Origin of the sequence: Stutzerimonas chloritidismutans (assembly GCF_020783375.1) — a bacterium.
GTDB classification, from domain to species: domain Bacteria; phylum Pseudomonadota; class Gammaproteobacteria; order Pseudomonadales; family Pseudomonadaceae; genus Stutzerimonas; species Stutzerimonas kunmingensis.
Genome location: NZ_CP086067.1, coordinates 680003 through 735179, shown reverse-complemented (window position 1 = coordinate 735179; position 55177 = coordinate 680003). Strand labels below are relative to the sequence as shown.

54 protein-coding genes and 3 tRNA genes (2 of these 57 cut by a window edge) are annotated in these 55177 nt (G+C 64.6%); 32 read left to right on the top strand and 25 right to left on the bottom strand.

What is annotated here, in order from left to right; translation table 11 throughout:
* Window positions 1-548: the 3' portion of an MFS transporter gene (locus LLJ08_RS03360; RefSeq protein ID WP_228208210.1), read on the top strand. It extends 634 nt beyond the left edge of the window; the window shows 548 of its 1182 coding nt (coding positions 635-1182); its start codon lies beyond the left edge, outside the window; its stop codon occupies window positions 546-548.
* Window positions 549-582: 34 nt separating this feature from the next.
* On the opposite strand, the gene LLJ08_RS03355 is transcribed toward LLJ08_RS03360, so the two are convergent.
* The 5 genes from LLJ08_RS03355 to rutR all read right to left on the bottom strand — a co-directional run bounded on the left by LLJ08_RS03355 (window position 583) and on the right by rutR (window position 2794).
* Complete coding sequence (locus LLJ08_RS03355; protein WP_228208209.1) at window positions 583-1032, bottom strand: GIY-YIG nuclease family protein; 450 nt, start codon at window positions 1030-1032, stop codon at window positions 583-585.
* A gap of 15 nt (window positions 1033-1047) precedes the next feature.
* Window positions 1048-1422: a VOC family protein gene (locus tag LLJ08_RS03350; protein WP_023445066.1), complete on the bottom strand. Its 375-nt coding sequence runs from the start codon at window positions 1420-1422 to the stop codon at window positions 1048-1050.
* A 195-nt stretch (window positions 1423-1617) separates the two neighbouring features.
* Window positions 1618-1818, bottom strand: coding sequence for a hypothetical protein (locus LLJ08_RS03345; RefSeq protein ID WP_228208208.1), 201 nt, complete (start codon window positions 1816-1818; stop codon window positions 1618-1620).
* The gene (locus tag LLJ08_RS03340; protein ID WP_228208207.1) at window positions 1815-2081 is read right to left on the bottom strand and encodes a hypothetical protein; all 267 of its coding nucleotides are present in this window, start codon (window positions 2079-2081) and stop codon (window positions 1815-1817) included. Before LLJ08_RS03340 ends, LLJ08_RS03345 begins: the two co-directional genes overlap by 4 nt.
* 2 nt (window positions 2082-2083) lie before the next feature.
* On the bottom strand, window positions 2084-2794 hold the full coding sequence (rutR, locus tag LLJ08_RS03335) for an HTH-type transcriptional regulator RutR (RefSeq protein WP_041015992.1): 711 nt from the start codon (window positions 2792-2794) through the stop codon (window positions 2084-2086).
* Window positions 2795-3077: 283 nt separating this feature from the next.
* Here rutR and rutA point away from each other — a divergent pair, with 283 nt between their 5' ends.
* The 9 genes from rutA to LLJ08_RS03290 all read left to right on the top strand — a co-directional run bounded on the left by rutA (window position 3078) and on the right by LLJ08_RS03290 (window position 9811).
* Window positions 3078-4160: a pyrimidine utilization protein A gene (gene rutA / locus LLJ08_RS03330; protein WP_228208206.1), complete on the top strand. Its 1083-nt coding sequence runs from the start codon at window positions 3078-3080 to the stop codon at window positions 4158-4160.
* A complete protein-coding gene (gene rutB / locus LLJ08_RS03325) occupies window positions 4160-4906 on the top strand; it encodes a pyrimidine utilization protein B (RefSeq protein ID WP_228208205.1) in 747 nt (248 codons plus the stop codon). The genes rutA and rutB overlap by 1 nt, the downstream gene beginning before the upstream one ends.
* 79 nt (window positions 4907-4985) lie before the next feature.
* Complete coding sequence (rutC, locus tag LLJ08_RS03320; protein ID WP_046619263.1) at window positions 4986-5372, top strand: pyrimidine utilization protein C; 387 nt, start codon at window positions 4986-4988, stop codon at window positions 5370-5372.
* Between the two features lie 65 nt (window positions 5373-5437).
* Window positions 5438-6235 (top strand): pyrimidine utilization protein D, encoded by a 798-nt coding sequence (gene rutD, locus LLJ08_RS03315; protein ID WP_228208204.1) that lies wholly within the window; start codon window positions 5438-5440, stop codon window positions 6233-6235.
* A gap of 10 nt (window positions 6236-6245) precedes the next feature.
* A complete protein-coding gene (locus tag LLJ08_RS03310) occupies window positions 6246-6836 on the top strand; it encodes a malonic semialdehyde reductase (RefSeq protein WP_228208203.1) in 591 nt (196 codons plus the stop codon).
* A gap of 13 nt (window positions 6837-6849) precedes the next feature.
* Window positions 6850-7377 (top strand): NADH-dependent FMN reductase RutF, encoded by a 528-nt coding sequence (rutF, locus tag LLJ08_RS03305; RefSeq protein WP_228208202.1) that lies wholly within the window; start codon window positions 6850-6852, stop codon window positions 7375-7377.
* A gap of 173 nt (window positions 7378-7550) precedes the next feature.
* Window positions 7551-7955 (top strand): RNA polymerase-binding protein DksA, encoded by a 405-nt coding sequence (gene dksA, locus LLJ08_RS03300; RefSeq protein WP_090522436.1) that lies wholly within the window; start codon window positions 7551-7553, stop codon window positions 7953-7955.
* A gap of 9 nt (window positions 7956-7964) precedes the next feature.
* Entirely contained in the window at window positions 7965-9167 is a 1203-nt protein-coding gene (zigA, locus tag LLJ08_RS03295; protein WP_023447145.1) for a zinc metallochaperone GTPase ZigA, read from the top strand.
* On the top strand, window positions 9167-9811 hold the full coding sequence (locus tag LLJ08_RS03290) for a DUF1826 domain-containing protein (protein WP_228208201.1): 645 nt from the start codon (window positions 9167-9169) through the stop codon (window positions 9809-9811). The genes zigA and LLJ08_RS03290 overlap by 1 nt, the downstream gene beginning before the upstream one ends.
* A gap of 42 nt (window positions 9812-9853) precedes the next feature.
* On the opposite strand, the gene LLJ08_RS03285 is transcribed toward LLJ08_RS03290, so the two are convergent.
* Complete coding sequence (locus LLJ08_RS03285; RefSeq protein ID WP_023447147.1) at window positions 9854-10183, bottom strand: four-helix bundle copper-binding protein; 330 nt, start codon at window positions 10181-10183, stop codon at window positions 9854-9856.
* Between the two features lie 211 nt (window positions 10184-10394).
* On the opposite strand from LLJ08_RS03285, the gene LLJ08_RS03280 reads away from it, so the two are divergent.
* The 3 genes from LLJ08_RS03280 to LLJ08_RS03270 all read left to right on the top strand — a co-directional run bounded on the left by LLJ08_RS03280 (window position 10395) and on the right by LLJ08_RS03270 (window position 12660).
* Entirely contained in the window at window positions 10395-10982 is a 588-nt protein-coding gene (locus LLJ08_RS03280) for an IMPACT family protein (protein WP_041016077.1), read from the top strand.
* A 460-nt stretch (window positions 10983-11442) separates the two neighbouring features.
* On the top strand, window positions 11443-12393 hold the full coding sequence (locus LLJ08_RS03275) for an adenosine deaminase (RefSeq protein ID WP_042927172.1): 951 nt from the start codon (window positions 11443-11445) through the stop codon (window positions 12391-12393).
* Between the two features lie 102 nt (window positions 12394-12495).
* Window positions 12496-12660, top strand: a complete 165-nt coding sequence (locus LLJ08_RS03270) for a hypothetical protein (protein WP_228208200.1) — start codon at window positions 12496-12498, stop codon at window positions 12658-12660.
* Between the two features lie 2 nt (window positions 12661-12662).
* Here the strand turns inward: LLJ08_RS03270 and LLJ08_RS03265 are convergent, their stop codons facing one another.
* A complete protein-coding gene (locus LLJ08_RS03265) occupies window positions 12663-13835 on the bottom strand; it encodes a Bcr/CflA family multidrug efflux MFS transporter (RefSeq protein ID WP_125896865.1) in 1173 nt (390 codons plus the stop codon).
* A 204-nt stretch (window positions 13836-14039) separates the two neighbouring features.
* Between LLJ08_RS03265 and LLJ08_RS03260 the strand changes: the two genes are divergently transcribed.
* Window positions 14040-14687: a TetR family transcriptional regulator gene (locus LLJ08_RS03260; protein WP_046619248.1), complete on the top strand. Its 648-nt coding sequence runs from the start codon at window positions 14040-14042 to the stop codon at window positions 14685-14687.
* Between the two features lie 4 nt (window positions 14688-14691).
* On the opposite strand, the gene LLJ08_RS03255 is transcribed toward LLJ08_RS03260, so the two are convergent.
* Window positions 14692-14883, bottom strand: a complete 192-nt coding sequence (locus tag LLJ08_RS03255) for a heavy-metal-associated domain-containing protein (protein ID WP_228208199.1) — start codon at window positions 14881-14883, stop codon at window positions 14692-14694.
* 148 nt (window positions 14884-15031) lie between these two features.
* On the opposite strand from LLJ08_RS03255, the gene LLJ08_RS03250 reads away from it, so the two are divergent.
* The 3 genes from LLJ08_RS03250 to LLJ08_RS03240 all read left to right on the top strand — a co-directional run bounded on the left by LLJ08_RS03250 (window position 15032) and on the right by LLJ08_RS03240 (window position 19960).
* Window positions 15032-17410, top strand: coding sequence for a heavy metal translocating P-type ATPase (locus LLJ08_RS03250; RefSeq protein WP_228208198.1), 2379 nt, complete (start codon window positions 15032-15034; stop codon window positions 17408-17410).
* Between the two features lie 13 nt (window positions 17411-17423).
* Window positions 17424-17867 (top strand): Cu(I)-responsive transcriptional regulator, encoded by a 444-nt coding sequence (cueR, locus tag LLJ08_RS03245; RefSeq protein WP_046619245.1) that lies wholly within the window; start codon window positions 17424-17426, stop codon window positions 17865-17867.
* A gap of 170 nt (window positions 17868-18037) precedes the next feature.
* Window positions 18038-19960: a methyl-accepting chemotaxis protein gene (locus LLJ08_RS03240; RefSeq protein ID WP_228208197.1), complete on the top strand. Its 1923-nt coding sequence runs from the start codon at window positions 18038-18040 to the stop codon at window positions 19958-19960.
* A 42-nt stretch (window positions 19961-20002) separates the two neighbouring features.
* Here LLJ08_RS03240 and bfr read toward each other — a convergent pair whose 3' ends face one another.
* Complete coding sequence (gene bfr, locus LLJ08_RS03235; protein WP_014819086.1) at window positions 20003-20470, bottom strand: bacterioferritin; 468 nt, start codon at window positions 20468-20470, stop codon at window positions 20003-20005.
* A 246-nt stretch (window positions 20471-20716) separates the two neighbouring features.
* Here bfr and LLJ08_RS03230 point away from each other — a divergent pair, with 246 nt between their 5' ends.
* The 3 genes from LLJ08_RS03230 to LLJ08_RS03220 are packed head-to-tail and all read left to right on the top strand — an operon-like array spanning window position 20717 to window position 26323.
* On the top strand, window positions 20717-21796 hold the full coding sequence (locus LLJ08_RS03230; RefSeq protein WP_228208196.1) for an efflux RND transporter periplasmic adaptor subunit: 1080 nt from the start codon (window positions 20717-20719) through the stop codon (window positions 21794-21796).
* Window positions 21797-21800: 4 nt separating this feature from the next.
* Window positions 21801-24845 (top strand): efflux RND transporter permease subunit, encoded by a 3045-nt coding sequence (locus LLJ08_RS03225; protein ID WP_228208195.1) that lies wholly within the window; start codon window positions 21801-21803, stop codon window positions 24843-24845.
* Window positions 24842-26323, top strand: a complete 1482-nt coding sequence (locus LLJ08_RS03220) for an efflux transporter outer membrane subunit (RefSeq protein WP_228208194.1) — start codon at window positions 24842-24844, stop codon at window positions 26321-26323. Before LLJ08_RS03225 ends, LLJ08_RS03220 begins: the two co-directional genes overlap by 4 nt.
* Before the next feature lie 90 nt (window positions 26324-26413).
* Here LLJ08_RS03220 and LLJ08_RS03215 read toward each other — a convergent pair whose 3' ends face one another.
* Window positions 26414-27304, bottom strand: coding sequence for a PA4780 family RIO1-like protein kinase (locus tag LLJ08_RS03215; RefSeq protein WP_014819082.1), 891 nt, complete (start codon window positions 27302-27304; stop codon window positions 26414-26416).
* Between the two features lie 157 nt (window positions 27305-27461).
* On the opposite strand from LLJ08_RS03215, the gene ada reads away from it, so the two are divergent.
* The 3 genes from ada to LLJ08_RS03200 are packed head-to-tail and all read left to right on the top strand — an operon-like array spanning window position 27462 to window position 29634.
* A complete protein-coding gene (gene ada, locus LLJ08_RS03210) occupies window positions 27462-28502 on the top strand; it encodes a bifunctional DNA-binding transcriptional regulator/O6-methylguanine-DNA methyltransferase Ada (protein WP_041016076.1) in 1041 nt (346 codons plus the stop codon).
* 52 nt (window positions 28503-28554) lie between these two features.
* A complete protein-coding gene (locus LLJ08_RS03205) occupies window positions 28555-28797 on the top strand; it encodes a hypothetical protein (RefSeq protein WP_041015978.1) in 243 nt (80 codons plus the stop codon).
* 51 nt (window positions 28798-28848) lie between these two features.
* The gene (locus LLJ08_RS03200) at window positions 28849-29634 is read left to right on the top strand and encodes a TatD family hydrolase (RefSeq protein ID WP_101275137.1); all 786 of its coding nucleotides are present in this window, start codon (window positions 28849-28851) and stop codon (window positions 29632-29634) included.
* Window positions 29635-29646: 12 nt separating this feature from the next.
* Here the strand turns inward: LLJ08_RS03200 and LLJ08_RS03195 are convergent, their stop codons facing one another.
* The 4 genes from LLJ08_RS03195 to nfi form a co-directional block, all read right to left on the bottom strand.
* Window positions 29647-31677 (bottom strand): methyl-accepting chemotaxis protein, encoded by a 2031-nt coding sequence (locus tag LLJ08_RS03195; protein ID WP_228208193.1) that lies wholly within the window; start codon window positions 31675-31677, stop codon window positions 29647-29649.
* 265 nt (window positions 31678-31942) lie between these two features.
* Window positions 31943-32779, bottom strand: a complete 837-nt coding sequence (gene ampE, locus LLJ08_RS03190; protein WP_228208192.1) for a regulatory signaling modulator protein AmpE — start codon at window positions 32777-32779, stop codon at window positions 31943-31945.
* 15 nt (window positions 32780-32794) lie between these two features.
* Entirely contained in the window at window positions 32795-33346 is a 552-nt protein-coding gene (gene ampD, locus LLJ08_RS03185; protein ID WP_014819076.1) for a 1,6-anhydro-N-acetylmuramyl-L-alanine amidase AmpD, read from the bottom strand.
* Between the two features lie 102 nt (window positions 33347-33448).
* Window positions 33449-34177, bottom strand: a complete 729-nt coding sequence (gene nfi, locus LLJ08_RS03180; RefSeq protein ID WP_228208191.1) for a deoxyribonuclease V — start codon at window positions 34175-34177, stop codon at window positions 33449-33451.
* A 157-nt stretch (window positions 34178-34334) separates the two neighbouring features.
* Here nfi and LLJ08_RS03175 point away from each other — a divergent pair, with 157 nt between their 5' ends.
* A complete protein-coding gene (locus LLJ08_RS03175; protein WP_228208190.1) occupies window positions 34335-35324 on the top strand; it encodes a GlxA family transcriptional regulator in 990 nt (329 codons plus the stop codon).
* A 161-nt stretch (window positions 35325-35485) separates the two neighbouring features.
* Here the strand turns inward: LLJ08_RS03175 and zapE are convergent, their stop codons facing one another.
* The 3 genes from zapE to LLJ08_RS03160 all read right to left on the bottom strand — a co-directional run bounded on the left by zapE (window position 35486) and on the right by LLJ08_RS03160 (window position 38784).
* Window positions 35486-36580 carry a cell division protein ZapE gene (gene zapE / locus LLJ08_RS03170; protein WP_014819073.1) on the bottom strand — a complete coding sequence of 365 codons (1095 nt, stop codon included), beginning with the start codon at window positions 36578-36580 and terminating at the stop codon, window positions 35486-35488.
* Between the two features lie 169 nt (window positions 36581-36749).
* Window positions 36750-38108 (bottom strand): tryptophan--tRNA ligase, encoded by a 1359-nt coding sequence (locus LLJ08_RS03165; protein ID WP_101275141.1) that lies wholly within the window; start codon window positions 38106-38108, stop codon window positions 36750-36752.
* A gap of 49 nt (window positions 38109-38157) precedes the next feature.
* Window positions 38158-38784 carry an alpha/beta hydrolase gene (locus tag LLJ08_RS03160; protein ID WP_042926665.1) on the bottom strand — a complete coding sequence of 209 codons (627 nt, stop codon included), beginning with the start codon at window positions 38782-38784 and terminating at the stop codon, window positions 38158-38160.
* A gap of 138 nt (window positions 38785-38922) precedes the next feature.
* Here LLJ08_RS03160 and LLJ08_RS03155 point away from each other — a divergent pair, with 138 nt between their 5' ends.
* Window positions 38923-39354, top strand: a complete 432-nt coding sequence (locus tag LLJ08_RS03155; protein WP_003298586.1) for a Z-ring associated ZapG family protein — start codon at window positions 38923-38925, stop codon at window positions 39352-39354.
* Window positions 39355-39406: 52 nt separating this feature from the next.
* On the opposite strand, the gene nadC is transcribed toward LLJ08_RS03155, so the two are convergent.
* Window positions 39407-40255, bottom strand: a complete 849-nt coding sequence (gene nadC, locus LLJ08_RS03150) for a carboxylating nicotinate-nucleotide diphosphorylase (RefSeq protein ID WP_228208189.1) — start codon at window positions 40253-40255, stop codon at window positions 39407-39409.
* A 425-nt stretch (window positions 40256-40680) separates the two neighbouring features.
* Between nadC and LLJ08_RS03145 the strand changes: the two genes are divergently transcribed.
* The 3 genes from LLJ08_RS03145 (at window position 40681) to LLJ08_RS03135 (ending at window position 44580) form a co-directional block, all read left to right on the top strand.
* Window positions 40681-42936: a DUF1631 domain-containing protein gene (locus tag LLJ08_RS03145; protein ID WP_023447168.1), complete on the top strand. Its 2256-nt coding sequence runs from the start codon at window positions 40681-40683 to the stop codon at window positions 42934-42936.
* Between the two features lie 121 nt (window positions 42937-43057).
* A complete protein-coding gene (locus tag LLJ08_RS03140) occupies window positions 43058-43231 on the top strand; it encodes a DUF3094 family protein (RefSeq protein ID WP_003298581.1) in 174 nt (57 codons plus the stop codon).
* Window positions 43232-43284: 53 nt separating this feature from the next.
* Window positions 43285-44580 carry an NAD(P)/FAD-dependent oxidoreductase gene (locus tag LLJ08_RS03135; RefSeq protein ID WP_228208188.1) on the top strand — a complete coding sequence of 432 codons (1296 nt, stop codon included), beginning with the start codon at window positions 43285-43287 and terminating at the stop codon, window positions 44578-44580.
* Window positions 44581-44698: 118 nt separating this feature from the next.
* Here LLJ08_RS03135 and LLJ08_RS03130 read toward each other — a convergent pair.
* The 6 genes from LLJ08_RS03130 to rluD all read right to left on the bottom strand — a co-directional run bounded on the left by LLJ08_RS03130 (window position 44699) and on the right by rluD (window position 49579).
* Window positions 44699-44774, bottom strand: a tRNA-Lys gene (locus tag LLJ08_RS03130).
* 5 nt (window positions 44775-44779) lie between these two features.
* Window positions 44780-44856, bottom strand: a tRNA-Pro gene (locus tag LLJ08_RS03125).
* Between the two features lie 9 nt (window positions 44857-44865).
* Window positions 44866-44941: transfer RNA gene (locus LLJ08_RS03120), tRNA-Asn, on the bottom strand.
* A gap of 195 nt (window positions 44942-45136) precedes the next feature.
* On the bottom strand, window positions 45137-47701 hold the full coding sequence (gene clpB / locus LLJ08_RS03115) for an ATP-dependent chaperone ClpB (RefSeq protein ID WP_014819067.1): 2565 nt from the start codon (window positions 47699-47701) through the stop codon (window positions 45137-45139).
* Window positions 47702-47873: 172 nt separating this feature from the next.
* Window positions 47874-48608, bottom strand: a complete 735-nt coding sequence (gene pgeF, locus LLJ08_RS03110; RefSeq protein ID WP_101275144.1) for a peptidoglycan editing factor PgeF — start codon at window positions 48606-48608, stop codon at window positions 47874-47876.
* On the bottom strand, window positions 48605-49579 hold the full coding sequence (gene rluD / locus LLJ08_RS03105) for a 23S rRNA pseudouridine(1911/1915/1917) synthase RluD (protein ID WP_014819065.1): 975 nt from the start codon (window positions 49577-49579) through the stop codon (window positions 48605-48607). The genes pgeF and rluD overlap by 4 nt, the downstream gene beginning before the upstream one ends.
* Before the next feature lie 205 nt (window positions 49580-49784).
* On the opposite strand from rluD, the gene LLJ08_RS03100 reads away from it, so the two are divergent.
* From LLJ08_RS03100 to LLJ08_RS03085, 4 genes are all read left to right on the top strand, one after another.
* Window positions 49785-50774 carry an outer membrane protein assembly factor BamD gene (locus LLJ08_RS03100; RefSeq protein ID WP_014819064.1) on the top strand — a complete coding sequence of 330 codons (990 nt, stop codon included), beginning with the start codon at window positions 49785-49787 and terminating at the stop codon, window positions 50772-50774.
* 116 nt (window positions 50775-50890) lie between these two features.
* On the top strand, window positions 50891-51124 hold the full coding sequence (locus tag LLJ08_RS03095; RefSeq protein ID WP_014819063.1) for a PP0621 family protein: 234 nt from the start codon (window positions 50891-50893) through the stop codon (window positions 51122-51124).
* A complete protein-coding gene (locus LLJ08_RS03090; RefSeq protein WP_041015969.1) occupies window positions 51114-52706 on the top strand; it encodes a sensor histidine kinase in 1593 nt (530 codons plus the stop codon). The genes LLJ08_RS03095 and LLJ08_RS03090 overlap by 11 nt, the downstream gene beginning before the upstream one ends.
* 124 nt (window positions 52707-52830) lie before the next feature.
* Window positions 52831-54168: a sigma-54-dependent transcriptional regulator gene (locus LLJ08_RS03085; RefSeq protein WP_228208187.1), complete on the top strand. Its 1338-nt coding sequence runs from the start codon at window positions 52831-52833 to the stop codon at window positions 54166-54168.
* Window positions 54169-54245: 77 nt separating this feature from the next.
* Here LLJ08_RS03085 and LLJ08_RS03080 read toward each other — a convergent pair whose 3' ends face one another.
* Window positions 54246-55177 carry the 3' portion of a DUF2333 family protein gene (locus LLJ08_RS03080; protein ID WP_228208186.1) on the bottom strand. The gene runs 127 nt beyond the window's last position, so 932 of the gene's 1059 nt are visible here — the last part of the coding sequence; its start codon lies beyond the right edge, outside the window; its stop codon occupies window positions 54246-54248.

Sequence of the window (55177 nt, the reverse complement as noted above, 5' to 3'; positions counted from 1 at the left end):
CCATTCGCGCCGCGGTGCTGACCACCTCCGCCGGCCACGGCCTGATGATCCTGGTGATGAACGCCACGCCCCTGGCGATGCATGGCGAAGGCCTGGATCTGCAGGCCAGCGGTCAGGTCATCCAGTGGCACATGCTCGGCATGTTCCTCCCGGCATTCGTCGCCGGGCCGCTGGTGGACCGCTTCGGCTGCCGGCTGGTCGCCTGTGTGGGTGGAGGATTGCTGATTGCCAGCGCGGTGGTCGCGCTGCTCGGCGTCAGCCACTGGCATTTCCTGCTCAGCAGCTGCCTACTAGGCATCGGCTGGAACCTGATGCTGGTCGCCGGCACCACCCAGCTGGGCCAGGGCCATGCCGCAAGCGAGCGCGCCCGGGCACAGGGCCTGATGGAGCTGAGCAACGGCAGCGTCGCCGCGGTGATGTCCTTCGCCTCTGGCGCGTTGATCGCTCAGGCTGGCTGGGCGGCGGTGAACATCGGGCTGCTGCCCATCGTGACGCTGGTGGTGCTGGCGCAGGTTGCGCAGGGCTACCGGCAAAGGCAGGCGGTTTGAAGGCGCGGCGACTGCTGGCACCACCCGGCGGAGCTCAACGCTCAGAATTAACCCGTCCCTGAAAAGGAAAGGCTCCGCCGGCCTCCAGCACTCGTTCCAGCGAACGCGCCTCCTCACGGCTCGAAGTAATCCGGAAGCGGATGCAGCAACGCTCTTCGAGAAACGCCTGCCGACCCGCTTCCGCTCGGAGGTCGTATCCGTCGATGCTGCCGGCAAAGTACAGATGTTTAGCCAGTATCGACTGGGCGCTCCTGACATCGGCAGGGTTGTTCCAGTAACCGCCAGCCCTGAGGATCAGTCTGCTCTGGCGAGACTTCCGGTGCTGAATCAGCCGCTTGCGCAGGTTGACGCCGATTCCAACCTTCAACGCCGCGCCGTCGTCCTTGTATATCTCATAGAGTCCCGGCAGAGCAGGCACGTACCGTTCGATTTCCGAAAAGCGGATGCACGTCATAGTCCCGGAATCACAGGCAGCGTTCGTCATCATGCCGCCTGTATGTCAGGACGCAGTGCCTTCGGAAACCAGATGGATGATATTGGCCGGGCTCGATATCCAGAACGCCCTGAAGCCTTCCGGCAGCGGTTCGATTTCGTCCCGGCGGGTGCAGGCGTGGTCCTCAAAGTGGGCGGCAGCACCTTTCAGGTCATCCGTGACGACCTCCAGCCATATCTCCGCCTGGCTGATGCCCGGCACGCAGTCCAGCCAGAGCACCTTGCCGCCGAAATCGAAGCGCGGCGTGTGCTCACCTTCAGCGCCCGCCGGGGTGAGTTCTTCCAGTGCGAGCGTCTCGCGGTAGAACGCGAGCGTCCGCTGGTATTCGTGGGCAGGCACCTTCATCGCGATATTTCGGCCAGGCTGGAATGTCGGTTTCATCGTTTCACTCCATGAGGGCGCTGATACCGGAGGTGCCCAAGGCGCTCCGGCCCGCGCACGGTTAGACCAGCCAGTACAGACAGCAGCGGCTATTCGTGCAAGGTGATTGCAGCGGGTGAGCCGGTGAACGCAGCGTACGGCAGCCGCTAGGCAGCGGTTCTTCGCCGCTAGAACGTTAGCGTTGACCGGGGCAAGTCAGGGACGCCCCCATTCGATCTCGCGAATCTTTGCGGCGCCGTTCTCCTCGGCTACGACTACCGGCACGGCCTCGATGAAGCCTGCACCGGTAATCGAAACGTAGGCCCAACCGATGTCCTGCGACTGCCGGGCGGGCCAGTCGTCCATGAATTCGACGTGGCCATCCACTGCGCCCGGACCATCGCCGTAGGAGGTCATGTCGGCATAAGCCTGCTGCAGTTGCGCTGCGGAATATCGCTGCTGCGCCTGCGTTGAGAGAAGAGTATGAGCCTCGGTGAAGTCGCTGGAACGAGCGCGCGGGCGAAGTTGGTGGCGGTCGACACGGTGACGTCCTTAGCCCGCGGGTTTGCTTGCGGCGCCTCCTCGAAGCAGGCGGAAAGGCTCAGCGCGATCAGAGTAATCGACAGCAGTTTCAGGCCGAGCCAGCTCAGCGTGGAGCGTGGCGGCTTGATGGAAAGCATGCTCATCGCGGCCTCACCCCATCGAGGATCAGCGACTGCAGGCTCTTGAGCGTTTCCTCGAAGAACGCCGGATCATCCAGGGTCTTGCCGGCCACGGCCTCGACCTGCACGCGGAAGTCGGCGTAGTGCTGTGTGGTCGCCCAGAGCGAGAAGATCAGGTGATGCGGCGCGATGGGCGCGAGCTTGCCGGCGTCGATCCAGGCCTGGATCACCGCGACCTTGTTCTCGACCAGGTCGTGCAGCGGTTGCTGCAGCTCGCCCAGCAGCAATGGCGCACCCTGCATGATCTCCATGCAGAACAGCCGCGATTCGGCGGGATGGTCGCGGGAGAGTTCGAGCTTGACCCGCAGGTAGTCGCGGATCGCCTCGACCGCGTCCTGCTCGACGCTGAATGCCTGCAGCGGCTGCAACCAGACCTCCAGCAGCTGACGCAGGACGTTGGTGTATAGCTCTTCCTTGTTGCCGAAGTAGTACAGCAGGTTGGTCTTGGAAACGTCTGCCTGGGTCGCCACCTGATCGAGGCTGGTGCCGTGCAAGCCGAAGCGGGAGAACAGCTCCAGCGCGGCCTGAAGAATGCTGGCGCGCTTGCTTTCGATCATGCGCAGGCGGCGGTCCTGGGCGCTGGCGCTCGGTACGCGGACTGCGCCCTTTGGCCGTGGTGTTTTGCTGGCGGTAAGGCGCTTGCGGGGCGGAACGGGGGGCTGGTCTGTCACGGGATTACCGGATGGGTTCGAACGAGGCGCTACTGTAGCGCGGCGAGCGTGCGACGCACGAGCGACGAAGGCAGCAAACGACTGCTGCACGATCTTCGTGCGCCGCGCACAAACCAGGTGCTCCGATTCAGACCAAATGGTCCATATCGCACCACACAAGCAACTTATCTCTTTGATAAAAAAGGCAATTCACTTTCTGGCCTGCATCCTGCTAATGCACCCTCGACCCTGCCCGTCACGTTCGGGCAGCGCTTTCTAGCCATTGCGTACAGAGGTGCTACCCATGGATGTTGGTGTTTTCATTCCGATCGGCAACAACGGCTGGCTCATCTCCGAGAATGCGCCGCAGTACATGCCGAGCTTCGAGCTGAACAAGGCCATCGTGCAGAAGGCCGAGGGTTACGGCTTCGACTTCGCGCTGTCGATGATCAAGCTGCGCGGCTTCGGTGGTAAGACCGAGTTCTGGGAGCACAACCTGGAATCCTTCACGCTGATGGCCGGCCTGGCGGCGGTCACCAGCAAGATCCAGCTGTTCGCGACTGCCGCCACGCTGACACTGCCACCGGCTATCGTCGCGCGCATGGCTTCGACCATCGATTCGATCTCCGGCGGGCGCTTCGGGGTGAATCTCGTCACCGGCTGGCAGAAGCCGGAATACACGCAGATGGGCATGTGGCCGGGCGACGAATTCTTCGGCACCCGTTATCAGTATCTCGGCGAATACGCTCAGGTGCTGCGCGACCTCTGGGCCACCGGCCGCAGCGACTTCAAGGGCGAGCACTTCCAGATGGAAGACTGCCGCGTCAGCCCGACACCGCAGGCGGACATGAAGATCATCTGCGCTGGCTCATCCGATGCCGGCATGGCCTTCTCGGCGCAGTACGCCGACTACAACTTCTGCTTCGGCAAGGGCGTGAACACCCCCACCGCCTTCGCCCCGGCCACCGAGCGACTGCTCAAGGCCACCGAGAAGACCGGCCGCCACGTCACCTCCTGTGTGCTGTTCATGGTGATCGCCGACGAAACCGACGAAGCCGCCCGGGCCAAGTGGGAGCACTACAAGGCCGGCGCGGATGAGGAAGCCATCGCCTGGCTTGGCGAGCAGGGTGCCGCCGACAAGGGCGCTGACAGCAACATCCGGCAGATGGCCGACCCAGCTTCGGCGGTGAACATCAACATGGGCACGCTGGTGGGTTCCTACGCCAACGTCGCGCGGATGCTCGATGAGATCGCCACGGTGCCCGGCATGCAGGGCGTGATGCTGACCTTCGATGACTTCCTGGAAGGCGTCGAAGCCTTCGGCCAGAAGATTCAGCCGCTGATGCAGAGCCGTCGGCACGTCACCGCGCTGAAGGAGTCGGCCTGATGAGCGCCGCCGAACAAATCTCCGGCTACGGCCTGAGCGCCACGGACGAGCCCGTGCAGCTACCGGCACGCCCCGAGCCGCTCGCGATGAAGGCGAGCGAAACCGCGCTGATCGTGGTGGACATGCAGAACGCCTACGCCAGCCGCGGCGGCTATCTCGACCTGGCAGGTTTCGATGTCTCAGCGACGAAACCCGTGATCGCGAAGATCCGCCAGGCGCTGAACGCGGCCCGCGCCGCCGGCATGCAGGTGATCTTTCTGCAGAACGGCTGGGACAACGGGTACGTCGAGGCGGGCGGGCCGGGCTCGCCGAACTGGCACAAGTCCAACGCGCTGAAGACCATGCGCAAGCGCCCGGAACTGGCCGGCACACTGTTGGCCAAGGGCGGTTGGGATTACGCGCTGGTGGACGAACTGGCACCGCAGCCCGGCGACATTCTGGTGCCCAAACCTCGCTACAGCGGTTTCTTCAATTCGCAGCTGGACAGCACCCTGCGTGCCCGTGGCATCCGCAATCTGGTGTTCACCGGCATCGCTACCAACGTGTGCGTGGAATCGACCCTGCGCGACGGTTTCCACCTGGAGTATTTCGGCGTGGTGCTGGCCGATGCCACCCACCAGGCCGGGCCGGAATTCGCCCAGCAGGCTGCGCTGTACAACATCGAGACGTTCTTCGGCTGGGTCTCCAGCGTCGACGCCTTCTGTCAGAGCTTCGCGACCGCACCCAGCGTGGCTGTTGCCAGCTGATTACACCCCAGTGCCCGACCGCGACGCCCGCAGAGGCGTCCGCCGGGTTCGCCTGAATGCCTTGCAAGGAATCAACGACATGCCCAAGCAATCCATCATCCCCGCCGGCTCCGGCAAACCGCTCGCCCCGTACGTGCCCGGCTCCATGGCCGATGGCGTGGTCTACGTCTCCGGCACCCTGCCGTTCGACAAGGACAACAACGTGGTCCACGTCGGCGACGCCGCCGCACAGACCCGCCATGTGCTGGAAACCATCAAGGGCGTCGTCGAGGCCGCCGGCGGCAGCATGGACGACGTCACCTTCAACATGATCATGCTCACCGACTGGGCCAACTACACCAAGGTCAATGAGGTGTACGCCGAGTACTTCCCCGGCGAGAAGCCCGCGCGCTACTGCATCCAGTGCGGGCTGGTGAAGCCCGATGCGCTGATCGAGATCGCCAGCATCGCCCACGTCGGCCAATAGCGCCTGCCAGAGCGGGTCAGCCGGCACGCCCGCGACCCGCTGATCGACCTCGCGGAGGGAGTGACATGCACTACGAACTTCATGGCCGCATGGAGCCAGATGCGCCGACTCTGGTGCTCAGCTCCGGCCTCGGCGGCGCCGCCGCCTTCTGGACACCGCAGCTGCCGGCGCTGACCCAGGACTACCGGGTGCTGGTCTACGATCAGCTGGGGACCAACAGGAGTCCGGCGAACCTGCCGGCGGGCTATTCCATCGAGTCCATGGCAGTGGAATTACTGGAGCTGCTGGACACCCTGGGCATCCGCCGCTGCCACTTCATCGGCCATGCCCTCGGTGGGCTGGTCGGCTTGCAGATCGCCCTGCTGCGGCCGCAGTTGCTGCAGAGTCTGGTACCGATCAATGCCTGGAGCAGCCCCAACCCGCACAGTGCGCGCTGTTTCGCGGTGCGCCTGAACCTGTTGCGCGACAGTGGCCCGGCAGCCTATGTGCAGGCGCAGTCGCTGTTTCTCTACCCGGCCGACTGGATCGCGGCCAACAGCGAGCGACTGGCACGCGACGATGCCCATGCACTGGCGCATTTCCCAGCGACGATGAATCTGGTGCGGCGTATCGAGGCACTGCTGGCCTTCGATATCGAGGCCGAGCTGTCGCGCATCACCACTCCGACCCTGCTGATCGCCAACCGCGACGACATGCTGGTGCCCTGGCAGCGCTCGCAGCACCTGGCCGACGTCATGCCCAACGCACAGCTGGCGCTGCTGAACTACGGTGGCCACGCGTCCAGCGTCAGCGACAGCGAACCCTTCAACCAGATCCTGCTGGACCATCTTGCCGAGCAATGCGGCCAGGTTGCAGCAGCCTGAGGACCCGAACATGCACACCCCCATCGACTCGAATGCCCTCGCCACCCTGTTCAGCGAGGCCCGCACCCACAGCGCCTGGCTCGACAAAGCAGTGCCGGATGCCCTGCTCGAACAGCTCTACGAGCACGTCCGCCTCGGCCCGACCGCCGTCAACAGCTGCCCCGGCCGCTTTGTCTTCGTACGCACGCCGGAGGGAAAGGCAAAGCTCGCGCCCTGCCTGTCCAAGGGCAATCTCGAAAAGACCATGGCCGCGCCGGTCACGGTGATCGTCGCCTATGACGAGGACTTTCCGGAAACCCTGGCAGAGCTGTTCCCCTTTGCCGACGCCCGCAGCTGGTACGCCGGGCAACCGGCACTGATCACCGAGAACGCGCTGCGCAACAGCTCGCTGCAGGCCGGCTACCTGATCCTCGCCGCCCGCGCTTTGGGGCTCGATTGCGGACCGATGTCCGGCTTCGACGGCAAGGCGCTGGATGCCGCTTTCTTCGCTGGCACGAGCTGGAAATCAAACCTGCTGATCAACCTCGGCTACGGCGACGCCAGCAAGCTGCGCGACCGCCTGCCACGCCTGCCCTTCGACCGCGCCTGCGTCCTCGCCTGATGGAGAACCGACCATGCAACTGGCTCAATGCGAAACCACCAGTCAATTCAGCGCTCCAGTGATTCGTGAGGATTATCGTGATGCCATGGCGCGGCTGGCTGCGGCAGTCAACATCATCACCACCGACGGCCCCAGCGGCCGCGCCGGCTTCACCGCCACCGCGGTGTGCAGCGTCACCGACGAACCACCGACGCTGCTGGTGTGCCTGAACCGCAGCGCATCGGCACATCCCATCGTCACCGCCAACGGGCAGCTCTGCGTGAACACCCTGGCCGGTGCGCAGCGGGACCTGTCCAACCTGTTCGGCGGCAAGACGCCCATGGCCGAGCGCTTCGCCGCAGCGCAATGGAGCACCGGCGTGACCGGTTCGCCGCTGCTCGACGGCGCCACGGTGTCGTTTGACTGCCGCATCAGCCACAGCGCCAGCGTCGGCACCCACGACATCCTCTACTGCGAGGTGCTCGCCGTGTACCGCCGCGACAGCAGCGATGCACTGGTGTACTTCGGCCGCAACTACCATTGGCTGCCCGGCGCCGGCTGAACGCTCGGCTCCCATCACCACCCGAGCCCGCCGCGCGATCCGCGCCGCGGGCTTTTTCTTTGCCTCGGAACAACGCGCTTACCGGTGCGCCGCTCGACACGCAAACAGCGCTTGCATCACGAACACGATTGTTATGTTATAACTCATGCATTACTCCCGACACGTGCCTCCCGATGACCGAAGCCGAACTACTCGCCCAGCCCGCCGAGGCGTACATGAACGCCGACCAGCAGGCCTTCTTCCGCGACCTGCTTTTGCGCCAGCGTGCCGAGCTGCAGGCGCGCATCGAGGAGGAATTCCAGGCGCTGCGCGAACAGGAGCCGAGCAGCGATCCCGCTGACATCGGCAGCGCCGAGGAACAGCGTCACTGGCAGCTGCGCGTGCTCGAGCGGGAGAAAAAGCTGCTCGACAAGATCGACGCCGCGCTGGATGCCATCGCCCGCGGCGAATACGGCTGGTGCGCCGAAACCGGCGAACCGATCGGCCTGCAGCGCCTGTTGCTGCGCCCCACCACGACGCTGTCGATCGAGGCGAAACAACGCCAGGAACAGCGCGAAAAACACCAACGATCCGCCTGAGAGACCGCCATGAACCGCCTCCCCGTTACCGTCCTGTCCGGCTTCCTCGGTGCCGGCAAGAGCACCTTGCTCAACCACATCCTGAAGAATCGCGAAGGCCGCCGCGTCGCGGTGATCGTCAACGACATGAGCGAGATCAACATCGACGGCAACGAGGTGCAGCGCGGCGTCAGCCTCAATCGCGCCGAGGAAAAGCTGGTGGAGATGAGCAACGGCTGCATCTGCTGCACCCTGCGCGAAGACCTGCTCGAGGAAGTCGGCAAGCTCGCCCGTGAGGGCCGCTTCGACTACCTGTTGATCGAGTCCACCGGGATTTCCGAACCGCTGCCAGTGGCCGAAACCTTCACCTTCCGCGACGAGCAGGGCCAGAGCCTGGCCGATCTGGCTCGGCTGGACACCATGGTCACGGTGGTCGACGGGGTTAACTTCCTCCGAGACTTCCAGGAGGCCGAGAGCCTCGCCAACCGCGGCGAAACCCTTGGTGAGGACGACGAGCGCTCGGTCACCGAGTTGCTGATCGAGCAGGTGGAGTTCGCCGACGTCATCCTGATCAGCAAGATCGACCTGATTTCCGCCACCGAGCGCGAAGAGCTGACCGCCATTCTCGGTCGCCTCAACACCCACGCCGAGATCCTGCCGATGAGCATGGGCCAGGTGCCGCTCGACCGAATCCTCGACACCGGCCGTTTCGACTTCGAACGCGCCGCCCAGGCGCCGGGCTGGCTCAAGGAAATGCGCGGCGAGCATGTGCCGGAAACCGAAGAATATGGCATCGCCTCGACCGCCTACCTGGCGCGCCGGCCGTTCCACCCGCAACGCTTCTACAACTTCCTCAACCGCGAGTGGAGCAACGGCCGCCTGCTGCGCTCCAAAGGCTTTTTCTGGCTGGCCACCCGGCCAGAGGAAGCAGGCAGCTGGTCGCAGGCCGGTGGGCTGATGCGCTACGACTACGCCGGGCGCTGGTGGCACTTCACGCCGGAGTCGGCCTGGCCGAGCGACAGCGAAAGCCGCACGGCAATCCTCGGCAAGTCCCGCGGTGAGTTCGGCGACTGCCGCCAGGAGCTGGTCTTCATCGGGCAGAACATCAACTTCGACCAGCTGCGCCGCGAACTCGACGCCTGCCTGCTGAACGACAGCGAGTGGGCCGTGGGCGTCACCGGCTGGCTGCGCCTGCCGGACCCGTTCGGCCCCTGGCACGAGCAGGTCGCCTGATGCTGGCGCAGCAGATCATCCGCTCACAGCCCCGCCAGTTGCTGGGCGACTCCCCGGCAGTACTCGGCGAAGCGCTGAACGATGGCGTCAACCTCAGCGTATGGCAGCGCCAGCTGCCGCTGCACATTGCCGAGTTCGCCGACACGCTCCTGGCCCTGGCCGAGCCATTGGCGGAATCGCTGACCCTCGAACCGACCGGCGACGGTGAGCTGCAGCTGCCAACCCTGGCGGCGGCCTATCGGGACATTGCCGGCCATGCCGGTTTCGTCGCCGACGTGGCCTGGCTGGTGCGGGCGTTCAGCTGCCTGGTCGACGCGCGGCGTATCGGCCTGCGCCTGCGCGTGCTGGACAAACCCATGTGCCCGCGCTTTCACGTCGATCACGTACCGCTGCGGCTGATCACCACCTACGCCGGCGCAGGTAGCGAATGGCTTCAGGAGGGCGGCATGCCGCGTCGGCGCCTGGGCGATCCGACAGCCGAACCGACTGATCCGGCTGCCATCCAGCAGCTCGGGGTCGGCGACGTGGCGTTGTTCAAGGGGGAGAAATGGCTGGGTAACGAAGGCGCCGGGATCATTCATCGCTCGCCGCAGGCGACAACGGCTGAGCGCCGTCTGATCCTGACGCTGGACTGGCTGAGCTGAAGCAAAAGGGCCGCAGCTGCGGCCCTCCGAATCGGCGACCGATCAGGCTGCCATCTTTTCGCACTCTTCAGCGCACTTGCGACAGGCCTCGGCGCAGGCCTGGCAATGGTCGTGCTTGTGCTTGCCGCACTCCTCGGCGCAATCGCGACAGACCTGCGCGCAGAGCTTGCAGAAGGCTTTGGCATAGGCACTGTCGCGGGTCATCAGCACTGCTGCGATCGCACACATGTCGGCGCAGTCACGATCGAGTTCGATGCAGCGCGCCATCATCTTCACGTCGTCCTCGCGCAAGCAGGATGCCGCGCAGGTCTCGCAGACCAGTGCGCAATTGGAACAGGCCTGGATACATGACTGGTAACTGGAATTGAGCATGGAATGTCCTCCATCCGATGTGCCAGCGAAATGCGGTACGGCGGGGCCTCTCCAGGCCATGCGCGCAACCGCGCCCTACTAGATAGGGGTTGGACGGTCTGGCGAAGTTCAATCCGTTCGCCGGATGGCCTCTTGCAGGACGACGCAGCGCAGCCGCGGCGGCGCCGCTACAATGGCCGCCCCGCAAACCATCACCGACGCCGTAACTGCCATGCCCTTCACCCTGTCCGCGCCCTGCGAATTGCTGGAAGTCATCAGCAAAAGCCGCTTCCTGGCCAAGGCCGCACCGGTGCAAAGCCCGGAGGAAGCGCAGGCGTTCGTCCAGGCGGTCAGCGATCCCACGGCGACCCACAGCTGCTGGGCGTGGAAGATCGGCAACCAGTACCGTTTCAGCGACGACGGCGAGCCCGGCGGCACGGCGGGTCGGCCGATGCTCACCGCCATCGAAGGGCAGGACTTCGACCGGGTCGCGGTGGTGGTGATCCGCTGGTTCGGCGGCATCAAGCTCGGCACTGGCGGCCTGGCCCGTGCCTATGGCGGCACCACGGCGAAGTGCCTGCAGGCCGGCGAACGCAGCGAGCTGGTGTCGCGCTCGCGCTGTCGCTGTCATTGCCGCTTCGCCGAGCTGGCGCTGTTCAAGGCACGCCTGGCGGAATTCGAGGCGCTGCTGGAAGCCGAACATTTCGATGCCGAAGGCGCGACCCTGGAGATTGCCCTTCCCGCCGCTCAGCTGCAGCCGCTGGAGAGATTGCTCGCTGATATCACCCGAGGGCGCAGTCAGCTGGAAGCCATGGACTAGACGCGTCGTTGCCCACAAATACTGTGGACGCAATTGTGGATAACAATTGTATGGCCGCCTGGAAAGCGCTCCCGGCGGGCGCCCGGGAAAACTGCACAATTTTTGATCAATCAGCCGTGCGCGCCCCAACGGGGTGCGTTAAGCGCTTGAATTACTGTGTTTTTTGACTGATCAGTCGGCTACTGACGTTTTGCTATCAATCGCGTTCTGCCAGCTTAAGGTTATGCCCGAATTGAGTGGAGAACTTTGTGGATAACATTGGGAACAACCTCGCCAGCGCCCGTCAGAACTGGGCTGCAGACCGCTGGTCAATTAATCGCCAAATCGCGCTAACCGCAATGAATCAGTCATTCGGCTGTCATCCAGAATTGCTAGGCGGGACAAACTGGGTCAGCTGGCATATCAGTTGCTCCAACCCACCGATAGAATGCCCGCACACCCGAAAGACGAGAATTTCGCGATGCACGACTGGCTCAATAATCTGCCCAAGGCCGAACTCCACCTGCACCTGGAGGGCTCGCTGGAACCCGAACTGATGTTCCGCCTGGCCGAGCGCAACAAGATCGCCTTGCCCTGGAACGACGTGGAGGCACTGCGCAGCGCCTACAACTTCGGTAACCTGCAGGAATTCCTCGACCTCTACTATGCCGGCGCCGACGTGCTGCGCACCGAGCAGGATTTCTACGACCTGACTTGGGCCTACCTGCAGAAGTGCGAAGAGCAGAACGTGGTGCATACCGAGCCCTTCTTCGACCCGCAGACCCACACCGACCGCGGCGTGCCGTTCGAGGCCGCGCTCAACGGCATCAGCGCGGCGCTGGCCGATGGCCGTGAGCTGCTGGGCATCAGCAGCGGGCTGATCCTCAGCTTCCTGCGCCATCTGCCGGAAGAGGAAGCCTTCAAGGCCCTGGAACAGGCGCTGCCCTATCGCAACGCATTCTTCGCCGTGGGCCTCGACAGCTCCGAAGTCGGCCACCCGCCAAGCAAGTTCCAGCGCGTGTTCGACAAGGCGCGTGCCGAAGGCTTCCTCACCGTTGCCCATGCCGGCGAGGAAGGCCCGCCCGAGTACATCTGGCAGGCACTGGATCTGCTCAAGGTCAGCCGTATCGACCACGGCGTGCGTGCGGCCGAAGATCCGAAGCTGATCGCCCGGCTGATCGAGGAACAGATTCCGCTGACCGTCTGCCCGCTGTCCAACACCAAGCTCAAGGTGTTCGACGACATGCGCCAGCACAACATCCTCGACCTGCTGGAGCAGGGCGTGAAGGTCACGGTGAATTCCGATGATCCGGCCTACTTCGGCGGCTATGTGACGGAGAACTTCGTCGCGCTGCACGAAAGCCTGGGCATGACCGAGGAACAGGCCCGCCGCCTGGCGCAGAACAGTCTGGACGCACGGCTGGCCTACTGAGTCCCGTCCGTCGCGGCGCTATCCACATGCGACACCATGGCTCGCCCCGCGGGTCATGGCAGCGCCTAGACTGTGCCGCGTCTACTTCACGAGGAGATCGCCATGCACATTCTCGTCCGTCCCCTGACGCCCTACCCCGACAGCGCCTGGCAGTTGAGCCTCGACCGGCAGAAAGTCACCTTTCGCAGCGAAGCCGAGGCACGCGCCTTCGTCGAAACCCTGCACCGTCGCCTGCAGGCGCCGCATCCCCTGCCACTCAGCGCCTGACGTCATTCCGTACTGGCGCGCGCCGTGGTGTAGGCGACGATCGTTGCCAGCAGGCCGCACAGGCTGATGATCGCCGCCAAGGGCACTGCGGTGCCGTTGTGCAAAGCCCCCACCGCGGAAGCGGCGATGGCGGCAATGGTGAACTGCATGCTGCCGAGCAAGGCCGAGGCGCTGCCGGCATTGGCGCGCTGGTCGGCCATGGCGCAGGCCGTGGCGTTCGGCAGCAGGCAACCGAGGCAGGACACGCAGCAGAACAGCGGGATCAGCAACGGCCAGAGCGATTCGGGCTGTGCGGCCGCCACTGCCAACAACGCCAGCGCACTGCCGAAGAAGAACCACACCCAGCGCCGCACCCAGAACTCCGGCCCGCGCCAGCGCACCAGCCGCACGTTGACCTGCGCCATCAGGATGAAACCCGCCGCATTGACGCCGAACAGCCAGCCGAAATGCTCGGGTTTGACGCCATACAGTTCGATGAAGACGAACGGCGAGCCGGTGATGTAGGCGAACATGCCGGCCATGCACAGCGCACCGGTCAGCACGTGGCCGATGAAGAAGCGATCACGGAACAGCCGCAGATATTGCCCGAGCGCACCGGACATCGGTTGACGCGGCAGCCCGGCCGGATAGGTTTCCGGCAGCCAGAGCGTGACCGCCACCAGGCACATCGCGCTGAACAGCGTCAGCAGGATGAAGATCGACGGCCAGCCGAACGACGCCAGCAACGCGCCGCCCGCCACCGGCGCGAGGATAGGCGCCAGGCCCATCACCAGCATCAGCTGCGAGAACACCTTGGCGCTGGTCATCGGGTCGCACAGGTCACGCACCACGGCACGCGCTACCACCATGCCGGCACAGCCACCGAGAGCCTGGACGAAACGCACGCCGATCAGCCAGTCCATGGACGGCGCAAAGGCGCTGGCCAGCGATGCCAGGGTGAACAGCGTCACGCCGACCAGCAGCGGCCCGCGCCGCCCATAGCGATCGGCCAACGGCCCGTAGACCAGCTGACCGATGGCCAGGCCGACGAAATAGGCCGCCAGCGAAAGCTGCACGTGATCGACACTGGTGCCGAACGACTCCGCCAGCAAGGGGAACGCCGGCAGGTACATGTCGATCGCCAGGGGACCGAACGCGCTGAGCGCGCCCAGTATGAGAAGAATCCGCAGGGACATCAGAGGCTCGCAAGCTGGAAAGAAGACGTGGCCGGGTGAGTTGTTGGGACCTCGACCGTGCCCGGGAATTTGCACCGGCGTGCAAGATGCTGTTACATACACCGCCGATTGTAAACATGCATCACGACGAGATGCGCCGTTACACTGGCCGCCCTCCATCGCTGCTGGACGCCCGAAGCAGCCGTCATCTGCCTGAATCTGCCCATGCGCCGAACCAAAGAAGAAGCCGAAAAAACTCGTATCGCCATCCTCGCGTCTGCCGAGCGGCTGTTTCTGGACAAGGGGGTGGCCCACACCAGCCTCGACCAGATCGCCCGTGACGCCGGTGTGACGCGCGGCGCGGTGTACTGGCATTTTCAGAACAAGGCGCACCTGTTCCACGAAATGCTCAACCAGATTCGCCTGCCACCGGAGCAGATGACCGAGCGCCTGTGCAGCTGCGATCAGCAGCAGCCGCTGCAGGCACTGATCGCCCTGCGCAACCTGACGGTCGAGGCCATCAGCACCCTGGCCAGCAACGAGCAGAAGCGCCGGATCTTCACCATCCTGCTGCACAAGTGCGAATTCACCGATGAACTACGTGAAGCCGAGGAACGTCACCACGCCTTCATCAACCAGTTCATCGATCTGTGCGAAAACCTGCTGCGCAACGCCTCGACCTGCCTGCGCCCCGGCGTCACGCCGCGGCTCGCCGCGCTGTCGCTGCATGCCCTGGTGGTCGGACTGTTCACCGACTGGACGCGCGACACCGAACTGTTCGCCCCAGAGGTCGATACCAGGGCGCTGATCGACCCGCTGTTCCGCGGCCTGGTCCGCGACTGGCCGGACGATCCCGACCAGCCTGCCGTGTGAGCGATCAGCTCACCTGATAACCCTCTTCGCTGATCGCCTGGCGAATCGCCTGCTCGCTGGCGCTGCCCTGGACCTGCACCGTTCCGGCCGCCAGGTCCACCTGCACCTGCGCCTGCGGGTCCAGCGCCTGGATGGCCTGGGTTACCGCACGCTCGCAATGGCTGCAGGTCATTCCGCTCACGTTGAATACTTGCATTGTCGCTCTCCTCGTCTGCTGAAGGCGCCGATTCTCGACCTTGCCACCCGGGCAAGGTCAAGGCACCTGCTGTCGCAGATCATGGTGTTGACCTTGCCATAGGGTTAAGGTCGATCCTGCAGCCATCGCAATCCGAGGAGTCACTGCCATGTCCAGCGCCACCCATACGCTGCCGGTCAGCGGTATGACCTGCGCCAGCTGCGCCGGCCGCGTCGAACGCGCCCTGCTCAAGGTGCCGGGCGTCGCCGCGGCCAACGTCAATCTGGCCAATGAACAGGTGCGCGTCGAAGGCGATGACCTGGGTGTGGCGACGCTGATCGAGGCCGTGGAAAAGGCCGGCTACGGCGTACCGCTGCAGAGCATCGAGCTGAACATCGAGGGCATGACCTGCGCCAGCTGCGTCGGCCGGGTCGAACGCGCCCTGCTCAAGGTGCCCGGCGTGCGCAGCGCCGCGGTGAACCTGGCCAGCGAGCGCGCGCATGTCGAGGTGATCGGCACGCCAGACCCCGCCGTGCTGATCCAGGCGATCGAGGCCGCCGGCTACAAGGCGAGCGCCGGCGACCAGCAGCGCCCCGAACAGGATGCCGCGCGACGCCTGCAGCGTGAACGCTGGGCGGTGATCGCCGCCCTGTTGCTGGCCGCACCGCTGGTGCTGCCGATGTTCGGCGAACTGTTCGGGCAGCACTGGATGCTGCCAGCGTGGATCCAGTTCCTGCTCGCCACCCCAGTGCAGTTCATCCTCGGCGCACGCTTCTACGTGGCCGGCTGGAAGGCGGTGCGTGCTGGCGCCGGCAACATGGACCTGCTGGTCGCCATCGGCACCAGCGCCGGTTATGGCCTGAGCCTCTATCAATGGTGGGCGACGCCGGCCGCGCAGATGCCGCACCTGTATTTCGAGGCCTCAGCGGTGGTGATCGCCCTGGTGCTGCTGGGCAAATACCTGGAAAGCCGCGCCAAGCGCCAGACCAGCGCCGCCATTCGTGCGCTCGAAGCCTTGCGCCCAGACCGCGCGACACGGGTAGTCGACGGCCGCGAGGAAGACGTCGCAATCGCCGCGCTGCGCCTGGACGACCTGGTGATGGTCAAGCCCGGCGAGCGTTTCCCGGTGGACGGTGAAGTGGTCGAGGGCGAAAGCCAGGCCGACGAAGCGCTGATCAGTGGCGAGAGCCTGCCAGTGAACAAGGCGCCAGGCGACCGCATCACCGGCGGCGCGATCAATGGCGAGGGCAGGCTGCTGGTGCGCACTACTGCGCTCGGTGGCGAGACCGTGCTGGCGCGGATCATCCGCCTGGTGGAAGACGCCCAGGCAGCCAAGGCGCCGATCCAGAAGCTGGTGGACAAGGTCAGCCAGGTGTTCGTCCCGGCGGTACTGGTGATCGCCGTATTCACCCTGATCGGCTGGCTGCTGACTGGCGCGCCGGTCGAGGTCGCGCTGATCAACGCCGTGGCCGTGCTGGTCATCGCCTGCCCCTGCGCCCTGGGTTTGGCCACGCCGGCGGCGATCATGGCCGGCACCGGCGTGGCGGCGCGCCACGGCATCCTGATCAAGGACGCCGAGGCGCTGGAAGTCGCCCATGCGGTCACGGCCGTGGCCTTCGACAAGACAGGCACGCTCACCTCGGGCAAGCCGCAGATCATCCACCTGCATGCCGTGGACGGTGACGAAGCGCGGATACTGCGCCTGGCCGGCGCCCTGCAGCGTGGCAGCGAACACCCGCTGGCGCGCGCCGTGCTGGAGCGCTGCGAAGCCGACGGCATCGCCGTGCCGGATGTACAGAAGAGCCAGGCCCTGAGCGGCCGTGGCATTGCCGGCACGCTGGACGGCCAGCAGCTGGCGCTGGGCAACCGGCGCATGCTCGGCGAGTACGGCCTGCAGCCGGGCGAGCTGCTGGAAACCGCCCAGCGCTGGGAAGCTGAGGGCCGCACCCTTTCCTGGCTGGTGGAACATGCGCCCGAGCCGCGTATCCTCGGCCTGTTCGCTTTTGGTGACAGCCTCAAGGACGGCGCCGCAGCAGCGATTGCCGGGCTCGCGGCGCGGCATATCCGCAGCCACCTGATCACCGGCGACAACCGTGGCAGCGCGCGGGTGGTGGCCGAAGCGCTGCACATCGATGATGTGCATGCCGAGGTGCTGCCTGCGGACAAGGCCGCCACCGTGGCGGAGCTGAAGAAAGGCGGCGCCGTGGTGGCCATGGTTGGCGACGGCATCAACGATGCCCCGGCCCTGGCCGCAGCGGATGTCGGCATCGCCATGGGTGGCGGTACCGATGTGGCCATGCACGCCGCCGGCATCACCCTGATGCGCGGCGATCCGCGCCTGGTGCCGGCCGCGCTGGAGATCAGCCGGCGCACCTACCGCAAGATCCAGCAGAACCTGTTCTGGGCCTTCATCTACAACCTGGTGGGCATTCCGCTCGCCGCCTTCGGCTTTCTCAGCCCGGTGGTGGCTGGCGCGGCGATGGCCCTGTCGAGCGTGAGCGTGGTGAGCAACGCCCTGCTGCTGCGTTCCTGGAAGCCGGAAGAATGATCGGGAGCACGCCATGAACATTGGTCAGGCAGCCAAGCACAGTGGCCTCACGGCGAAGATGATCCGCTACTACGAATCCATCGGCCTGCTCACGCCGGCCGGGCGTGGCGCCAATGGCTATCGCCACTACAACGAGCGCGACCTGCATCAGCTAGCCTTCATCCGCCGCGCCCGTGACCTAGGTTTCTCGCTGGAGGAGGTCGGCAAGCTGCTGGCGCTGTGGCAGGACCGTCAGCGCGCCAGCGCCGATGTGAAAGCCCTGGCCGGCGCGCACATCGACGAGCTGAACCGCAAGATCACTGAGCTGGTCGACCTGCGCGACACCCTGCAGGAGCTGGTCGACCACTGCCAGGGCGATGATCGCCCGGACTGCCCGATCCTGCAGGGCATCGAAAGCGGCTGCTGCAGCGCCCCGTCATCCCGTCCGTCCCCAATCACTGCACCTGGCAAAGGCTGATGCCAACGCGGGCCGCCCCGGCCCGCGCCCCCTGCTCCAGCATTCGCTGCGACCATTCCTCGATTTACATTCAAGTTCGTATGCTCGCGGCCGAAAGAGGGCCCGAAGACACCCGCGGGCCGCCGGCAAGGCACCCGCTCGTTTCGAACTATTCATCTGATTGGAATGACATGAACAACTGGTTTGCAAACATCGGCGTCAGCAGGAAGCTCGCACTGGGCTTCGGTGCCGTGCTGATCTTGACCCTCATCCTCGCCTGGAACGGCTGGGGCAGCCTCGGCAGTGTCATCCAGCGCAGCGGCTGGATGACCGAAATCTCATTGCTGAACAAGACGCTAACCGACCTGCGTATCGCCCGCCTGCAATTCATGCTGGCCAATGGTGACAACGAATCCACCGAGCGTCTGGACAAGAACCTGGGCATCTACCTCGCCCAGCAGACCAAGCTGCTGGAAACCTTCAAGAACCCGGTCAACGTCGCCCAGCTCAAGGAGCAGGCCGGCTACAACGCGCAGTATCAGCATTCGCTGAACGATATGCGCAAGGCCTATGCCCAGGCCAACGCCTCGCGGCAGATCATCGACCAGGCCGCCGGCCGTCTGAGCGAGCTGATGGCTGGCGTGAACCGTCAGGTGCTGCAGCTCTCGGAGTATGACGAAGGCCGTTTCGCCCAATTCCAGGCGATCACCCAGATCGAAGACGACGTGCAGCGTGCGCAATACCTGCTGCGCGTCTACATGAGCAGCCCGGGTGCCGAGGCGGCGAAGGCGATCTACGCCCAGCTCGACGCCGCGCAGGCCACCCTCGGCCGTCATGCCGGCGCACTGGACGCCGACAGCGGCGCGGCGCTGCAGCAGATGCGCACGGTGCTCGGCGAGTACCGCAGCGCCATCGAGGCGCTGGAGAAGGCCACCCAGGCAATCGCCAAGGCGCGCCAGGAGATGACCGACCAGCAGAAGGAAATCGTCCGTATCAGCGACTCGCTCTACCAGTTCCAGCTCGACCAGCTCGACGTGGAAAGCGCCGCAGCACGCACGCGCCTGATCGTCAGCGCGCTGCTGGCCCTGGTGCTGGGAATGCTGGCCGCCTGGCTGATCACCCGGCAGATCATCCTGCCGCTGCGTGCCACCCTGGCTGACGTCGAGCGCATCGCCTCCGGCGACCTCAGCGCCACCGCACAGGTTCAGCGCCGCGACGAGCTGGGCGTGCTGCAGCGCGGCATCCAGCAGATGGGCTCGACCCTGCGCGAGCTGATCGGCGGCATCCGCGATGGTGTCAGTCAGATCAGCGCCGCCGCCGAGGAGCTCTCGGCCGTCACCCAGCAGACCAGCGCCGGCGTGAACAGCCAGAAGGAAGAAACCGATCAGGTCGCCACCGCCATGCACGAGATGTCGGCGACCGTTCAGGAAGTCGCGCGCAATGCCGAACAGGCCGCGCTGGCCGCCACCGAGGCGGACGGCGAAGCCCGGGAAGGCGATCGCGTGGTCACCGAGGTGGTCACCCAGATCGAACGCATGGCCAGCGCCGTGGTGCGCTCCACCGAGGCGATGAAGGCACTGCAGGAAGAGAGCGACAAGATCGGCAGCGTGATGAACGTGATTCGGGCGGTGGCCGAGCAGACCAACCTGCTGGCGCTCAACGCCGCCATCGAAGCCGCCCGTGCCGGCGAGGCCGGACGCGGATTCGCCGTGGTCGCCGACGAGGTCCGCGGCCTGGCGCAGCGTACGCAGAAGTCCACCGAGGAAATCGAAGGGCTGGTCGCCGCGCTACAGAACGGCACCCAGCAGGTTGCCTCGATCATGCACACCAGCCGCGACCTGACCGACAGCGGCGTCGAGCTGGCGCGCCGGGCCGGTGCTTCACTGGGCAGCATCACCCGCACCGTGTCGAACATCCAGGCGATGAACCAGCAGATCGCCGCGGCCGCCGAGGAGCAGAGCGCGGTGGCCGAGGAGATCAGCCGCAGCGTGGTGAACGTGCGCGATGTGTCGGAACAGACCGCCGCCGCCAGCGAGGAAACCGCGGCGTCGAGCACCGAGCTGGCCCGTCTGGGCGGTCAATTGCAGTCGATGGTGAGCCGCTTCCGGCTCTGACGGAACCTCGCGAGGCAGGCCCTGCCTCGCGGGGTGGAAGGCTCAGCTGGCCTGGGATTGCAGGTAATTCTGCAGACCGATGCGGTCGATCAGGCCGAGCTGCTGCTCCAGCCAGTAGGCGTGGTCTTCCTCGGTGTCGTGCAGCTGCAGCGCCAGCATGTCGCGGGTCGGGTAGTCGCCGTGCTGTTCGGCCAGCGCGATGCCCTGGGCCAGCGCGGCGCGCACCTTGTACTCCAGCGCCAGGTCGTTGCGCAGCATGTCCGGCACGGTGTGCCCCGGATTGATCGGCTCCGGCGTCATGTCCGGGGTGCCTTCGAGAAAGAGGATGCGCTGCAACAGCGCATCGGCGTGCTGCGTCTCCTCCTCCATCTCGTGATTGATGCGCTCGTAGAGCTTGCTGAAGCCCCAGTCGGCGTACATTCGCGAATGCAGGAAATACTGATCGCGCGCCGCCAGTTCGCCGCGCAGCAGCTCCTTCAGATAGTCGATTACCGGTGCCTGGCCTTGCATTGCGTATTCCCCATGAGTGATGCGCCTTCAACAGCGGGCAAGCATCCCCGCTGAGTTCACGACGGTCAAGCGCTGCAGAGCCGCAGCCGCGCACCCTTGAGTGTGGCAGAGCCTCGGCAGAAGTCGACCGCCCGGTCACCTCACTTCTACGAACATCGCCAGCGAACTCCTGCGCAGACGCGGGGCTCTACTGTCAGTCCCAACGGGTGCCCGCACGCCCGCAACGCCGATCAGATAGGAGCCACGATGACGTCAACGCGAGCATTCCCAGCGCCCCGTGCCTGGTTGACGATCATCGTCTGTGCGCTGCCGCTGCTCGGTGGTTGCTCCTCGGAAGCCGAGCCGGCACCCGAGCCGCCACGGGTGGCCCTGGTCGAGCCGTTGCAGGCGGCCGAGCCGAAAGCCGAGGCGCTGCGCTTCTCCGGCGTGGTGCAGAGCGTGACCTCCACGCAACTGTCGTTCGAGGTGGCCGGGCGTATCGAGCGCATCCTGGTCGACGAAGGTACGCGGGTGCGCCGCGGGCAACCGCTGGCACAGCTGGATCGCACCGACTATCGCCTGCAGCTGCGCGAAGCCGAGGCACGCCTGCGTCAACTGGAGGCGGATCTGGCACGCAAGCGCACCCTCCTCGCCGAGGGCATTCTCGCCCCCGCCGCCATCGAAGCGCTGCAAGCCAACACCGTGGCGGCACGGGTGGCGCGCGACAGCGCCCAGCGCGACCTCGATCACAGCACGCTGAACGCGCCGTTCGATGGCGTGGTGGCGCGCCGCCTGGCCGAGCCGGACATGGTGGTCGCAGTCGGCACGCCGATCTTCGAAATGCAGGACAACCGCCATATCGAAGTCAGCGTTGATCTACCGGAAACCGCCGCGCTGAGCATTCCGCTCGGCGCCGGTCTGCAGGCCGAAGGCGAGCTGGTGATTGCCGATGTGCGTCTGCCGCTGCGCTACAAGGAGCACAGCACTCAGCCACGCGAAGGCGCGCGGACCTACCGCCTGGTGCTGCAGGGCGAGCCGCCGGAGGAGTACAACCTGCTGCCGGGCATGGCCATGCGCGTGCGCATCGAACGTCCGCCGCAGCCGCAGAGGACCCGCGACGCCTTCCGCCTACCGCTGTCGGCGCTGCAGACCGGCAGCGACGGCCAGCACTTCATCTGGCAGGCGGACTATGGCCGCGCGCGGCGGCAGCCGGTGCAGCTCGAGCGGGTCGATGGCGATCAGGCACTGATTCGCGGTGACGGCCTGCAGGCGCAGATGCCGATCGTCGTCGCTGGCGGCAGCAAGCTGCACGAGGACCAGCCGATCGAAGCGCAGGAGCGGAACTGAGCCGATGGATTTCGCCCGCTACGCCATCACCCGGCCGGTCAACATCTGGATTCTGGTACTGATCTGCCTGCTCGGCGGCACCCTCGCCTTCTTCGAGATCGGCCGTCTGGAAGACCCGGAATTCACCATCAAGCAGGCCATCGTCAACGTGCAGTACCCCGGCGCCACAGCGCTGGAGGTCGAGCAACAGGTGACCGAACCGCTGGAGAGCGCGATCCAGCAGATGTCGCAGATCAAGGAGATCCGCTCGCGCTCGATGCCGGGCATCGCCGAGCTCCGCGTGGAGATGCAGGACCGCTACGACGGCGATGCCCTGCCGCAGATATGGGACGAGCTGCGCAACAAGATCGACGATGCCCAGGGCGACCTGCCCCCGGGGATCGAACCGCCGCAGGTCAACGATGATTTCGGCGACGTCTACGGCATCTTCTATGCGCTGACCGGCGACGGACTGACGCTCAAGGAGCTGCACGAAACGGCCAAGGACCTGCGCCGCGCCCTGCTCACTGCCGACGGCGTCGGCAAGGTGGAAATCGCGGGCGTGCAAGAAGAGCGCATCCTCGTCGAAGTCGACCAGGCGCAGCTGGCGGCGCTGGGTGTCGCCCCCGACGAGATCGCCGCGGCGCTGGCCGATACCGATGCCGCCGTCGATGCCGGCGGCGTCAACGCCGGCGACTTCTTTGTGCGCCTGCGCCCGAGCGGCGCCTTCGATTCCCTGGACGAGTTGCGTGCACTGCCGGTCGGCCAAGGACCACAGCGGGTCGAACTGGGTGCGATTGCCAAGCTGTCGCGGGAATACGCCGAGCGGCCTCAACAGATCATCCGCCACAACGGCCAGCAGGCTTTAACGCTCGGCATCAGCGGGGTATCCGGGGCGAATATCGTCGAGGTCGGGCATAGCGTCGAAGCGGTCCTGCAGGCCAACGAGCACCGCATGCCGCTGGGCGTCGATCTGCATCCGCTGTATGAGCAGCATCAGATCGTCGACGAATCGGTAAACAGTTTCGCGCTCAACGTGTTTCTCTCGGTTGCCATCGTCGTCGGCGTGCTGTGCATCGCCATGGGCGTGCGCGCCGGTTTCATCATTGGTGCGGTGCTGTTCCTCACGGTGCTCGGCACGCTGCTGGTGATGTGGCTGGTGGGCATCGAGTTGGAGCGGATTTCCCTAGGCGCGCTGATCATCGCCATGGGCATGCTGGTGGACAACGCGGTGGTGGTCTGCGACGGCATGCTGGTGCGCCAGCGCCAGGGCAAGAGCATTCTTGAAGCGTCGCAACAGACGCTACAGCAGACGCAATGGCCGCTGCTCGGCGCCACCATCATCGGCATCCTCGCCTTCGCGGGGATCGGCCTGTCCCAGGACACCACCGGCGAATTCCTTTTCTCGCTGTTCTTCGTCATCGCCGTGTCGCTGCTGCTCAGCTGGCTGTTGGCACTGCTGCTGGTGCCGCTGTTCGGCCACTATCTGCTGCGCAATGTCGACGCCGACGAGGACCCCGACGCCGCTTACAACGGCCCCTGGTACAACCGTTATCGGCGCCTGGCCGGTGGCGTGTTGCATCGGCCCTGGCTGACCATCGGCGTGCTGGTGGTGCTGACGGTGGTCAGCGCGGTGATCTTCACCCGTCTCCCCCAGAGCTTCTTTCCTCCGTCGAGCACGCCGCTGTTTTACGTCAACCTGTTCCTGCCCCAGGGCACGCACATCCGCGATACCGCACGCACCGCGAGTGACGTCGAGGAGTATCTGGCAGAGATGGAGGGCGTCAGCGGCGTGTCCAGCTTCATCGGCGCCGGTGCCTCGCGCTTCATGCTGACCTACATGCCGGAACAGCCGAATTCGTCGCTGATGCACTTCCTCGTGCGCACCGAGGATGCCGAGCTGATCGACGGCCTGGTGCGGCAGATCAACCAGGAACTGCCGCAACGCTACCCCTCGGCCGACGTCTCGGCTGCGCAGTTCATGTTCGGCCCCAATGCCGAGGCCAAGCTGGAAGCGCGCATCAGCGGCCCGGATATCGAGGTGCTGCGCGCGATCTCCGCCGAGGGTCGCAAGCGGCTGCAGGATGAGGGCAAGGTGTTCAACGTGCGCGACGACTGGCGTCAGCCGGTGCTGGTGTTGCGCCCGCAACTGGCGCTGGATCGCCTTGCCGACGCCGGGCTGACGCGCCAGGCGGTGGCGCGCGCCCTGGCCGCCGGTAGCGAGGGCCAGCGGGTCAGCCTGCTGCGCGAGCGCGACGAACTGATCCCGGTATTGCTGCGTGCCGCGCCCGAGGACCGTGTCGGCAGCGACGACCTGCTGCAACGGCTGATCTGGAGCCCCGCCGGCACCGGCTACGTGCCGCTAGCGCAGGTCGCCGATGGCATCGAGCCGATCAGCGAGGACAGCATCATCGTGCGCTACGACCGCGAGCGCACCATCTCCATTCGCGCCGAGCCGCGCGATGGCGAGAACACCAACGAGGCACACCAGCGCATTCGTCCGCTGATCGAGGGCATCGAGCTGCCAGTCAACTACAGCCTCAAGTGGGGCGGCGATTACGAACAGTCTTCCGACGCCCAGCAGGCGCTGGCCAGCACGCTGGCGGTGCCCTACCTGGCGATGGTGCTGGTCACCGTGCTGCTGTTCGCCAGGGTGCGCCAGCCGCTGATGATCTGGCTGGTGGTGCCCATGGCCATCTGCGGCGTGAGTTTCGGCCTGCTGCTCACCGGACAGGCATTCGGCTTCATGGCGCTGCTCGGCCTGCTCAGCCTCACCGGCATGCTGATCAAGAACGCCGTGGTGCTGGTGGACGAGATCGACCGCCAGATCGCCGACGAAGTACCGCGCCTGACCGCCATCATCGAAGCCTCAGCGTCGCGCCTGCGACCGGTGATGATGGCCGCCGGCACCACGGTGCTGGGCATGGTGCCGCTGCTGTTCGATCCGTTCTTCGCCAACATGGCGGTGACCATCATGGGCGGACTGGGCTTCGCCACGCTGCTGACCTTGCTCGCGGTGCCGTGCCTGTACCTGCTGTTCATGAAAGTGCGCCCGGAGGAAACCGCATGACTGCCAAGGTCCTGGCCGCCCCGCTGCTGCTCGCCCTGGCCCTGAGTGCCTGCTCCAGCGTACCGCAGCATACCGATCCGCAACTGCCGGAAGGTTGGTTCAGTGCCGCCGGTTCGCACCCGGCCGATGCCGAGTCGCTGGCCGTCTGGTGGCGCCAGTTCGATGACCCGCAGCTCACCGCGCTGGTTAGCCGCGCCATGCAGCAGAACCACGATGTACGCCTGGCCATGGCGCGCGTCACCGCGGCGCGAGCCCAGCTGCGCCAGTCGCGCGCCGGCCTGCTGCCGAGCTTCGATCTGCCTGGTTCGGCCAGCCGCCAGTGGAACGAGAACGATCAGGAAGCCGAACCCGAAAGCCCGCTGGCCGACTTCATCCCCGACGACGACGTGATCAGCTTCGATACCTGGGAGCTGGCGCTGCAGGCGACCTGGGAGCTGGACCTGTTCGGCGCCACCCGCGCGCGGCGTGACAGCGCCGCTCGGCAGCTGCGTTCGGCCGAGGCGCAGACGATCGCCGCGCGCTTGGCCGTAGCCTCGAATACCGCCCAGGGCTATCTGCAGCTGCGCGCATTGCAGGGCCAGCGCGCCTTGCTGGTCGAAGGCATCGAAGTGGCGCGCGAACTGGAGCGTATCGCCGGGCTGCTGTTCCACGCCGGCGAAGTGACCCGGCTGGACGTCGAAGCCACATCCGCCGAGCGTGCGTCGCTGGAAGCCGATCTGGACGAGCTGGACATTCACCTGGCCGAAGCGCAGCTGGCGCTGGACACCCTGCTCGCCGAGCCGCCGGGCAGCACCGCTGCACGTCTCGCCGCCAGCGCGCCGGTGCCACTGGCCGAGCAGCGCATCGCCCCGGGCCAGCCCATCGACCTGCTGCGCCGCCGCCCGGATCTTATCGCCGAAGCCGCACGGCTGGACGCCGCCGAGCTGCAATCGCTGGCCGCCCGCCGCGATCTGTTCCCCAAGCTGGCGGTGCAGGCCGCGGTGGGCCGCTCCGGCTTCGCTCTGGGAGACGCGATATCCGGCGCCTCGAACTTCGCCCGGGTCGGCGCGACGTTCGGCCTGCCATTGCTCGACTATCCTCGCCGCGGCGCCGCCATCGACCTCGCCGATGCCGAGGGCGAGACCGCCTATGTCGCCTTCGAACAGGCGCTGGCCCAAGCCCTGGAGGAAGTCGAACGGGGCCTGACGAGAATGGCCGGTCAGCAGCGCAGGCACGCATCCCTCAACCGCACCCGCGAGCACCGTGAACGGGCGCATCGGCTGGCGCAGCGCAGCTACGAGCTGGGTGAGGCAAACCTGAGCGAGGTACTGGACGCCCAGCGCGGTGCGCTACAGGCCCGCCAGCGGGCGCTGGAAGGCCGGAGCGCGCTGGCGACGGCGCAGGTGGCGTTGTATGTGGCGTTGGGGGGTGGATGGAAGGCGGCGTCCGCGGATACCGCGGACGCCGGGGAAAACTCTACAGAGCAATCGACGCACTGAAGACCTTAACTGGCCGGAGTCCTTGAAGACTCCCGCTAACCGGCAAAAACACAGAAGCAGCAGTCTCCGGGGTTCGCCAGAGACTGCCGATCAGCCTTTCATCCACGGCGGCTCCGGCGGCTCATCCTTCGGCGCATCGTCCGCACCGCGCAAGGCCTCACGGCGCTCCTGCTCGGCCAGCGTGGCCTTGATCTCCCGCATTACCGCATCGATATCCGCGGCATCTTCCGGCTCGGCAAATTCCCCGGTCAGCTCGGTCTCGGTGGTCAGCTTGCCCTGCTCGTACAGTGCCCACATCTCCTTGGCGTAGCGGGTGAACTTGAGTTCCGGCGCGAACTGTCCGAAATAGGCCGACATGTTGCCAACATCGCGCTCGAGCATTTCGAACGCATGGTTGTTGCCGGCCGCATCCACCGCCTGCGGCAGGTCGATGATCACCGGGCCGTGCTCGTCGAGCAGCACGTTGAATTCCGACAGATCACCGTGCACCAGCCCCGCGCAGAGCATCTTGACCACTTCGTGGATCATGAACGCATGGAACTCGCGGGCGTCGTCCGGATGCAGGTCGACGTCGTTCAGTCGCGGTGCGGCATCGCCATCTTCGCCGGCGATCATCTCCATCAGCAGCACGCCGTCGAGAAAGTCGTAGGGTTTGGGAACGCGCACGCCGGCATCGGCCAGGCGGAACAGCGCCGCGACCTCAGCGTTCTGCCAGTTGTCCTCCTTCTCCTTGCGCCCGTGCTTGGAGCCCTTGGCCATCGCGCGCGCATCGCGGCTGCTGCGCACCTTACGGCCTTCCTGGTATTTCACGGCCTGGCGGAAGCTGCGCTTGTTGGCTTCCTTGTAGACCTTGGCGCAGCGCAGCTCATCGCCACAGCGCACCACGTATACCGCTGCTTCCTTGCCGCTCATAAGCGGCCGCAGCACCTCGTCGATCAGGCCATCCTCGATCAGCGGTTCGAGTCGTTTAGGCGTTTTCATCAGCGGCTTGCAGGTCCTTCTCGGTCAGGGCGATGCTGCAGGTTACGGCAATCACGGGGCGGCTTCCATGCTCCCCATCGACTTTGAAAGCACGCTTTGGATTGGCGCACGTCCGGCCAGGACCGACAATCGCAGCATCAACCAGGGGAGTCGCGCCATGCTCGATCAGGACCGCTGCTGGCAAGCGCTATGCGAACGCGATGCCGCCTTCGATGGCCGCTTCGTGTTCGCTGTGCGCTCGACCGGTATTTTCTGCCGACCCAGCTGCCCCGCACGCCGGCCAGCTCGCGAGCGGACGGCGTTCTACACCGATCCAGCGGCAGCCCAGGCCGCCGGTTACCGGCCATGTCGCCGCTGCTCCCCCTGCGGCCCGAGCCCGAGCGAGCAGCTCGATGCGCTGGTGATCGCCGCCTGCCGCCTGCTCGACGAAACCGAGACGCCGCTGCCGCTGCAGCAGCTGGCCGCGCGCATCGGGCTGTCGCCGGCCTACCTGTCACGGGCATTCAAGGCGCGCACCGGCATGACCCCGCGGGCGTGGTCGGCGGCGCGCCGCCGCGAACGTCTGGAAACCCACCTGACCGAGGCCGACTCGGTACTCGATGCCGCCCTCGCTGCCGGCTACTCCGGCACGCGGGCCCCTTATGCGGACGCCCAGGCTCTGACGCCGGCCCAGCGCCGCCGCAAAGGTGCGGGCGAAACCCTGCGCTACGCCCTGGCGCCCTGCCCCCTCGGCCAGCTGCTGGTCGCCAGCAGCGACAAAGGCATCTGCGCCCTGCTGTTCGGCGACGACCAGACAGCGCTGGAAGACGAGCTGCGCTCACGCTTTGCCGCGGCACAGTTGCAGCGCGACCAGGAAGGCCTGGGTGAGTGGCTGCAGGCAATCGTCAGCCAACTGGAAGAACCGCAGCGTGCCGCCCAGCTGCCGCTCGATCTGCGCGGCACGGCCTTTCAGCAGCGCGTCTGGCAGGCGTTGCAGCAGATTCCCGCCGGCGAGACGCGTCGCTACGGTGAGCTGGCGGCAACCCTCGGCAGCCACGCCCGTGCGGTGGCCCGCGCCTGCGCCAGCAACCCCGTCGGCCTGCTGGTGCCCTGCCATCGCGTGGTCGGCAGTCATCAGGCGCTGACCGGCTATCGCTGGGGGCTGGAACGCAAGGCGGCGTTGCTCGAGCGCGAAGCACAAGGAGACTCGGGAGCCTGAGCGGATTTCGGCGGTCGGATACTTCAGTGCCGCCAACCGCAGGAAGCCCGCCATGACCGATCTGAAGCGTTACCGCATCCACTACTGCATCAACGGCGAGCCCGCCTCGCTGCTGATCAGCTCGTTCGAAGTGCCCGGTCTGGAGCAGGCCGAACTGGAAATACTGCTGCATTACGTCCGCGAGCCGCGTGCGGCGGTCGACGCCCCCTGGGAAAACCCGATACGCCCCAGCGAAGCCAGCCGGCTTGAAGAGCTGGGCGTCAGCGACATTCAGATCGAAGAGGAAAGCCACTGAAGGCCATGTAGCATTACGCGCCCGCCCACCGCCGACCGTACGGAGCCTGTCGTGCAGCTTATCGACACCCATACCCACCTCGATTTCGAGATGTTCGATGATGACAGGACCCAGGTCATCGCCCGCAGCGCGGCCGCTGGCGTCGAGCGCATCGTGGTACTCGGCGTGCACGAAGCGAATCTGGAGCGGGTCTGGCAACTAGCCTGCGAGCAGCCAGCGGTTCATGCCGCGCTGGGCCTTCACCCGGTGTTCATCGCCGAGCACCGGGACGAGCACCTGGGCAAGCTGCGCGACTGGCTGGAGCAGCTACGCGGTGAGCCTAAACTCTGCGCCATCGGCGAGATCGGCCTGGACTATTACGTCGAGGACCCGGACATCGAGCGCCAGCACGAACTGCTCGAAGCGCAGCTGGCGCTGGCTGCGGAGTTCGAGCTGCCGGTGCTGCTGCACGTACGCCGCGCCCACGCACCGATGATCGCCATGCTCAAACGCTACAAGCTGCAGCGCGCCGGCATCGTGCACGCCTTCAGTGGCAGCTGGGAGGAAGCTCAGGAATACCTGCGCCTCGGCTTCAGGCTCGGCCTCGGGGGTGCCGGTACCTGGCCACAGGCGCTGCGCATGCAGCGGGTGCTCAAGCAACTGCCGCTGGAGGCCATCGTGCTGGAAACCGACTCGCCGGATATCCCACCAGCCGGCCACGCCGGCGAGCGCAACAGCCCGGAACTGCTGCCGGATATCTGCCGGATGCTGGCCGATCTGAAGGGTGTCAGCGCCGAAGAGCTGGCCGCAGCCAGCTATCGCAACAGCTGTGAACTGTTCGGCTGGCCGCAGCCCTGATCATCGCCGCGGTCAGACCCGGAACGCGCCGATCAGCTGCTGCAGGCGTCCCACCAGCTGGGACAGTTCGCGACTCGCCTGCTCGGTGTGCCCGGCGCCCTCGGCGGTGCGCTGGCCGGCCTCGTTGATCGCGACGATATTGCGATCGATATCGTGCGCCACGGCTGTCTGCTGCTCAGCCGCAGCGGCGATCTGCTGGTTCTGATCGACGATCAGCCCCACCGCGCCGAGGATGTTTTCCAGCGCCTGCTCGACCCGCCCCGACTGGCCAACGGTGTCTTCGGCCAGCGTATGGCTGGCATGCATGGTTTTCACCGCTGCGCCGACACCATTGTGCAGGCGAGCGATCATCTGCTCGATTTCCGCGGTGGACTTCTGCGTCCGCTGCGCCAGCCCGCGCACCTCGTCTGCGACTACCGCGAAGCCACGGCCCTGCTCGCCCGCACGCGCGGCCTCGATGGCCGCATTGAGGGCCAGCAGGTTGGTCTGCTCGGCGATGGTCTTGATCACGTCCAGCACCTGGCTGATCGCCTTGCTGTCGTCGGCCAACTGGTTGATCACCTGCACCGACTGCTCGATCTCGCCGGCCAGCCGCTGGATACCGCCGACCTGCGCTACCACCAGCTCGCGCCCGCTGACGGTTTCCTCGTTGACGCTCTGTGCGCTGCCAACTGCTGCCTCGGCACTGCTGGCGACCTCCTGGGCGGTGGCGGACATCTCGTTCATCGCCGTGGCGACCTGTTCGATCTGCCCACGCTGCTCGGATACCGTCTGATTGCTCTCGCCGGAGACGCTTTCGACCCGCTGTGCCTGGCGCTCGACTTCGGCGACGGTCTGCCCGACTCGCTCGATCAGCTCGCGGATCTGCGCCACGGTGGTATTGAACACCTGTCCCAGCTCGCCAAGCTCATCGCGGCTCTGTACCTGATAGCGCGCGGTCATGTCACCGGCGGCGACCTTGTCCATGATCCTGCCGAGACTGTGCAGCGAGGCGCGTGTCGAGGCATAGAAGCCCGCGTACAGATACGCCACCAGGCACAGCACCACCGCCAGTGCCGAAAGCAGCAGGGTCATGAGCAGGCGCTTCTGCTCCAGCCGCTCGGCAAGCTCCACCTCGAGGAAACCGAGAATGGCGTCGTTCAGCTCGTAGGTCTTGGCCATCTGCGCGCTGATGCGCTCGTAGAACTGCTCCCAAGGCAGGTCCAGCGCCTCGGCCATGATCACCTCGTCCTGCAGGATTTCGCTGCTCGCCTGCAGGGACTCACGGCTGGCGGTGGCGAAGGCGTCGAGCCGGGTACGCGCGGCCTGGCTTGCGCCCAGGGCATCCTGCAACTGTGCGGCGTACTGCGCCTGCTGCTTTTCCAGTTCCAGCACGAGGCTGTCCAGCGTATTGCTGGCATCGGAGTTCAGGTAGCCCTGGCCGAACGTGTAGGAGCCCACCGCGCGCCCCTCGCCGAGCGATGCGCTGATGGCCGGGGTTACCGTGGTCAGCAGCTCGGCCAACAGACGGACCTCACGCTCGAGATCCTGGCTGAGGCCGGACTGGCCGGCGACGAGCTTGATCATCACCTGCGACTGGCCCAGCAGGGACTCGGCCATGGCTGCCTTGGACTGCAACGATTGCTCGGCCTGGGCGGCGTTCAGCCCGGTCACCAGTTCGTCGCGACGGCTATTGAATTCAGCCACCTGCTCAGGCGCATCGCCAACGGGGGCAAGAGCCTGCAGCTGCGCTGTCAGCGCGCTTTCGACGCGGTTCAAGCGAGTCTGCAGCGCCTCGACATTGCCGGTCTGGCCGATGATCGATTCGATATGCACGAGGTCTTTCCAGTCCTCCATGCTGCGCCGCACCTGCAAGGTCGAGCCAAGCAGCTCGAGACTCTGCAGCTCGTTGCGGGTACCGACATATGCCCGGTACGAGTCGCGAACCAGGTAGTAGTTGCTCAGCAGCATGGGAACGAAAAACAGGACGCTGACCAGGCTGAACTTCATACCGAAGCTCAGGCGGTTCATGAACGCAATCGCGGGATACAACAGACTATTCACACGACGTCTCCCAATTTTATTGGTATTGGCTTGCACGCAATTGCAGCGCGCAGCAGGGCTCGTCAGAGAGTGGCATCTGCCCGGGTTATACGGGATATCGGTAGGCGTTTTTGTAACTTAAGGTAATGGCCAAATGATGGCTCTTCGACTGGCATCAACCAGACGCTCGGCGAGGCGTCTGGCCTGCGGGTTACAGCGATTCGGCGGTGGAACCCCATACAGAGGCGTTATGGACGTCCATTAGCGGCGCCGCTGGCCAAGAGCCTCAGGCGAGGATCGTCCAGACTGCGATCACCGCATACCAGAACACCCGTGTACGTACGAGCAATGCCGCGATCCCGTCGAGCCTCGCGATGCCCGCCTCGCCGTCGACCGCGGGCGGCAGATCGGCGGCCAACGGACCGGCATCGGCCAACAGCCGCCGGGCTGGCACATCCCAGCTCAGCAACTCGTGCAGCAGCGCCCGGTTGACCGCGACGAAGTTGCCGACCAGCGCAAAACTGCCGAGCGACACCCGCACCGGCAACCAGTCGAAGGCATGCCGCAGCTGCTCGGCCCGCTCGCGCAACCCTTCGAGCTCGGTGTGCTCGGCGCACAGCGCCAGCAGCCGGTACGCCAGCGCCGCCATCGGCCCGAGCAGCAGGTACCAGAAGATCACCGCAAAAAAACCCTCGTAGCTGCGCCACAGCAGCCAGGACTGCACCGCTGCCAACAGGCTCGGCGGGTCCTGCGCCTGCAGGCCGGCGTCACGTTCGGCGGCCAGCGCGGCGGCTTCATCATCTCCACGGCGCCAGGCGTCGCGGAACGCACCGAGTTCAGCCTTGGCATGGCCGCGGCCGAGGCTGTAGAGCAGCACCAGCAGATGCACCGGCAGGCTCAGCCACCCATAGGCCAGCGGCTCCAGTGCCAGCAGCACCAGGCCGAGCAGCAGCACCGGGAGCAACACCAGCAACAGCAGCGCCAGCCAGGGCGTCTGTCGCAGACGCGGGCTGGCCTCCGCCTGGCGCAGGCGCGTCAGCCAGGGGCTGTCGTATTGCAGCCGCGGCCGCCAATCAGAGAACTTCTCCACCAGCAGCACGAGCAGGATCACCAGAAAACTCATCGCCCTTTCCTTTCGTCAGCAGGTAATGGAAGCCGCACGCAGCCGCTGCCAGTCGAATGCCGGGCCGGGATCGGTCTTGCGCCCCGGCGCGATATCGCTGTGTCCGCAAACCCGCTCGGGGGTAATCGCTGGAAACGCGCCCTGCAGTACCCGGCACAATCCGATCAGCGCCTGGTATTGCGCCTCACTGAAGGGTTGGTCGTCGGTCCCCTCCAGCTCGATGCCGATGGAGAAATCGTTGCAGCCCTCGCGACCGTCGAAGCAGGACACGCCGGCGTGCCAGGCACGATCCAGACAGGAGACGAACTGAGTGATCGCGCCATCACGCTCGATGAGAAAATGCGCCGACACCTGCAGCTCGGCGATCTCCTCGAAAAACGGGTGCTCATGGCACTGCAGACAATTCTGGAAGAACTGCTGAACCTTGCCGGTGCCGAACTGCCCCGGCGGCAGGCTGATGTTGTGGATCACCAGCAGGGAAATCTCGCCGGCCGGCCGCTGGTTGAAGTTCGGTGACGGGCAGTGGCGAACGCCCTGACACCAACCGGTAGCGCAATCCAGAATCATCGTAGGGTCCGAGCTGACAACAGGCCCGCAGGCTAGCGCCTGCGAGACGCCAGCTGCAAGCGTCGCCACGGGCGCGGGCAATCCCGGTTACAACTGTTTTAACTACTCGGCCGCTCCAGACAAGCGCCGCGCGGCGGCCTTTTCTTCCCGCCGCGATGCCAGCCGGTCGGCCAGCCGGGTCGGCTCCGGCAGGCGATAGCGCGTGACATAACGCATCACCAGCTGCGGTGCGGTGACGATGCTGACCCGGTTACCCGGGGAAATGATCAGTGGCCGCACCTTGTCCTTGCTGCGCAGCACGCAGCCGATCACTTCGCCGGTCTTCTTGTCGCGCAACTCGACCTGTGCACCACGCGCCAGATCCAGCTCGTCGTGCGCCCCGGTGAGCAGCTTCTTTGCCACGCCGATGGTGGGCAGGCCGGTCACCACGCCCAGGTGAGCAGCAATGCCCAGACGGCGCGGGTGGGCGATGCCGTGGCCGTCGGAAAAGATCAGGTCGGGAACGGCCGGCAGTTCGCCGAGCGCCTGCAGCACCGCGGGTAGCTCACGGAACGAAAGCAGGCCCGGAATGTAGGGCATGTTCGTCGGAATTCGCGCCAGGCTGCTGCCGACCAACTCCAGGGTATCGGCATCCAGCAGCACTGCCGCGGCGCGGGTGATAGTGCCGCCATCCTCGAAACCGACATCCACCCCGGCGATCAATCGCAACGGTGGGAAGTCATCCTGCAAGCTCACCTGCCCCGCCAGGCTCTGCTGCATCGCACGCGCCGCGGCCGGGCTGCCGTCCCAATCGCCAAAAGGGGCTGTCGGATACTGACTGCTTTCACTCATCTCTTCGCTCCTGTGCATCAGCGGTTCGACGCCGGGTCGCCGTGACGGTTCAGCCGCATCGTTTCAGGAAAGGCTGGACAGACGCACGCAAAAATAGGACGCTCCAGCCGCCACACGGCAGATTTACCCTGTTACTCACCACAATAATTAGAATCGCATGCCCAATCTCGCCTCGATCCAGCGCGTCAGCATACTTGCCACCGAAGGGGTGTTCGCCTCGACACTCACCCAGGCCAAGGATTTCTTCCACATGGCCAGCCTGCGCTATGGCAAACAGCTCGGCCTTGACCTCACCCCTGCTTTCGAAACCCGTCTGGTCAGCCCGGACGGCAAGGCGGTAAATACCTTCAGCGGTATCGCCATCGCCGTGGATAGTCCGCTGGATGACGCCGATATGGTGATCCTGCCGGCCTTCTGGGGAGATTTCGCTGCGCTCTGCGCGCAGCATCCGGGTGTGATGCCCTGGTTGCGCGAGCGTCACGCAGCAGGCAGCGTCATCTGTGGCGAAGCCACCGGCGTGTTCTGGATGGCCCAGGCGGGCCTGCTGGAAGGCCGCGAGGCGACCACCCACTGGCGCTTTGCCAATGACTTCGTCGAGCGCTTCCCCGGTGTGTCTTTCAGCGCCGACAAGCACCTCACCGACAGCGACAACCTCTACTGCGCAGGCGGCACTACCTCGGCCTGCGACCTGTACATGTATCTGGTCGAGCGCTTCTGCGGCGCACACGTGGCCCAGGGCATGGCGCGTGACGTGCTTTACGAGCTACAACGCAGTTACAGCCCGGGGCGCTTGGGTTTCGGCGGGCAGAAGCTGCATCTGGATACGCGGATTCTGCAGATACAGGAATGGCTGGAAGCCAACTTCGCCGAAAAGTTTCGCTTCGAGGACGTGGCGCGGCAGCATGGCATGAGCATTCGCAACTTCATGCGCCGCTTCCAGGCAGCCACCGGCGACAAGCCGCTGCACTATCTGCAACGCCTGCGGATCGAGACGGCGAAGAGCCTGCTCGCCACCACCGGCAAGAGCATCAAGACGATCAGCTACGAAGTGGGCTACGACGATGCGAGCTTCTTCGCCCGCCTTTTCCGCCAGCACACCGAGCTGTCACCCAATCACTACCGGCAGAAATACCGGCCTGAGTCGTAAGGGCGACCACGGAACAGCCAAGGCTGGCTTGCTGAAGCAGGATAACCGACAGCTGGCATACGCCTTCTTGACGAACACCGCGCCTACTAAGGCGCAGTGCCAGACGTTGCGAGAAAGCGGCCTTTGGCCGCGAAGAGTCGGTCTTCGCGGCCACGCCATGGTCAGGGCTTGTGCGGCCTCGACAGGTACTCGTGCGATTGCATTTCCAGCAGACGGCTCAGGGTGCGCTGGAATTCGAACTCCAGGCGACCGCCGGTATAGAGGTCCTTGAGCTCAACCTCGGCGGAGATGATGAGCTTGACGTTGCGGTCGTAGAACTCGTCGACGAGGTTGATGAAGCGGCGCGCCATGTCGTCCTTGGTGACACTCATCTGCTCGACATTGGCCAGCAGGATGGCGCCGAATATCTTGCCCAGTTCGATGTAGTCGTTCTGGCTACGCGGCCCGTCGCAGAGCTCGCGGAACTCGAACCAGGCCACATCATTGCCGGTCTTTACCGCACGGATTTCGCGGTTCTCGATCATCAGTGCGTCCTTGTCGACGACCCGGCAGTTCTCCGGCAGCAAGCTCTTGAAGCTGCGTTCCAGGCTCTGCTCGGCCTCGGCATCGAGCGGGAAGTGGAACAGCTCGGCCTGCTCCAGCGCACGCAGGCGATAGTCGATGCCGCTGTCGACGTTGACGATCTCGGTGTGCTTCTTCAGCAGCTCGATGGCCGGCAGGAAGCGCGCGCGCTGCAGACCGTCCTTGTACAGACCGTCCGGCACGATGTTGGAGGTCGCCACCAGGCTCACGCCGTTCTTGAACAGCTCTTCGAGCAGCGTGGCAAGAATCATCGCGTCGGTGATATCGGAGACGAAGAATTCGTCGAAACAGATCACCCGCGACTCGTCGGCGAAGCGCTTGCCAATGATGGTCAGCGGGTTCTTTTCGCCCTTGAGCGTCTTCATTTCCTCGTGCACGCGCTTCATGAAGCGGTGAAAGTGCGTGCGCGTCTTCTGCTTGAACGGCAATGCGTCGAAGAAGGTATCAACGAGATAGGTCTTGCCGCGGCCAACGCCGCCCCAGAAGTAGATGCCCTTGATCGGCTCCTGCTGTTTCTTGCCGAACAGCTTGCCGAGCAGGCCGCTCTTGCTGCGATCGTCGGCCACCAGATCGTCGTACAGACGTTGCAGGTGACGCACCGCATTTTCCTGGGCGGCATCGTGGAAGAAGTCAGGACGTTTCAGGTCGGCCTGATAGCGCTCAAGAGGGGTCATGGCGGAGTCTGGGTAGTGAAACGGGGCCGACACTTTAGCCGCGCCCTCGGTGGTTGGCAATTTACTCAGGTCGTTCAAGCGTCAGCCCTCCTGGGACACCCATTCTTGGAGATTGCCGCGAAGCCGCGGAACGCAGTCGCGGGGTACGTTCCGCCCTGGCGGCAGCACGTCAGTCGACGAGCGTGGCCAGCGCCTCGCGTACCCGCAGCATGGCGGCATCGAGCGCTTCGGCGCTCTCATAATGTGGGCTGTCGGCGACGCATTCGTCGTCCAGCCACAGGGTGAATTGATCGCCTTCGTCCTCGCGAAGTTCCAGCGCGTCCGGCCCGCCGGCAATCAACCGCTGGGTCAGGCTGCCGATCGCCTTCGGGTTGCTCAACGGACGGGACAGCAGCAGCTCCTCGCCGTCGGGCGCAAAGAAACGAAAGCGGAACGCGCCGTCGGCCTCGCGGAAGCTGGCGAAGCGCGCCACCTTGCTGGACTTCTTCTTGGCTGGCGCTGCACTTTTAACTTCGCTACGGAAGTTGCGCAGGCCCACCGCCTCACGCAGCTCACCAAGGAACGGCGTGGCGATCCGGCGCGCCTTGGCCGCGCCCGCCTGGAGAATGTCCTCCAGCTCGGCGGGCTTGGTGATCAGCTGGTGATACAGCTCGCGCGCCTCGCCCAGCTCGTTGTCGAGCAGCTCGAACAGGCGCTGCTTGGCATCGCCCCAAGCCAGCCCGTCGAGCAGCTCCTGGCGGAACGCATCCTGCTGCTGCGCGGTGGCGAACGCCTGGTAGAGGGTGAACAGGTGCGAGCTGTCGGGGTCCTTGGGCTCGCCCGGCAGGCGTGAGTCGGTGACGATGCGTGCGATCGCGCCCTTGAGCTCCTTGGCGCTGCCGAACAGCGGAATGGTGTTGTCGTAGCTCTTCGACATCTTGCGTCCGTCAAGGCCGGGCAGCGTGGCGACGCCTTCCTCGATCACCGCTTCCGGCAGGGTGAAGAACTCACGACCGTGACCGAACAGATGATTGAAGCGCTGAGCGATATCGCGGGCCATTTCCACATGCTGGATCTGGTCGCGGCCAACCGGCACCTTGTGCGCGTTGAACATCAGGATGTCCGCCGCCATCAGCACCGGGTAGCTGTAGAGCCCCATGGTAACGCCGGCATCCGGGTCCTCGCCGCTCTCGACGTTCTTGTCCACCGAGGCCTTGTAGGCGTGGGCGCGATTGAGCAACCCCTTGGCGGTAACGCAGGTCAGCAGCCAGGTCAGCTCGGGGATTTCCGGAACGTCGGACTGACGATAGAAGGTCACGCGTTCGGCATCGAGGCCGCATGCCAACCAGGTCGCGGCAATCTCCAGGCGCGAGCGCTGGATACGCAGCGGGTCATCGCACTTGATCAGCGCGTGGTAGTCGGCCAGGAAATAAAAGGAGTCGGCGGCCGCGTCGCGGCTGGCCAGGATGGCCGGGCGGATCGCGCCGGCGTAGTTGCCCAGGTGCGGCGTGCCGGTGGTGGTGATACCGGTCAGGATGCGGGTAGTCATGCAGTCATTCTCGATCGTTGAGCGCGGCGGAGAGGAGCAGGTTCGGGCATCAAAGCCGCGGGGCGACCAGTTCCTTCAATTCCACCAGCTTGCCATGAAAAAAGTGGCCGCATTCTGCCACTTTCAGCAGCTCATGGGGGTGCTGCAGCTGCGCGGAAAAGGTGTACACGGACTCGGCATCGATAACCTCGTCCTGCTCCGGCTGGATGATCGTCAGCTGGCAATCGTCAGCCAACGACAGCTCGACGAGGCGCGACACTGCCGGCGCCACCATCATCAGCCGCTGTACCGCCACGCCCTCCGCGTTCAAACGGTGGGCCAGGTTGCCGGCGACGAACCCGCCGAAGGAGAACCCCAGCAGCGTCAGCGGCAGCTCCGGATTCTGCTCGCGCAGCCAACGCAGCGCAGCCTCGGCGTCATCCACCTCGCCCTCGACCATGTCATGCGCGCCGGCGCTGCCGCCGACACCGCGATAATTGAAGCGCAGCGTGCTGTAGCCGGCGTCGCGAGCGGTGCGCTGCAGGGTCGAGACCACCTTGTTCAGCATGGTGCCGCCCTTGACCGGGTTCGGGTGGCAGATCAGCGCGAGCCCCGTCGGCTGCGATTGATCGAAGTACAGCGCTTCAAGGGTGCCGCAGGGGCCGTCGAGATTGAGGGGGGTTTCGCGTTTCAACAAAGCAGGAACTCCGTGACCTTGGGACGAGTCGACTCGTCTTGCTAACTAGCTGCCAATAACCGCCGCCTCGCGTCGCGGTATACAGAGCAGGTACGAGACGTTAACGTAAGCACAGCCGTTTATATAGAGGAAGGACTCGTGGAACAGACCCTCGCGACCTGGTTGCTCCCGATCGTCGGCCTGATCGCCGGCATCGCCATCGGTTATCTGGTGGCACGCAGCAGCGCACCAAACCGCACACAGCGTCAGGTCGATGACCTGCAAGAGCGTTTCGACACTTATCAGAGTGAGGTGGTTACCCACTTCAACACCACCGCCAGCCTGCTGCGCAAACTGACCAACAACTATCAGGACATTCAGGATCACCTGTCCGACGGCGCCAGCCGCCTCGCACTCGACGAACAGACCCGTCAACGCCTGATGGCCGCACTGCACAGCGAAGAGAACCACGGCACTCGTGAGCGTCTCTCGTCGCCGGCCTTCACCGAGCCGCCGAAGGACTATGCGCCCAAGGGCGACGACACCCCCGGCACCCTGCACGAGAATTTCGGCCTGAAAAGCCGTCACTGACCGATCCGCCTGGCGCAGCCGCTGCGCCAGGCACCGCAACCTCGCCCCGCCCTTACTGCCGCAAGCGCATCGACAGGTCCACCGCCCGCACATGCTTGGTCAGCGCGCCGATGGAGATGTAGTCCACCCCCGTTTCCGCCACGCTGCGCAGCGTTTCATCGCTTATGCCGCCCGACGCTTCGAGCTTGGCCCGCCCCCCATTAATGGCCACCGCGGTGCGCATGTCATCCAGACTGAGCTCGTCCAGCATGACGATATCGGCACCTGCTAGTAGCGCCTGCTCAAGCTCGTCCAGACTCTCCACCTCGATCTCCACCGGCTTGCCCGGCGCGATGCGATGTGCAGCAGCAACCGCCTCGGCGATGCCACCGCAAGCGGCGATGTGGTTTTCCTTGATCAGGAAGGCGTCGTACAAACCGATGCGGTGGTTGTGGCAGCCACCGCAGGTAACGGCATACTTCTGCGCCAGGCGCAGCCCGGGTATGGTCTTGCGCGTATCGAGCAAACGCACGCCGGTCCCGTCTACCATGTCCGCGTAGTGACGACAGCGAGTCGCCACGCCCGACAGCAGTTGCATAAAATTCAGCGCACTGCGCTCGCCGGTGAGCAGCGCCCGCGCCGGCCCCTCGAGATGGAACAGCACCCGGTCAGCCCCGACACGGTCACCATCGGCAACCTGCCAGTGAACCGCAACGCGTGGGTCGACTTGGCGGAATACGGCGTCTACCCATGCCGTTCCACTGATCACTGCCTCCTCGCGAGTGATGACCGACGCATGCGCCAGCCGCTCGGCTGGAATCAACTGCGCCGTGATGTCACCACTGCCGACGTCCTCGGCGAGCGCGCGACGAACGTTGGCATCGATTTCTGCAGATAGATCGGCAAGTGTAAGATTCGGCATGGCTGACTCCTGAAGATTGCGCGGAGTATAAAGGCTGAGTGCTCGCTAACGCAGCGCCAACCTGCGCATCCCGGACGGGTATTCGAGAGGCTTGTTTTACCTCCCGGCGGAAAACCTGCGAGTATCTGTGAGCCAAGTCATGTCCAATGAAAAACCGGCCTTGGCATCGCAATCCGATGCTTATAATGCCCTTCAAGAATATTGACGCCACCGAAATGGCGACACCTTACTGACGAGGTGTCGTTGTAAAATCAGACCGCTCGGCTATGCTGCGCTGGATCCGGTTCGACAGAAGAAACCCGCACTAGATTGCGGGCTCGCCCGGAACCTTCCGCCTTGCCCTGCCGATTTGGTTACCCTTACAAGACGCTGTTTGAAGCTGGCGTTGTGACCGCCGTTAAGCAGGCGACCGCAGGAGAGTCTCGATGCGAACCGATGCGAAAGTGGTGCACCTGAACAAGGCAGCCCCTGAGCACAAGCCTTCTTCACCAGCAGGCCGCCTGCCTGTGGCGCTCATCAGCGTGCGCGACAAGGCCGCCCAACAGCTGCGTCAGGCCTTGCAGTCGCTGTTCGACAACGCCGATGACTCGCTCTTCGAGATCGCCGATCGTGCGAGCAGCAACGTCGAACAGAACGCGTTTTTCGAAGCCATGCGTGATTTGCGCATGAAGCGCCGCAACATCGAACGCGGCTTTCTGCAACAGCTGTTCGAAGCATTCGCCAAGCTCAATCAGTATGAGATCGGCAAGCCGCCGGTGCTGGACAATGTGTCGTTCGACAGTCTTTCACTTGTGCAGAACGATGAGCTGGAAGAGTCGGTAGCCGTCGACACCATGGTCGCGAAAGTCATGAGTCGTGCGGCTCAACCGCTGGGGCACCTGACCACTCGTTTCAATGCGCTGATCAGCAAGAAGCTCGATGACAAGAGCAACCCGCTCGGCCCGCACGCACTCTGCGACTACTTCATCGAGGCCAGCAGCAGCCTTGGGGTAGAGATCAAGGTCAAGCTGATCATCTTCAAGCTCTTCGAAAAGTACGTGCTCGGGGATATCGACCAACTCTATGCCGAAGCCAACCAGACCCTGGTCGCTGCCGGCATCCTGCCAGAGCTGCACTCCGCCCCGCCCCGCCGCCAGCAGCGCCCCGGCGCGCCAGCCGGAAGCCATGCACCATCAGCACCACTTGGCCAGGCTGCACATGTCGACGAGGGACTGCAGGAAGCCGCATTCAGCGCACTGCACAGCCTGCTTTCAGAGCTCCGTGGCAGCAGCATGCTGCCGGCGCGCAACATCCCCAGCGATGCGATCCCGATCTCCAGTGGCGACCTCCTCCGCCTGCTGTCGCACATGCAGGCGCGCGCGCCGCAGACCGTCGACGAGTTCGATCTTCAGGAGCAGCTGGCCGGCCTGCTGAGCCGAGTCAGTGCCAAGACCGGCAAGTCCCGCGTGGTTGGCGAGATAGACGACGATGTGATCAACCTCGTCTCCATGCTGTTCGAATTCATACTCGATGACCGCACCCTGCCCGACTCGCTAAAGGCCCTGATCGGTCGCCTGCAGATCCCGCTTCTCAAGGTCGCGGTATTGGACAAGACCTTCTTCAGCCGCGGCAGCCATCCGGCACGCCGCCTGCTTAACGAGATTGCCTCGGCAGCGATGGGCTGGGGCGATCAGGATGAAGCGCAGCGGGACAGTCTCTACCAGAAGATCGAGCAGATCGTGGCTCGACTGCTCAACGACTTCACTGACGATCCGGCCATTTTCTCCGAGCTGCTGGCCGACTTCCTTGCCTTCATCGGCGATGAGCGCCGCCGTAGCGAGCTGCTCGAGCAACGCACCCGCGATGCCGAGGAAGGCCGCGCCAAGGCCGAGATCGCCCGACAGGAAGTTGAGCGCGCCCTGAACCAGCGCTTGCTCGGCAAGACGCTTCCGGAAGTCGTGGTGCGGCTGCTACAGGAAGCCTGGAGCAAGGTTCTGCTGCTTACCTGTCTGAAACACGGCACCCAGTCCGAAGAGTGGCAGGCCGCCCTGGACACGATGGACGATCTGGTGTGGAGCGTTACCCCTCACGAAGACGAAGAATCGCGCGCACGCCTGCTGGAGCTGGTCCCGAGCCTGCTTAAAGCGCTGCGCGACGGACTGGTCAGCGCCGCCTTCGACCCTTTTTCCACCGGCGACTTCTTTACCCAGCTCGAAGCGCTCCATGTCCAGACCCTGCAGCGCTTCCAGCAACCGCAGAGCGCTCCCAGCGAGGCGCCAGCGGACGACAGCACTTCAGCGGAGTCAGCGGCAACTCCGATAGCAACCACACCGGCAATGGTCGAAGTGGTCGACGAGATCGTCCTGCTTGCACCTGGCGAGAGCCGCGAGCAGGAACCGGAAATCAGCCTGCCGGATAACGATGTCGCGCTGGTCCAGGTCGACAATCTGCGCGTCGGCAGCTGGGTGGAGTTCCAGGAAGACGAAGAACACAAGCTGCGCTGCAAGCTGGCAGCGGTGATCAAGCCCACCGGCAAGTACATCTTCGTTAATCGCACCGGCATGAAAGTCCTGGAAAAGACCCGCATGGGCCTGGCGACCGAATTCCAGCGCGGCGCCATTCGGCTACTCAACGACACCCTGCTGTTCGACCGCGCGCTGGAGTCGGTCATCGGCAACCTGCGCAAGCTGAAGAACACCTGACAACCCCCAAGGGCATGCCGCCCGGCATGCCCGCCAGCCCTCCGCGCGGCAAAGCGCCGCACTTCGCGCTTGGCTTTTGACCCTGCACAGCTAGAATGCCTGCATTCCATTCGAGGTGCCCATGCCAAGCCGCCTGAAGCCCGAAGATCAGCAGCGCGTCGATGAATACCTCCGCGCCCCGCAACACCAGGTCGAGCGCCAGCCGTTTCGCCCCTGGCTTCTTCTGCTTGTGGTACTGGTCGTGGTGATCGGGCTCGGGTTATTGAGCCGCCTCTTGAGCCGCCTTGTGCTTTGAGCTCCGCTCGCCAGGCCGCCCCGCCGTTTCCCTTGCAGCTATGAGTCACTCCCATGTCACATCGAGTCGTAATCGTCGGCGGTGGCGCCGGCGGTCTGGAGCTTGCTACCCGCCTGGGTAGAACCCTGGGCAAGCGTGGCAAAGCCCGCATCACCCTGGTCGACGCCAACCTCACACACATCTGGAAGCCGCTGCTGCACGAAGTCGCCGCCGGCTCCTTGAACTCGTCCGCTGACGAACTCAACTACGTCGCTCAGGCCAAATGGAATCACTTCGAGTTCCAGATGGGCCGCATGGCAGGCCTGGATCGCGCGAGCAAATGCATTCGACTGGAAGCGACGCGCGACGAGTTTGGCGTGGAACTGGTCCCGTCACGCGCACTGAACTACGACACGCTGGTGATTGCCGTCGGCAGCACGACCAACGACTTCGGCACCTCGGGGGCTTCCGAGCACTGCATCTTCCTTGATACGCGCGAGCAGGCCGAGCGCTTCCACCGGCAACTGCTGAGCCATTACATGAAGGCGCATGCAGGCGAGGGTGCCTCGAGCAACATCAGCATGGCCATCGTCGGAGCCGGCGCTACCGGCGTGGAGCTGGCTGCAGAACTGCTGCACGCCGCCAAGGAGCTGGCGGCCTACGGCCTTGATGGCATCAAGCCGGAGGATGTAAACATCACCCTCATCGAGGCCGGCCCGAAAGTCTTGCCGGCACTGCCTGAGCGCATCAGCCAGCCGGTGCACCAGACACTGCTGGACCTGGGTGTCACGGTGCTCACAGGCGCCGCCGTCAGCGAAGTCACCGCCGAAGGCCTGCACACCAAGCAGGGCGAGTTCGTCCAGGCCAGCCTCAAGGTGTGGGCCGCCGGGATCAAGGCACCCGCCTTCCTTCACGAACTGGATGGCCTGGAAACCAACCGCATTAACCAGCTGGTTGTCCACCCGACACTGCAGAGCACGCGCGACGAGAACATCTTTGCGTTCGGCGATTGTGCCGCCTGCCCACAGCCGGACAGCGACCGCAATGCCCCCCCCCGTGCACAGGCAGCCCACCAGCAGGCCTCGATGCTGGCCCGCTCGATCCACAACCGACTGGAAGGCAAGCCGCTGCCGACCTATCGCTACAAGGACTACGGCTCACTGATTTCGCTATCAAGCTTCTCGGCAGTAGGCAATCTGATGGGTAACCTGACCGGCAACGTGATGCTCGAAGGCTGGCTGGCACGGATGTTCTATATCTCGCTCTACCGCATGCACCAGATCGCGCTGTATGGCATCGCTCGCACGCTGCTGATGATGCTTGGCGACAAGCTCAGCCGCACGACGGAGCCGCGCCTGAAGCTCCATTGACGCAGAAAAGGCGCACCCCCGGGTGCGCCTTGAATGTGCCGAGAAGAAATCGCAGGCAATAAAAAAGCTGGATGTCCGCGAGAACATCCAGCTTTTCATGCTTCCTGAGAAGCCCGTATGGTGGGTCGTGTAGGATTCGAACCTACGACCAATTGGTTAAAAGCCAACTGCTCTACCAACTGAGCTAACGACCCAAAAATGGTCGGGGTAGGGGGATTCGAACTCCCGACATCCTGCTCCCAAAGCAGGCGCGCTACCGGACTGCGCTATACCCCGATTGGAATTTGGCTCCGCGACCAGGACTCGAACCTGGGACCCAATGATTAACAGTCATTTGCTCTACCGACTGAGCTATCGCGGAACAACTTCAATTCCAGCTCTTCAGCGTTACGTTACCGCCTCAGAGGCGCGCCATTTTACGGTTCCCGGCTCGCCTGTCAACCCCAAAAATGCGATTACTGACAACACTTTGCGTTCACCCGGCGGCACCCGCGAAAACGCTGCTCCAACGCGGCTACCTGGGAGGTGTGCTGCACCCCGCAGGTAGCCACCCCGCTCAATCGAAGACGATCTGCTCGCCCTCTACCCGCGCCTTGACGCTGCTGCCCGGCGCGAACTGACCGGAGAGAATCTGCTGCGCCAGCGGATTCTCGATCCAGCGCTGGATCGCCCGTTTGAGCGGCCGCGCTCCGTAGACCGGGTCGTAACCGATGGCGATCAGCTTGTCCATCGCCTCTTGACTGAGTTCCAGGCTCAATTCGCGCTCGGCCAGGCGCTTGCGCAGGCGCCCGAGCTGGATGTCGGCGATACCGGCGATCTGCTCGCGACCGAGCGGATCGAACACCACCACCTCGTCGATACGGTTGATGAACTCCGGTCGGAAGTGATGCGCCACCGCATCCATCACCGCAGCCCGCTGCGCATCGGGATCACCAACCAGCTCCTGGATCTGCGCAGAGCCCAGGTTGGAGGTCATCACGATCACCGTGTTCTTGAAGTCCACCGTCCGCCCATGGCTGTCGGTCAGGCGGCCGTCTTCGAGCACCTGCAGCAGCACATTGAAGACGTCTGGATGGGCCTTCTCTACCTCGTCCATCAACACCACCGAATACGGTTTGCGACGCACCGCTTCGGTCAGGTAACCGCCTTCTTCGTAACCGACGTAGCCCGGCGGCGCACCGATCAGGCGCGCAACGGAGTGCTTCTCCATGAACTCGGACATGTCGATGCGGATCATCGCCTCCTCGGTATCGAAGAGGAACTCGGCCAGCGCCTTGCAAAGCTCGGTCTTGCCCACCCCGGTCGGGCCGAGAAAGAGGAACGAGCCGCTCGGACGATTCGGGTCGGCCAGACCGGCGCGCGAGCGGCGCACGGCATTGGATACGGCCACCACGGCTTCGTGCTGACCGATGACGCGAGTGTGCAGCATGTCTTCCATGCGCAGCAGCTTGTCGCGCTCGCCTTCGAGCATCTTGGAGACCGGAATACCGGTCCACTTGGAAACCACCTCGGCGATCTCCTCGTCGGTCACCTTGTTACGCAGCAGCTGGTTTTCTTTCTTGCCATGCTGATCGACCATCTCCAGGCTGCGCTCGAGGTCCGGAATGATGCCGTACTGCAGTTCGGCCATGCGCGCCAGATCACCCTTGCGCCGCGCTGCTTCGAGCTCGGCCTTGGCTTGTTCGATCTTCTGCTGGATCTGCGCCGAACCCTGCACCTCGGCTTTCTCCGACTTCCAGATTTCTTCCAGATCGGCGTATTCGCGCTCCAGCTTGGCGATGTCGTCTTCCAGCTTGGCCAGGCGCTTCTTGGTGGCCTCGTCGTCTTCCTTCTTCAGCGCCTCACGCTCGATCTTCAGCTGGATCAAGCGGCGATCCAGGCGATCGAGCTCTTCGGGCTTGGAGTCGATCTCCATGCGGATACGGCTGGCGGCCTCGTCGATCAGGTCGATGGCCTTGTCCGGCAGCTGGCGATCGGTGATATAGCGGTGGCTGAGCTTGGCCGCGGCGATGATGGCGCCATCGGTGATGGTCACGCCATGGTGCACTTCGTAGCGCTCCTTGAGGCCACGAAGAATGGCGATGGTGTCTTCCTCGCTTGGTTCGTCGACCAGCACCTTCTGGAAGCGACGCTCCAGGGCGGCATCCTTCTCGATGTACTGGCGGTATTCATCGAGAGTAGTGGCACCTACGCAGTGCAGCTCGCCGCGCGCCAGGGCAGGCTTGAGCATGTTGCCGGCATCCATGGCGCCTTCCGCCTTGCCCGCGCCGACCATCGTATGCAGCTCGTCGATGAACAGGATGACGCGACCCTCCTGCTTGGACAGCTCGTTGAGCACCGCCTTGAGGCGCTCCTCGAACTCGCCGCGGAACTTGGCCCCGGCAATCAGCGAGCCCATGTCCAGGGCCAGCAAGCGCTTGTCCTTGAGGCCGTCCGGGACCTCGCCGTTGACGATGCGCTGGGCCAGCCCCTCGACGATGGCGGTCTTGCCCACGCCCGGCTCACCGATCAGTACCGGGTTGTTCTTGGTCCGCCGCTGCAGCACCTGAATGGTGCGGCGGATCTCGTCGTCACGACCGATCACCGGGTCGAGCTTGCCGTCCTCGGCGCGCTTGGTCATGTCCACGGTGTATTTGTCGAGCGCCTGCCGCGATTCTTCGGCGTTGGGATCATTGACCGCATCGCCGCCGCGCAGATTGCTGATGGCGTTCTCCAGCGCTTTCTTGCTTACACCCTGAGCCAGCAGCAGCTTGCCCAGACGGGTGTTGCTGTCCAGCGCTGCCAGCAGCACCAGCTCACTGGAAATGTATTGGTCGCCCTTCTGCTGGGCGAGGCGGTCAGCCTGATTGAGCAGGCGCGCCAGGTCCTGCGAGAGATTCATGTCGCCGGTGGGGTTCTGTAGCTTCGGCAGCTGGTCGAGCTCTTTGGTCAGCGCCTGACGCAGCGCTGCGATGTCGAAGCCGACCTGCATCAGCAACGGCTTGATCGAGCCGCCCTGCTGCTCAAGCAGCGCCTGCATCAGGTGTAACGGCTCGATGGAGGGGTGATCCAGGCCGACGGCTATGGACTGGGCATCGGAGAGCGCAAGCTGCAGCTTGCTGGTCAAACGATCGATACGCATGGATGTTCATCCTCATGTGAAGCAGGCCGGCGCCGTGACTCGCGCCATATACGAAACCTGCGAGATGCAGCATAGATGAGGATGATTGTTGGAGATTCAAGGCGGATGACATTGATACAGGTCATGCCAGGACCGCAGAGTCATGGCTGACTTCACCGCTAGCGCGCCAATATCACTCGAGCCAGATCAGACTGGCGAAGCGGCCTGTGTGCGCGGCACGCCGATAGGAGTAGAAGCGCGGATCGCTGAAGGTGCACAACCCGCCACCGTAAACCGCGTCTACGCCCGCGGCAGCCAGACGGATACGCGCTAGCTGGTAGATATCCGCCATGAAGCGTCCCGGGTTGCGACTTGCAACGAACGCCGCGGCAGCCGACGAATGCTGCGCGAGGAATGCATCGCGCACTTCGGGCCCAACCTCGAATGCCGCCGCCCCGATCGCCGGCCCCAACCACACCAGCAGTTCATCGGCAGGTACCGCCAGCGCTTCGAGCGTCGCCTCGAGCACACCACCAGCCAGCCCGCGCCAGCCAGCGTGAGCCGCGGCGACTCGGGTCGCGGCATGATCACAGAAAAGTACCGGCAGGCAGTCCGCAGTCAGTACCGCACAGGCCAGACCCGGCGTCTCGCTCCAGCTAGCATCGGCGGTCACGCGATTTCCTGGAGCGGCCTGGACAGCGACACTCGAATGCACTTGCTCCAGCCAGACTGGTTGGCAACCGAGCACGTCCTGAAGATGCTGGCGATTCCAGGCCACCGCGGCAGGCTCATCACCGACGTGATCACCCAGATTGAAGCTGTCGAACGGAGCGCGACTGACGCCGCCCTGCCGCGCGGTCACACAGGCGCGAACGCCGGGCGGAGCAGGCCATTCCGGCACGAGCCAGTCACCGCCCCACGCACTCACCCGACGAAGGCCTCTCGGTCCTGTTGCAGCAGCGTCAGCAGCCAGACGAAGTCATCCGGCAACGGCGACTCCCATTTCATCCTCTGCCCGGTAACAGGATGATCGAGTTCGAGGAAGCGCGCGTGCAGCGCCTGGCGAGGGAACTCGCGAAGCGTTTGCACCAGCGTCGGATTCGCCGCCGGCGGAATGCGGAAACGCCCGCTATACAGCGGGTCACCGACCAGTGGATAGCCAAGATGGGTCATGTGCACCCGAATCTGGTGGGTACGCCCGGTTTCCAGCTTGACCCGCACATGGGTGTGCGAGCGAAAGCGCTCCAGCACGCGGTAATGGCTGACCGCCGGCTTGCCGCCCTCCACCACCGCCATGCGCTGACGCTGCTGGCCATGCCGACCGATCGGCGCGTCGACCGTACCACCAGTAATGATCACGCCGATGACGATCGCCTCGTAGATGCGGCTGACGCTACGCGCCTGCAACTGCTCGACCAGCCGGGTTTGCGCCTGCAGCGTCTTGGCCACGACCATCAGACCGGTGGTGTCCTTGTCCAGGCGATGAACGATGCCGGCACGCGGGACGTTGATCAGGTCCGGCACGTGATGCAGCAATGCATTGAGCAGCGTGCCGTCGGCATGGCCGGCCGCAGGGTGCACAACCAGGCCAGCAGGCTTGTCGATCACCAGGATCTGATCGTCCTCGTAGACGATCTCAAGCGGAATGTCTTGCGCGACCCACTCGCCCTGCGCCTGCTGTTCGGCACTCAGCTCGAGCACGGCGCCGGCATGCACGGTGTCGCGAGGGCGCAGCACGGCGCCATCCACGGTGAGCAGGCCATCCTTGATCCAGGCCGCGAGACGCGAGCGCGAGTGTTCGGAAAAGAGCTGCGCCGCAACCTGATCGAGACGTTGCCCGCCAAGGTCAAACGGCACTTCGGCGCGGAGTTGGATGGCCTGTTTGGAAGTCGTGGACATACGGCGAGATAGGTTCGTCTGAGAGAGGCAGGCGACATCCGTTGGTAACGGACGGGCCCGGGGACCGCAGATGGCGGAGCGGCCTTTGGTTTCGGCTACACGCTTGTGTTTAAATACGGCGTCTTTGTCCCGGCGCACCGGGGCGCTCATCATAACAGGACGGCTCCGCGCGAGACAGCCAGCCGTCACAGGGACGCAAGCCGCCATGCAAGTGAAACACCTGCTGCTGATCGCCATTCTCGCCCTCACCGCCGCCTGTTCATCCAACGAAACCGTCGACGAGAATCTGGGTGAAGTCGAGCTGTACCAGCAAGCACAGGCCGACCTGGACAACAAGAGCTATACCAGCGCCATCAGCAAACTCAAGGCCCTGGAGTCGCGCTATCCATTCGGGCGCTTCGCCGAGCAGGCGCAACTCGAACTGATCTACGCCTATTACCGCAACGTCGAGCCGGAAGCCGCGCGCTCGGCGGCGGAGCGTTTCATCCGCCTGCATCCGCAGCATCCGAACGTCGATTACGCTTACTACCTCAAGGGCCTGGCCTCCTTCGATCAGGACCGCGGCCTGCTGGCCCGCTTCCTGCCGCTGGACATGACCAAGCGCGACCCAGGTGCCGCCCGCGACTCGTTCAACGAATTCGCCCAGCTCACCAGCCGCTACCCCAACAGCCGCTACTCGCCTGACGCCAAGGCGCGCATGGTCTACCTGCGCAACCTGCTGGCGGCCAACGAGATACACGTCGCCCACTACTACCTCAAGCGCCAGGCCTACGTCGCAGCGGCCAACCGCGGCCGTTACGTTGTGGAGAACTTCCAGGGCACGCCGGCCGTGGCCGACGGGCTTGCCGTGATGACCGAGGCCTACCAGCGCCTGGGCCTCGACGATCTCGCCGAAACCAGCCTGCAGACTCTGCAACTCAACTACCCGGATCACGCAACGCTCGAAGACGGCAAATTCACCCCTGTCGAGACGGAAGACGACAACCGCAGCTGGCTTAGCAAGGCCACCCTCGGCCTTATCGAAGGCGAGGCTCCCCGCCCGGACACCTCGCGGGCCAATCGCGATGTGCTCCGTCAGTATGAAACCGCCGCTCAGGATCTTCCCGAAGAGCTTCGCCCGGTACTCAAGGAAGCAGAGCAGCAAGGCGAAAAGCGCTCCTGGTGGAGCCGCCTGACCTTCGGCCTGTTCGACTGACAGCTGACCGACTTTCGCAGCGCCGTCCTTGCATTCGGCGCGCGCGGCGAAACGGGCCGGCAGTGGCCGGGCTCAATTGATCGCAGGCCACCACGCTTAATCAGGAAGGAATCGATATGGGTCTGTTTCGCCTGCTGTTCTGGATTGCACTGATTGGCGCCGCGTTCTGGCTGTGGCGCCGTTTCGCGCAAAAGAAAGCCGCCCCCAAGCCTCGCCAGACCACCCTGCCAATGGTGCGTTGCGCTCAGTGTGGCGTGCACGTCCCGCAGGACCAGGCGCTGCAGTCCCAGGATCGCTGGTACTGCAGCCGCGCTCACCTGGAGCAGGACAGCACTCCTGGTGGGCACTGAAAACCTCACCTTCTTTGGCGATCAGGGACGGCGGATTCTCCGCCTGTACCACCTCTATCGGCTGACCATCGGCCTGGCGCTGGTTCTGCTGATCAGCGCCGACCTGCACAACGACCTGCTGGAGATGAGCAACCCGCAGCTCTTTCAGTACGGCGCCTGGATCTACCTGATCCTCAACATCATCGTCGCCGTGCTGGTGCAGAACCCGGAGCGCGATCTGCCCGTGCTCGGGCTGGCGCTGATGGACGTCATCCTGCTGTCCGGGCTGTTCTACTTCGGCGGTGGCACCCCGAGCGGTATCGGCAACCTGCTGATAGTTGCCGTTGCCATCGCCAACATACTGCTGCGTGGCAGGGTCGGTTTCTTCATCGCCGCGGTTGCTGCGACGGGCCTGATCTACCTGACCTTCTACCTCAGCATTCAACGCCCCGAAGCCAGCAGCCAGTACGTTCAGGCCAGCGCACTCGGCACGCTCTGCTTTGCTGCCGCCTTCCTGGTTCAGGGGCTGGCTCGCCGCCTGCAGGTCAGCGAGACGCTGGCGCGCCAGCGTGCGGAAGAGGTGGCGAACCTGGAGGCGCTCAACGCGCTGATCCTCCAGCGCATGCGTACCGGCATCATGGTGCTGGACCCGCAGGAGCGCGTTCTGCTCGCCAATCAGGGGGCTCTGCAACTGCTCGGCCAGGACTCGCTGGCAGGCGAACGCCTCGCACCGCGCTGCCCGGAGCTGCTCAAGGCACTGCAACAGTGGCGAGGCAATCCGACCCTGCGCCCACCGAACCTCAGGGCAACGCCTGGCGGCCCAACGCTGCAGCCGAGCTTCGCCGCGCTACAGCACGGGAACAAGCTCGACACGCTGGTGTTTCTCGAGGACATCTCGCAGATCGCGCAGAAGGCCCAGCAGCTCAAGCTCGCCTCGCTCGGCCGCCTCACAGCCAGCATCGCCCATGAAATCCGCAATCCACTGGGCGCCATCAGCCATGCCGCGCAGCTACTGCAGGAATCCGAAGAACTGGACGGACCTGACCGCCGTCTGGCACAGATCATTCAGGATCATTCTCGGCGGATGAACTTGGTGATCGAGAACGTCCTCCAGCTTTCCCGGCGGCGCCAGGCCGAACCCCAGCTGCTGGACCTGAAGTACTGGTTGCATCGTTTCGCCAGCGAGTTCCGCCAGGGGCTCGGCCCGCAGCAGACCCTGCATCTGGATACCGTGGGCAGCTCGCTGCAGACCCGCATGGACCCCAATCAGCTGACCCAGGTGCTGACCAACCTGGTCCAGAACGGGCTGCGCTACAGCGGCCAGCAGAATCCGCGGGCGCAGGTCTGGCTCCGCCTGTTCCGTGACGAAGCCAGCGACCTGCCTATCGTCGAAGTGCTCGATGACGGCCCTGGTATCGCGGCCGAGCAACTTCAGAACATCTTCGAACCGTTCTTCACCACCGAAAGCAAAGGCACCGGGCTGGGGCTATATATCTCCCGCGAGCTATGCGAAAGCAACCAGGCACGCCTGGACTACCGCGAGCGCCCCGAGGGCGGCAGCTGCTTCCGCATCGTCTTCGCCCACCCGCGCAAGCTGAGCTGAGCCTCGCTGCCGGCAACACATCACACATCGACCAAAGCGACAGCCACGACACAGCCGGCGGAGTTAACATGCTCCTCAGCCGCAATCCCCGGCGACAATCGCTTCACGAATCAAGAGCAGGACCATGACCGCGCGCCAAAAAGCACTGATCATCGATGACGAGCCGGATATCCGCGAACTGCTGGAAATCACTCTTGGCCGCATGAAACTCGATACCCGCAGCGCTCGCAATCTCAAGGAAGCGCGCGAATGCCTGGCCCGCGAGCATTACGACCTGTGCCTTACCGATATGCGTCTGCCCGATGGCAGCGGACTGGAGCTGGTGCAATACATTCAGCAACAGCACCCGCAGCTGCCGGTGGCGATGATCACTGCATACGGCAGCCTGGATACCGCCATTGGCGCGCTCAAGGCTGGGGCATTCGACTTTCTCACCAAACCGGTGGACCTCAACCGCTTGCGCGAGCTGGTCGGCACGGCCCTGCGCCTGAGGGCGCCCACAGCGGAAATGCCGGTGGACAGCCGCCTGCTCGGCAGCTCGCCACCCATGAAGACCCTTCGCAAGCAGATCGGCAAACTCGCCCGCAGCCAGGCGCCGGTTTATATCAGCGGCGAGTCCGGCAGCGGCAAGGAGCTGGTGGCCCGACTGATTCACGAGCAGGGTCCTCGCAGTGAAAAGCCCTTTGTGCCTGTCAACTGCGGCGCGATCCCGTCGGAACTGATGGAAAGCGAGTTCTTCGGCCACAAGAAAGGCAGCTTCAGTGGCGCCATCGAGGACAAGCCCGGGCTATTCCAGGCCTCCAATGGCGGCACGCTGTTCCTCGACGAGGTAGCCGACCTGCCGCTGCCGATGCAGGTCAAGCTGCTGCGCGCGATCCAGGAAAAGGCTGTACGCGCGGTCGGCGGCGCTCAGGAAGTAATGGTCGATGTGCGCATCCTCTGCGCCACCCACAAGGACCTCGCCAGCGAAGTGGCCGCAGGCCGTTTCCGCCAGGATCTGTATTACCGCTTGAATGTCATCGAACTGCGCGTGCCGCCACTGCGCGAGCGTCGCGAAGACATTGGCCTGCTCGCCGAAGCCATGCTTCGGCGTCTTGCAGCGGAGTGCGGTGACAGCAGCGCTCGCCTGCACCCGGAGGCTCTGGCCAAGCTGGAAAACTATCGCTTCCCAGGGAACGTTCGTGAGCTGGAGAACATGCTCGAGCGGGCCTACACACTCTGCGAGGGCGATGAGATCAAGGCGGGCGATCTACGCTTGGCAGACAGCCCAGGCGTATCGGAGAACGGTGAAGCCAGTCTGGCGCAGATCGACAATCTGGAAGATCACCTGGAAGAGATCGAGCGCAAGCTGATCATGCAGGCGCTGGAGGAAACCCGCTGGAATCGCACCGCGGCGGCCCAACGCCTAGGTTTGACCTTCCGCTCGATGCGTTACCGGCTGAAAAAACTCGGACTGGACTGAGTGCAAGCGTGGTTAGCGTCGAGCCAGTCAGACACGACGCCAACCTGAGGCTTCCTAAACCCCGCTGGGGGCTCGCCTTACCCCTGCGTCAGCAGGTTGCGCAGATCGATGATCGCCGCATTGGCACGGGAGATGTAGTTGGCCATCACCAGCGAGTGATTGGCCAGCACACCGTAGCCGCTGCCATTGAGCACCATCGGACTCCACAGCGGCTCCTGAGCGGCCTCAAGCTCGCGGATGATCTGCCGCACGCTGATGGTGGCGTTCTTTTTCGCCAGCACGTCGGCGAAATCAACCTCGATCGCGCGCAGCAGATGTGACAAGGCCCACGCCTGACCGCGCGCCTCGAAGAAGACGTTGTCGATCTGCAACCACGGCGTTTCAACGACCTCCTCCTTGACCTGCGGCACGATGCCCGCACGCTCCTGTTCGGGCGCAACATCGGCATCCAGCCGCACCCGGCCAACGCTGGCAGAGAGGCGCTGGGACAGCGAGCCGAGCCGCGTGGCGGCATCGCCCAGCCAGTTGTTAAGGTTGTCAGCACGCGTGTAGAACAGCGCCTTGGGCTGCGGATCGCTGAGCCGAGCCAGGTAGCGATCCAGGCCGCGAATGGCGTTGCGGTACTCGGACTCGGAGGCCGGCAACGCCCAGCTGCGATTGTCGAAGTTGAACAGCGGCTCGGCCTTGGCCAGATCGGTGTCCTCGGTCGACTGCGACTGCGAGCGGGCGAAGTCCTTGCGCAGCGCACGAGCGAGATCTCGCACCTGCACAAGCACGCCATATTCCCAGCTCGGCATGTTGTCCAACCACAGACCCGGCGGCGCGATATCGTTGCTCAGGTAGCCACCCGGCTTATCCAGCAAGGTACTGGCAACACGCTTGAGCGTTTCCACGGTGGTATAGCCGCTGACCAACTGCCGCTGCGAGGCCTCGGCCGCCTGGCGGGCACTCTGCTGTACGGGAAACAGATCGGGCTCGCGGCTCCAGTACCAGCCGAGCACCAAGGTAA

What these genes read in the sequence shown, in the direction of transcription:
- LLJ08_RS03225 (WP_228208195.1), top strand. Translation starts at nt 21,801, where the DNA reads ATGGATTTCGCCCGCTACGCCATCACCCGGCCGGTCAACATCTGGATT.
- LLJ08_RS03275 (WP_042927172.1), top strand. Translation starts at nt 11,443, where the DNA reads ATGCACGACTGGCTCAATAATCTGCCCAAGGCCGAACTCCACCTGCAC.
- dksA (WP_090522436.1), top strand. Translation starts at nt 7,551, where the DNA reads ATGACCGAAGCCGAACTACTCGCCCAGCCCGCCGAGGCGTACATGAAC.
- LLJ08_RS03350 (WP_023445066.1), bottom strand. Translation starts at nt 1,422, where the DNA reads ATGAAACCGACATTCCAGCCTGGCCGAAATATCGCGATGAAGGTGCCT.
- LLJ08_RS03140 (WP_003298581.1), top strand. Translation starts at nt 43,058, where the DNA reads ATGCCAAGCCGCCTGAAGCCCGAAGATCAGCAGCGCGTCGATGAATAC.
- ampD (WP_014819076.1), bottom strand. Translation starts at nt 33,346, where the DNA reads ATGATTCTGGATTGCGCTACCGGTTGGTGTCAGGGCGTTCGCCACTGC.
- LLJ08_RS03085 (WP_228208187.1), top strand. Translation starts at nt 52,831, where the DNA reads ATGACCGCGCGCCAAAAAGCACTGATCATCGATGACGAGCCGGATATC.
- rutA (WP_228208206.1), top strand. Translation starts at nt 3,078, where the DNA reads ATGGATGTTGGTGTTTTCATTCCGATCGGCAACAACGGCTGGCTCATC.
- nadC (WP_228208189.1), bottom strand. Translation starts at nt 40,255, where the DNA reads ATGCCGAATCTTACACTTGCCGATCTATCTGCAGAAATCGATGCCAAC.
- rutB (WP_228208205.1), top strand. Translation starts at nt 4,160, where the DNA reads ATGAGCGCCGCCGAACAAATCTCCGGCTACGGCCTGAGCGCCACGGAC.
- ampE (WP_228208192.1), bottom strand. Translation starts at nt 32,779, where the DNA reads ATGAGTTTTCTGGTGATCCTGCTCGTGCTGCTGGTGGAGAAGTTCTCT.
- LLJ08_RS03205 (WP_041015978.1), top strand. Translation starts at nt 28,555, where the DNA reads ATGACCGATCTGAAGCGTTACCGCATCCACTACTGCATCAACGGCGAG.
- LLJ08_RS03145 (WP_023447168.1), top strand. Translation starts at nt 40,681, where the DNA reads ATGCGAACCGATGCGAAAGTGGTGCACCTGAACAAGGCAGCCCCTGAG.
- LLJ08_RS03355 (WP_228208209.1), bottom strand. Translation starts at nt 1,032, where the DNA reads ATGACGAACGCTGCCTGTGATTCCGGGACTATGACGTGCATCCGCTTT.
- LLJ08_RS03250 (WP_228208198.1), top strand. Translation starts at nt 15,032, where the DNA reads ATGTCCAGCGCCACCCATACGCTGCCGGTCAGCGGTATGACCTGCGCC.
- LLJ08_RS03255 (WP_228208199.1), bottom strand. Translation starts at nt 14,883, where the DNA reads ATGCAAGTATTCAACGTGAGCGGAATGACCTGCAGCCATTGCGAGCGT.
- LLJ08_RS03345 (WP_228208208.1), bottom strand. Translation starts at nt 1,818, where the DNA reads ATGACCTCCTACGGCGATGGTCCGGGCGCAGTGGATGGCCACGTCGAA.
- rutF (WP_228208202.1), top strand. Translation starts at nt 6,850, where the DNA reads ATGCAACTGGCTCAATGCGAAACCACCAGTCAATTCAGCGCTCCAGTG.
- LLJ08_RS03175 (WP_228208190.1), top strand. Translation starts at nt 34,335, where the DNA reads ATGCCCAATCTCGCCTCGATCCAGCGCGTCAGCATACTTGCCACCGAA.
- nfi (WP_228208191.1), bottom strand. Translation starts at nt 34,177, where the DNA reads ATGAGTGAAAGCAGTCAGTATCCGACAGCCCCTTTTGGCGATTGGGAC.
- LLJ08_RS03310 (WP_228208203.1), top strand. Translation starts at nt 6,246, where the DNA reads ATGCACACCCCCATCGACTCGAATGCCCTCGCCACCCTGTTCAGCGAG.
- cueR (WP_046619245.1), top strand. Translation starts at nt 17,424, where the DNA reads ATGAACATTGGTCAGGCAGCCAAGCACAGTGGCCTCACGGCGAAGATG.
- LLJ08_RS03240 (WP_228208197.1), top strand. Translation starts at nt 18,038, where the DNA reads ATGAACAACTGGTTTGCAAACATCGGCGTCAGCAGGAAGCTCGCACTG.
- clpB (WP_014819067.1), bottom strand. Translation starts at nt 47,701, where the DNA reads ATGCGTATCGATCGTTTGACCAGCAAGCTGCAGCTTGCGCTCTCCGAT.
- LLJ08_RS03100 (WP_014819064.1), top strand. Translation starts at nt 49,785, where the DNA reads ATGCAAGTGAAACACCTGCTGCTGATCGCCATTCTCGCCCTCACCGCC.
- rluD (WP_014819065.1), bottom strand. Translation starts at nt 49,579, where the DNA reads ATGTCCACGACTTCCAAACAGGCCATCCAACTCCGCGCCGAAGTGCCG.
- LLJ08_RS03215 (WP_014819082.1), bottom strand. Translation starts at nt 27,304, where the DNA reads ATGAAAACGCCTAAACGACTCGAACCGCTGATCGAGGATGGCCTGATC.
- LLJ08_RS03340 (WP_228208207.1), bottom strand. Translation starts at nt 2,081, where the DNA reads ATGCTTTCCATCAAGCCGCCACGCTCCACGCTGAGCTGGCTCGGCCTG.
- LLJ08_RS03290 (WP_228208201.1), top strand. Translation starts at nt 9,167, where the DNA reads ATGCTGGCGCAGCAGATCATCCGCTCACAGCCCCGCCAGTTGCTGGGC.
- LLJ08_RS03285 (WP_023447147.1), bottom strand. Translation starts at nt 10,183, where the DNA reads ATGCTCAATTCCAGTTACCAGTCATGTATCCAGGCCTGTTCCAATTGC.
- LLJ08_RS03220 (WP_228208194.1), top strand. Translation starts at nt 24,842, where the DNA reads ATGACTGCCAAGGTCCTGGCCGCCCCGCTGCTGCTCGCCCTGGCCCTG.
- zigA (WP_023447145.1), top strand. Translation starts at nt 7,965, where the DNA reads ATGAACCGCCTCCCCGTTACCGTCCTGTCCGGCTTCCTCGGTGCCGGC.
- LLJ08_RS03270 (WP_228208200.1), top strand. Translation starts at nt 12,496, where the DNA reads ATGCACATTCTCGTCCGTCCCCTGACGCCCTACCCCGACAGCGCCTGG.
- LLJ08_RS03135 (WP_228208188.1), top strand. Translation starts at nt 43,285, where the DNA reads ATGTCACATCGAGTCGTAATCGTCGGCGGTGGCGCCGGCGGTCTGGAG.
- LLJ08_RS03280 (WP_041016077.1), top strand. Translation starts at nt 10,395, where the DNA reads ATGCCCTTCACCCTGTCCGCGCCCTGCGAATTGCTGGAAGTCATCAGC.
- LLJ08_RS03230 (WP_228208196.1), top strand. Translation starts at nt 20,717, where the DNA reads ATGACGTCAACGCGAGCATTCCCAGCGCCCCGTGCCTGGTTGACGATC.
- LLJ08_RS03095 (WP_014819063.1), top strand. Translation starts at nt 50,891, where the DNA reads ATGGGTCTGTTTCGCCTGCTGTTCTGGATTGCACTGATTGGCGCCGCG.
- LLJ08_RS03165 (WP_101275141.1), bottom strand. Translation starts at nt 38,108, where the DNA reads ATGACTACCCGCATCCTGACCGGTATCACCACCACCGGCACGCCGCAC.
- zapE (WP_014819073.1), bottom strand. Translation starts at nt 36,580, where the DNA reads ATGACCCCTCTTGAGCGCTATCAGGCCGACCTGAAACGTCCTGACTTC.
- LLJ08_RS03265 (WP_125896865.1), bottom strand. Translation starts at nt 13,835, where the DNA reads ATGTCCCTGCGGATTCTTCTCATACTGGGCGCGCTCAGCGCGTTCGGT.
- bfr (WP_014819086.1), bottom strand. Translation starts at nt 20,470, where the DNA reads ATGCAAGGCCAGGCACCGGTAATCGACTATCTGAAGGAGCTGCTGCGC.
- rutD (WP_228208204.1), top strand. Translation starts at nt 5,438, where the DNA reads ATGCACTACGAACTTCATGGCCGCATGGAGCCAGATGCGCCGACTCTG.
- rutC (WP_046619263.1), top strand. Translation starts at nt 4,986, where the DNA reads ATGCCCAAGCAATCCATCATCCCCGCCGGCTCCGGCAAACCGCTCGCC.
- LLJ08_RS03260 (WP_046619248.1), top strand. Translation starts at nt 14,040, where the DNA reads ATGCGCCGAACCAAAGAAGAAGCCGAAAAAACTCGTATCGCCATCCTC.
- ada (WP_041016076.1), top strand. Translation starts at nt 27,462, where the DNA reads ATGCTCGATCAGGACCGCTGCTGGCAAGCGCTATGCGAACGCGATGCC.